The organism is Frankia sp. CgJB1, assembly GCF_977947065.1.
The window spans coordinates 1-51786 of the sequence record NZ_CDWTNB010000007.1; the positions used below are offsets into that span (position 1 = coordinate 1).

Genomic DNA, 51786 nt, shown 5'->3' on the forward strand with positions numbered 1-51786 from the left:
AAATCCTTGTCGGCCGCCGCATAGACCGTCCCAGCGCTCATGATAGCCACCGTCTCCGCGAATGTGCGCAGGTCGTCTGCGATTCTCCCCGCAGCCTCGACCCCCTTCTCCATACCGGTCTCCACCGCCTCGCCCGCCAGATAGCCGGCGCCCGCGCCCAACGCCGCCCCGGCGATCGCCGTCGTCGGCCCGACCGGCGCGCCGACTACACCGCCGACGGCCTTTCCTACCCCACCTCCGACGCCGGCCTTGAACGCTCCCATCGCACGCTTACGGCCATCCCTAACCACGGCAGGGCCTCTCCGCCAGCCCGGTGGTCCGAAGCTGGTCGATCGTGTCCTTCCGCGTGCTGGCCACGGCGTCGTCCAGTTCGGGAACACGGCGGTGCTTGAACTTCGCCGTCGCGCTGTTGAGGATCAGGCCCGCGTCCTTCCGTCCCGCACGGACCGTCGCCCCAGATGTCCTGTAGCCGAGATACCCGGCACCGACCAGTGCAGCGAGCCAGGCCGCGGGAACAACCGCAGCTCCCGCGCCTCCCCCCGCTGCGGCCGTTTCCGCAGCGATGCCGGCACCGGCAGGGACCGCCGCAGCGGCCTGAGCCGCGTTCCTCTTGAGCCACTCCCGAACAGCTGCCACATAACCGCCGGCAGCGATGAGATCGGCGATGATCTGGTCGCGGAGCTCATCACGTATAAGCTTCCACAGAAGGGAGTCCTCCAGCTCGACGACCTCACCTGCGGGGTCCTTGAGCTCCACGTTGACCGGCTCAGTGCCAGCGGCTTCCGCCTCGGCGTTGAGGAACTCCTCGATCTCCTTGATCGTCGCCTTCACAAACTCGACCAGGTGCCGGTCAGCCGCTGCCAGCCCTGCTGCCAGCTCGGCGAGCACCCTGTTCACAGGCTTCTCGCTATCCGCGTTGACGTCCGGGTTAGTGGTCGTGGCCAACCGGGAAACAAGTGCCTTGATGGTATCCAGGTTCACCCCGAAGTCGCCCAGAGAAGCCGCCGCGATCCGCCGATCGAACTGCGCATCGAAGATCTCGGTCTCCCCGTGCGCCATCGCCTGCAGCTCCAGGACGAGAGTCGTAAACCTGGCCATCGCGGCGTCCTCGACGCTCGGTCGGAGCTCATCCACAACGAGTCTCCTGTCTTCTGAGCAAGAACGATCCGTAGTAGATCGCTTTCCCACGGTCGGGTAATCCGATGTGGGTGTCAATAAGGCGAGATTTGATCCAGTTCTGTGCGTACGTGCTACTCTGGACAGGTTGAGTGTGCTGGGCGCCGCCATCAAGGAAGCACGGGAGGCCCGCGGCCTGAGCCGAGCCGAGTTGGCCAGACAGGCGGGCATCACCCCTCTCTACATGGACAAGATCGAGCAGGGTGCTCGTCGTCCGTCCCCGCCCAAGCTGGCCGCTCTCGCCAAGGTCCTGCAGGTCAGCACGGCCGAGCTGATGACCCGCGCGGCGCTGCTCGACGCCAGCACCGCCCCCACCAGCGACGAACTCATCAGATGTCTACTCAGGGCGGCAGCCACCGGGGCGGGCGCGCAGGCCGCGCTGAAACTTGTCGGAGCTGTAACTCCGATGGCTTCGATCATGGCCGTCGGGATCCCGCGGCGCTCGATCCCGGCTGCGGCCCAGGCGACCGGAACACTGTTCCCAGGCAGCGTCGTGGCAGTCGCCGCCGGCAGCCTGGTCGCGGGATACGTCCAGCACCGGCAGCGGCGCGCCACCACGCAGAACTCCGATGCCCGGGTACCCGCCCCTCAGCCTGAGCTAGCCAACCCACGCCAGGAGTTGCTGGAGCACATTGCCACGCTCACCGACGAGGAGATCCTCCTCCTCGCCCGCGAGGCAGTCACCAGCGACGACACCTGAAGCGCCTCATCCCTCCGTGCCACCGGGCGGCGGGGCCGCGCGGGGTCTGCTGCCGTCAGCGGGCGAGGGATTCGAGGGAGAACCGGGCGTAGTGGGCGAGGAAGGCGAATGAGCAAAATCTCAGCAATCAACCTTGATCAGGTTGCCGATCTGGCGGAAGTGATTGCCGGCACCTCCGCGAAGCCTCCGCGCTCCGTACAGTAGCCGACCAGTCACCTCGCTGCGTGGATGCTGTACGTGCCCCCGGCAGGATTCGAACCTGCGCGCCCGCCTCCGGAGGGCGGTGCTCTATCCCCTGAGCTACGGGGGCCCCGGGTCAACGGGGCCTACGTTACCAGGACGGAACGCCGGATCGGGAATCCGGGTCGCCGTAAGCTTCCGGTGTGTACGCTGCCACCCCCCGAGTCCTCGTCGTCGACGACGACGCGGTGATACGTCAGCTCGTGGTCGTCAACCTTGAGTTGGAGGGCTTTGAGGTCCATACCGCCGTAGACGGCGTGGACTGCCTGGAGATGGTGCGCGAGGTCGCCCCACAGGTGATCACGTTGGACATCATGATGCCGAGGATGAATGGCTGGGACGTGGCCGCCCGGCTGCGGGAGGAACCGGACACCGCCGCCATCAAGATGATTATGCTGACCGCCCGGGCCCAGGAGGCCGACGTCAAGCGTGGGGTGCGGGTCGGGGTGGATTACTACCTGACCAAGCCGTTCGACCCGGACGAACTCATCGGCGTGGTCCAGCGGCTGGCTGCCGGCCAGCCGGTCTGACCCGGCGCCGATAACATCGCCGTCATGACCCCCGCCGATCTCGCTGACGCCATCGTGACGGCCATCGGCCGCGCGGTCGCGGACGGCGACTTGGACGTGACTGTGCCGACCGCCGTCACGGTGGAGCGGCCGAAGACGCCCGAGCACGGGGACTACGCATCCCCGGTCGCGCTCCAGCTTGCTAGGGCCGCTCGTCGTCCGCCGCGCGCCGTCGCGGAGACGTTGGCCCGGCGGCTCGCCACCGACAGCGAGCTCGCCGCCGTGGACGTCGCCGGCCCGGGGTTCCTCAACTTCCGGCTGGCCGACGCCGCCCTCGGGGAGATCGCCCGCACGGTGGTGTCGGCTGGTGACCGGTACGGCCGGGCGGTCAGGCCACGAGGTGTCCGGGTCAATCTGGAGTTCGTCAGCGCGAGCCCGACCGGCCCGGTGACGCTGGCCTCGGCGCGCTGGGCGGCCGTCGGGGACGCCCTGGGGCGCATCCGGCCCGCGGCCGGGTTCGAGGTGGGCACGGAGTACTACTACGACCGCCGGGCGTCCGAGCAGGCCCTGCACGACCTGGCCGACACGGTCGGGGCCGACGCGGCGCGGTACTGGCTGGTCCGCTCTTCGCCGGATTCGGCGCTCGAGCTGGATCCGGACCTGATGGCCCGCCAGACCAGTGACAACCCGGTCTTCTACGTGCAGTATGCCCACGCGCGGATCAGTTCGCTGCTGCGCAACGCCGAGTCCCTGGGCCTCACGGCCGCGACCGAGCCGGTCGACGTCGTCCTGCTGACCCAGCCACGGGAGGGTGAGCTGCTGCGCGCGCTCGGCGAGTTCCCCCGAGTGATCGAGTCCGCCGCGAGGCTGCGCGGCCCCCATCGGCTCGCCCGCTATCTCGAGGAACTTGCCGGGGTCTACTACCGGTTCTACGACTCCTGCCGGGTGCTTCCGCAGGGCGACGCCGAGCCCGGTCCGGCCACCGGTGCGCGGCTGCTGCTCGTGGCGGCAACCCGGGTGGTGCTCGCGAACGGCCTGGGACTGCTCGGGGTCAGCGCCCCCGAGCGGATGTGACGAGCGGTCGGTCCGACCGTCCGGGCGTCCGGGCGGGTTCGGGAACGAGCCGGTCGGAATCGGCAAGCGTGAAACAGGCGGCATGAGGCAGGCAGAGGCGAGATGAGCGAGATCGACAGCCCAGCGGTGGTGCCGTTGGAGGAGAAGCCGTTGGAGGAGAATCTGTGGCCGGCCACGGCCCGGCTGGACGCCGACGGCGTGCTGCGGATCGGTGGGATCCGGGTCGACGAGCTGGCTGCCGAGTTCGGCACGCCGGCCTTCGTTCTCGACGAGGCCGACTTCCGGGCCCGGTGCGCGGCTTGGCGGCGGGCGTTCGCCGAGTGTGATGTCTACTATGCAGGCAAGGCCTTTTTGTGCCGCACGGTCGCTCGCTGGGTGGATGAGGGGGGCCTGAATCTCGACGTCTGTACGGGCGGGGAGCTCGCAGTGGCCCGCTCGGTCGGCTTCCCGGCGGATCGACTGCTCTTCCACGGCAACAACAAGTCCGTCGCGGAACTGCGGGCGGCCGTCGGCTATGGCGTCGGGCGGATCGTCATCGACTCCTTCGCCGAGATCACCCGCTTGGCAGCCGTCGCCGCCGAGGCGGGCGGGCGCCAGCGCGTGCTGATCCGCGTCACCCCGGGCGTGGAGGCGCACACACATCACTACGTCTCCACTGGGCAGGAGGACCAGAAGTTCGGGTTCTCGCTGGCCGGCGGGTCGGCGGCCGAGGCGGTGGAACGCGTGCTCGCGGCCGCTGGCTCCCTCGAACTCGTCGGCCTGCACGCGCACATCGGCTCGCAGATCTTCGACACGGCCGGGTTCGGCCTGGCCGCGCACCGCCTGGTGGGCCTGCTCGCGCGCATCCGCGACACCCACGGCCTCGAACTGCCCGAGCTCAACCTCGGCGGTGGCCTCGGTATCGCCTACACCGGCGAGGACGCCCCGCTGGAGGTCACTGACGTCGCCGAGCGGCTGACCGCCGTGGTCGGCAAGGAGTGCGCCGCCGCGGGCCTGACCGTCCCGCGCCTCGCGGTGGAACCGGGACGGGCCATCGTCGGATCGACGACGGTGACCCTCTACGAGGTCGGCACCGTCAAGGAGCTGCCCGGGCTGCGCACCTTCGTCAGCGTGGACGGCGGCATGAGCGACAACATCCGCACGGCGCTCTACGACGCCCGCTACACCGCCCGGCTAGTCTCCCGGACCGGCTTGGCCACGACACACGTCGTCACGATCGTCGGCCGGCACTGCGAGTCCGGGGACGTCGTCGCCCACGACGTGCCGCTGCCCAACGACGTCCGGCCCGGTGACCTGCTGGCCATTCCCGCCAGCGGCGCCTACCACCGGTCGATGGCCAGCAACTACAACCATGTGGCGCGTCCACCGGTGATCGCCGTGCGTGACGGCGCGGCCCGGATCATCGTCCGGCGGGAGACTGAGGACGACCTGCTGCGCCTGGACGCCGGTCCGGGCCTGACTGTCGAGCCGGGCACCGGCCCGGCCTCCCCGGAGGTGGCGCGGTGAGGATTGCGTTGCTCGGCTGTGGGGTTGTCGGCAGCGAGATCGTCCGGCTGTTGCAGGCCAACGCCGCCGATCTCGCCGCCCGGGTCGGGGCTCCCTTGGAACTCGCCGGGATCGCGGTGCGCAGGCCGGGCCGCACCCGCGCTCTCGACGTGGATCCGGCGCTGTTCACCGGGGATGCGGCGGGCCTCGTCGCCCGGGACGACGTCGACATCGTGATCGAGCTCGTCGGCGGCATCGAGCCGGCCCGCTCCTGGCTGCTGTCCGCCCTGCGGGGGGGTAAGTCGGTGGTCACCGCGAACAAGGCCCTGTTGGCCTCGGACGGCGCGACGCTGCACGACGCGGCCGCCGCGGCCGGCACCGATCTCTACTACGAGGCCGCCGTGGCCGGGGCCATCCCGCTGATCCGCCCGCTGCGCGAGAGCCTGGCCGGGGATCGCGTGCACCGGGTGCTCGGCATCGTCAACGGGACGACCAACTTCGTGCTGACCCGGATGGACGAGACCGGCGCGTCGTTCACCGAGGCACTCGCCGAGGCCGGTGCGCTCGGATATGCTGAGGCCGATCCCTCCGCCGACATCGATGGGTTTGACGCGGCCGCGAAGGCGGCCATCATGGCCCAGCTGGCCTTCCACTCCCGGGTAACGATCGACGACGTCTACCGGGTCGGCATCGGTGAGGTCACCACCGCCGACATCGCCAGCGCCCGGGAGCTCGGTTGTACCGTGAAGGCGCTCGCGGTGGCGGAACGCTCGGCCGAGACCGAGGGGATCAGCGTGCGGGTCCACCCGGCGATGATCCCGCGCACCCACCCGCTGGCCGGGGTGCGGGAGGCCTTCAACGCGGTGTTCGTCGAGTCCGAGGCTGCGGGCCAGCTGATGTTCTACGGCCAGGGTGCCGGCGGAGCGCCGACCGCCTCGGCGGTGCTCGGGGATGTGGTCGCGGTCGCGCGCAACCGTATCGCCGGCCGTCGCGGCCCTGGTGAATCGTCCTACGCCGCGCTGCCTGTGCTGCCGATGGGCCGTACCGTGACGAGGTATCACGTGAATCTCGACGTCACCGACAAGACCGGCGTACTCGCGACGGTCGCTGGGGCGTTCGCGCGTCACGATGTGTCCATCAGGAGCGTTCGTCAGGACGGCCGCGGCGACGACGCGAGCCTCGTCCTGGTGACGCATGCCGCCCCGGACGCGGCACTGTCCGCCACCGTCGAGGAGCTCCGCGGTCTCGCAGGTGTCCGGGCGGTGTCCGGCGTGATACGGGTTGAGGGAGGTGAGCCGTGACCACGACGTCATCTACACCGCTCGCGGACGAGCTGGCCGTGCCGGTGCTGTCCGCGGCGCCCGAGCGGCCGCACCGGCCGTGGCGGGGAATCATCGAGGAGTACCGGGACCGTCTGCCGATCGCGCACGACACACCCGTCATCACGTTGCGTGAGGGCGGGACGCCCCTGCTGCCCGCGGCACATCTCTCCGACCTCACCGAATGTGAGGTTCATCTCAAAATCGAAGGGGCGAATCCGACTGGGTCCTTCAAGGACCGCGGGATGACGGTGGCCATCAGCCGGGCTGTCGGCGCCGGTTCCCAGGCCGTCATCTGCGCGTCCACCGGCAACACCTCGGCGTCGGCCGCCGCCTACGCGGCCCGCGCCGGCATCACCTGCGCGGTGCTGGTGCCCAGCGGGAAGATTGCCCTGGGCAAGCTCGCCCAGGCGCTTGTCCACGGGGCCCGGCTGCTGCAGCTCGATGGCTCCTTCGACGACTGCCTGCGGGTGGCGCGCGAACTTGCCGACACCTCGCCGGTCACCCTGGTCAACTCGGTGAACCCCTTCCGTCTCGAGGGGCAGAAGACGGCGTCCTTCGAGATCGTGGAGGCGCTCGGCCGGGCCCCGGACGTCCACTGCCTGCCGGTCGGTAACGCCGGCAACATCACCGCTTACTGGCGGGGCTACCTCGAGGAGAACAACCGGATCGCCAGCGGCCGCCCGCGGATGTGCGGTTTCCAGGCAGCGGGTGCCGCGCCCATCGTGCGGGGCGAGGTGGTGACCTCGCCACAGACGATCGCCACGGCGATCCGCATCGGCAACCCGGCCTCGTGGGGTCTCGCCGTCGAGGCGCGGGAGGCCTCCGGTGGTCTGATCGACGCCGTGAACGACCGGGAGATCCTCGCCGCCTACCGCCTGCTGGCCCGCAGGGAGGGTGTCTTCGTGGAGCCTTCCAGCGCCGCGAGCGTCGCAGGCCTGCTGAAGGCGCGGGCGGCCGGCCGGATCGAACCCGGCGAGCAGGTCGTGTGCACCGTCACGGGCAACGGGCTCAAGGACCCTGACTGGGCGATCAGCGGCGCGGCCCGGCCGGAAACGATCCGCCCGACCGTCGCGGGCGCCGCCGAGGCGCTGGGGCTGCGGCGCTCGTGACCACTCGGTTCTCCCCGTGTCCAGGCGGGACGGCAGCCTTCGCCGAGCGGGCCGGTCGGTCCGGGCCGGTCACCGCCGCCGACGGCGTGTCGCGGCGGGTCCGGGTCCGGGTGCCGGCGACCAGCGCGAATCTCGGCCCTGGCTTCGACGCGTTCGGCTTGGCATTAGGCCTGTATGACGAAGTCGATGTCGAGACGACCCGATCCGGCCTCACCGTCGACGTCGTCGGCACGGACGTCGTCGCCCGGGACGAGACGCACCTCGTGGTCCGGGCGATCCGGGCGACCTTCGACACCCTCGGCCGGGCGCAGCCCGGTCTCGCGTTGCACTGCGTCAACCGGATCCCGCACGGCCGCGGGCTGGGATCCTCGGCCGCGGCGATCGTCGCCGGGGTCGTCGCCGCCGCCGCGCTCGCGCAGCCGGACCTCGGGCCCGCCTTCGACGCCGATGCCGTTTTCGACGCCGGCGCGGACTCCGTGTCCGATGACGCGCCCGAGCCGGGCCCGGCGTCCGGCGCGGCGTCCGGAGCCGGCTTCTTCGGGCCTGCGGGCATGCTGCGGCTCGCCAGCGCCATCGAGGGGCACCCGGACAACGTCGCCGCGGCGCTGAGCGGGGGCTTCACCGTTGCGTGGCCGGACGGCGACGGTGCCCGGTCCCTGCGCGTCGATCCCTTCGCCGAGCTGAGACCCGTGATCTTCATCCCCGCGATACGACAGTCGACCGAGCAGTCGCGCGGGGCGCTGCCGAGCAGCGTTCCATTCGCCAACGCTGCCCGCAACCTCGGTCGGGCCGCGCTGCTGGCGTTGACGATGTCGGCAGCCGAGCCGGCAGCCGGGCAGCCGTCCCGACGTGCCGAGGCACTCCTGCGTGCCACCGAGGATCTGGTGCATCAGCCCTACCGGTTCCCCGGCGTCCCGGCGTCGGCAGACCTCGTCGGTCGGCTGCGCGGCAGGGGGATCGCGGCGGCCCTGTCCGGTTCGGGGCCATCCGTCATCGCCCTCGCCGTCGGCGGTGAACAGGCCGCGGCGGCGGTGGATGTGGCGGGTGCCGGGTTCTCCGTCGTCCCGCTGCCGGTGGATAGACGCGGTGCACGCGTCATCCGATGTCGATCCGCGGCGCCATGACCCGGTTGCCCGCGGTGGGATCCGCTGCGACGGCTGGCGCTGTGAGCTCCCGATTCGCGGTTGTGTGTCACATCGGGAAGTCCTGACGTCTCAAGGTTGTTGCCGAGGTGTCTGCCGCTGGATAGTCTGGTGACTGCACCCGCTGCCACCGCGGCGCGTGCTCGCTCCCGCCGTGCCGCTCTGGTCTCGCCAGATGGAACATGGTTCGGGGCTCCGGTGTATAAGCCTTCGTCGTCGTTGCCTCGGCTCCACACCGGCACTCCCCAGGCGGGATCGGCGAGTTCGCTCGCGGCAGTCGGCCGCTGGCGCCGTACACGGGCGCGATGCTCGCCCATCCGGTGCTGTATACCCCTTCATCCGGCATGTGTGCAGGCGAAGAAGGTCCACAAGCAACGCCCGGCTCACCAGGAGCCAGTTCCTTCAGGGAAGGAAAACCTTGAGCGACACCACCAACGTGCTGCCGCAGAGCGCACGTGAGTCTGCGCCGCCCGTGACGCCTGCATCGCCCCGGGAGAGCGACTTGGCGGCGGGCATCTCGTCCGTAGACGCCATCTCGGCTGAGCCCACCGGGAACGCTGAGCCCACCGGGAACGGTGACTCGCGCGCAGGCCGTACCACCCGGACCGCTCTCCCCGCACCTTCTCCGGCCGGAGAAGGTGCGGCCGTGACCCGACGCCGCCGGCAGGGCACCGGTCTGTCCGCGATGCTGCTCCCCGAACTGCAGGCCAAGGCCTCGTCCCTGGGGATCCAGGGCGTGGGCCGGTTGCGCAAAGGCCAGCTCATCGCCGCGATCCAGAACCTGCAGAACAACGAGTCCGCGGCCGCGCCCGCCCCAGGGACTTCTTCGGCCCCCGCGGCCTCCTCGGCCTTTGCGCCGCTTCCGGCGGAATCGGGGCCGGCCTCGTCCGCCGGACCGGTCCCGGCTGCGAGCGAGATATCTCCCGCGCCGCGGGTGTCCCGGCAGGCTGCCGGCCCGGACGGCACCGCTACCCGCACCCGTTCCCGTCGTGGGGCCTCTCGGGCGGCCGCGACCCCCGCCGTCGAGCAGCCGGCCCTCCCCGAACCGGCGGCCGGGGACACGTCGTGGAGACCCGGGCCGGATCGGCTACGGATGCCCGGGCCGGATCGGCCGCCTCCGCCGTGGCTTCCGCCCAGCCGACCGTGTCCGCCCAGCCGACCGTGTCCGCCCAGCCGACCGGGGCGCCCGCGTCGGCTCCGCCGGCCGCCGCGTCCCACCGTCAGACCGATGCCGGTCCCCGGAGCCGGGAGGACCGTCGGGATCGTTCCGCCGACAACGGCCGGGTGAGCGCGAGCGACCGTCAGGGCGGTGAGGCCGGTGGCGAGCGTGTCACGGCGGACCGCCAAGGCGCGGACCGCCGCTCCGGTACGGACCGTCAGGCCGCTGATCGTCCCAGCCGCGTGGACCGCACCCAGCAGGGTGACCGATCCGGGGCAGAGCGTTCCGGCGGCGACCGGCCCGGGCAGGGGGGGCAAGGGGGACAAGGCGAGGACGACTTCGCCGCTCGTGGCCGGCGGGGCCGCTTCCGGGAACGCGGTCGTAACCGCGGTCGCGGTGGGCAGGCTGGCCCGAGCGAGAACGAGCCGGTCCTGCGCGAGGACGACGTCCTGGTCCCCGTCGCCGGCATTCTCGACGTTCTGGACAACTACGCCTTCGTGCGGACCAGCGGGTACCTGACCGGCCCGACCGACGTCTACGTCAGCCTCGCCCAGGTGCGTCGCAATGGGCTGCGCCGCGGTGACGCCATCACCGGTGTCGTCCGCGCCCCGCAGGAGGGCGAGCAGCGCCGGGACAAGTACAACGCGCTGGTCCGGCTCGACACCATCAACGGGATGGAGCCCGAGGAGGCGCGCGGCCGGCCGGAGTTCACCAAGCTGACTCCGCTCTACCCCCAGGAGCGGCTGCGCCTGGAGACCGAGCCCCACATGCTGACCACGCGGGTCATCGACCTCGTGATGCCGATCGGCAAGGGGCAGCGGGCCCTGATCGTCAGCCCGCCCAAGGCGGGTAAGACGATGGTGCTGCAGTCCATCGCGAACGCGATCACGACGAACAACCCGGAAGTCCACCTCATGGTCGTGCTCATCGATGAGCGGCCGGAGGAGGTCACCGACATGCAGCGGTCGGTCAAGGGCGAGGTCATCGCGTCCACCTTCGACCGTCCACCGGCCGATCACACCAATGTTGCCGAGCTGTCCATCGAGCGGGCCAAGCGCCTGGTCGAGCTGGGCCACGACGTCGTCGTGCTGCTCGACTCGATCACCCGATTGGGCCGTGCCTACAACCTGGCTGCCCCGGCCTCCGGTCGTATCCTGTCCGGTGGTGTCGACTCGACGGCGCTCTACCCGCCGAAGCGGTTCCTCGGCGCGGCCCGCAACATCGAGAACGGCGGGTCTCTGACGATCATTGCGACGGCGCTGGTGGAGACCGGTTCGACGATGGACACTGTGATCTTCGAGGAGTTCAAGGGAACCGGCAACGCCGAGCTCAAACTTGATCGCAAGATCGCCGATAAGCGGATCTTCCCCGCGGTGGATGTTGACGCCTCCGGTACCCGCAAGGAGGAGATCCTGCTTGCCCCGGACGAGCTCGCGATCATGCACAAGCTGCGTCGCGTGCTCCACACCAGGGAGACTCAGCAGGCCCTCGAGCTCCTGCTCGACCGGCTCAAGCAGACCAGGACGAACTACGAGTTCCTGATGCAGATCGCCAAGACCGCACCGCCTCAGGATTAGCCTTCCCCCACACGGCGTCTTCGGCGCAGTGTGGGGACCCCTGGCATCGGCTGGCGGTCGGTGCACCCAGCCTCTGGCAGACTGGCAGCAGACCGGCTCCGGTTCACGTCGTCCACGCGAGACGACGACCCGGCGGCCACTTCGAAAGAGGGATCATGAAGTCTGACGTCCACCCGACCTACCACGAGACGACGGTCACCTGTACCTGCGGGAACACCTTCACCACCCGCAGCACCAAGGAGAACGGCGTCGTCAACGCCGAGGTCTGCTCGCAGTGCCACCCGTTCTACACCGGCAAGCAGAAGATCCTCGACGTCGGCGGCCGGGTCGAGAAGTTCGAGCGCCGGTTCGGTCGGCGGCGCCCCGGCGAGAAGGTCGGCGGCGCGAAGTAGCTTGGCCGCGGCGCCCGTTCGGACTCCGGACGGGCGCCGTTTGCGTCTGGGACGGGTGGTACCCGTCCCACCGACCCTCTCCCGGAACCGTGACGTGTTCCAGGACCATGACGTGCGAAGGAACCACGATGACGTCCCCGCTCGACGGCCTGATCGCCGAGCACGCCGAGATCGAGGGGCAGCTCGCCGACCCGGCGGTGCACAACGACCCCGCGAAGGCGCGCGCCCTGAGCCGTCGCTACGCGCAGCTCGCCCCGGTCGTGGATCTTGCGCGCGAGCTCGACCGGGTGGAGGGGGACCTCGCTGCCGCCCGCGAGCTCGCGGCGCTGGACCCGTCGTTCCGGGACGAGGTCCATGATCTCGGCGGGGAGCTGGCCCGGCTCAACGACCGACTGCGGGCCTACCTCGTCCCGATTGACCCGGACGACGCCCGGGACGCCATCCTCGAGGTCAAGGCCGGCGCCGGTGGCGAAGAATCGGCGCTGTTCGCCGGAGACCTGCTCCGGATGTACCTGCGCTATGCCGAACGGCGCGGCTGGAAAACCGAGATCCTCGACGCCAACCCCTCCGACCTCGGCGGTTATCGTGATGTCAGCGTGGCGGTGAAGGCCCGGGGACCCGCGGGCCCCGGGGACGGCGTCTACGGCCGGCTGCGCTTCGAGGGCGGGGTGCACCGCGTCCAGCGGGTGCCCGTCACCGAGTCCGCCGGACGTATCCACACCTCGGCGGCCGGGGTCCTGGTGCTTCCGGAGGCCGAGGAGGTTGATGTCGAGATCGACCCGAACGACCTGCGCATCGACGTGTTCCGCTCGTCCGGCCCCGGTGGGCAGAGCGTCAACACCACGGACTCCGCGGTCCGGATCACCCATATCCCGACCGGTGTGGTCGTCTCCTGCCAGAACGAGAAGAGCCAGCTACAGAACAAGGAGTCCGCGCTGCGGATCCTGCGGGCCCGCCTGCTCGGGGCGGCCCGGGAGAAGGCCGAGTCGGAGGCGTCGCTGGCGCGTGCCAGCCAGGTCCGCACGGTGGACCGGTCGGAGCGGGTCCGGACCTACAACTTCGCCGAGAACCGGATCAGCGACCATCGGGTCGGCTATAAGGCACACAACCTCGACCAGGTGCTCGACGGGGAGCTCGACGAGGTCCTCGACGCGCTGGCCGCCGCGGACCTCGACGCGCGGCTGGCGGCTCAGGCGTCATGACCGGTCCGTCGGCCGTGCAGGGGCGCTCTCGGGGCACGGAGCAGCCGGGCCGGGGCGCGTCCCCGCATTCGGGCTCCGCGGATCCCCTGAGCCCGGTGCGCCACGCGGCCGACCTGACACCGCTGGGCGCGTGGTTGGCGGCGGCGACCGACCGGTTGCGTGCGGCCGGGGTGGCGAGCCCCCGTGCCGACGCCGAGCAGCTCGCCGCCTTCGTGCTCGCGGTGCCCCGCGGCCGGCTGGCACTGCTCGACGACGTCACGGCGGTAGCGGCGCGGCGGCTGGACGAGCTCGTGGCCAGGCGTGCGCAACGGGTGCCGCTGCAGCACCTGACCGGTGTCGCCGGCTTCCGCCACCTCGAGCTCACCGTCGGCCCCGGGGTCTTCATCCCGAGGCCCGAGACGGAGTCTGTCGTCGAATGGGCGCTCACCGAGCTCACCGGGCCTGCCGGGCTCACCGGGGCCCGGCAGCCGGGACCGTTGTGCGTCGATCTGTGCGCGGGCTCGGGGGCGATCGCGCTGTCCCTGGCGGCGGAGCTGCCCGGCGCGAGGGTGCACGCCGTGGAGGTCGACCCGGCGGCGGTGGTCTGGCTGCGACGCAACATTGCCGACACCGGTCTTCCCGTGACGGCGCACGCAGCCGACATCGCCGCGGCGCTGCCCGAGCCGTTCACCCGGCTCGCCGGGACGGTCGACCTGATCATCAGCAATCCGCCGTACCTCCCCGACTCCGACCGCCACACGGTGGAGCCCGAGGTGGGCGAGCATGATCCGGCCCGCGCCCTGTGGGGAGGGCCCGACGGGCTCGACGTGGTGCGCACGGTTGTCGGGGTGGCGGCGCGGCTCCTGCGGCCAGGCGGTCTACTCGTCATCGAACACGCCGACGGCCACGGGGTGTCGGCGCCCGAGCTGCTTCGCGCCGATGGCCGCTGGTCGCACGTGGCGGATCATCGGGACTTGGCCGGCCGGGACCGGTTCGTCACCGGCCAGCGCGGGGCGTCCCGCGAGCCCCGATCCTGAGGACGAACCCTGATCCTTGAGAAAGAGGACGGGCAATGGAACGTTTCGACTGCTCCGACGAACGGGAGCGGGCCCGCGGTCTCGACGCGGCGGTCAGCACCGTCGCCCGGGGTGGGCTGGTTGTGCTCCCCACCGACACGCTCTACGGGCTGGGCGCCGATGCCTTCGACCGGGACGCGGTGGCCTCGCTGCTGGCGGCAAAGGGGCGTGGCCGGAACATGCCGGTCCCGGTCCTGGTCGGCTCCTGGCGCACCCTCGACGGGCTGATCGAGCGGATGACTCCCCAGGTCCGGGAGCTGATCACCGCATTCTGGCCGGGCGGGCTGACGCTGGTAGTCCGGCACACCCCGTCGCTGCGCTGGGATCTCGGGGAGGGCCGGGGCACGGTGGCGGTGCGCATGCCGCTGCACCCGGTGGCGATCGAGCTGTTGGGTCGGACCGGGCCGATGGCCGTCTCCAGCGCGAACATCAGCGGCCAGCCTCCGGCGACGACGATCGACGAGGCGCTGCACCAGCTCGGCGGTGCCGCGGGTGTCTATCTCGACGGGGGACCGTGCCCGGCCGCCGTCCCCTCGACCATCGTCGACTGCACCGAGGAGGTGCCCGTTGTACTGCGCAGCGGTGCGATTGATCTCACCGCGCTGCGTGCAGTGTTGCCGCTGGTCCGGGAGCCCGTGAACCGGTGAGCCCGTGAACTGGAGCCGGGCCCGGACGGTCCGGACGGGCCGGCGTGGGGTGGGTCTGACGCCGCTGATCGTCCCGGCGGGAGAGTCCCGTACGATCCTGAACCGGGTCGCGGGGGCGATGGTCACAGCGGGTGGCTTCGGGTAGATCCGGGTGGATGGTGTTCCCGGGCCAGAGGAGCATGGGGTGACCGGGCCGCCCGCGCGGCGGCACCGGTCATCGGTTGCCGGTTGTGGCACGGTTGCCGTTCCAGCGCGGTCGCCGTTCTAGCGCAGGAGGTTAGGAACGTCATGAGCACCCCGTTCTGGGGCCCGGACTTCGACCAGCTGAGCGCGACGGATCCGGAGATCGCGGAGGTGGTCCTCGATGAGCTGGACCGGCTGCGCGGCGGCCTGCAACTCATCGCGAGCGAGAACTTCACGTCCCCGGCGGTGCTGGCGGCGCTGGGCTCGACGTTGTCGAACAAGTACGCCGAAGGGTATCCGGGTCGGCGTTACTACGGCGGTTGCCAGGTGGTCGACCGGGCCGAGGAGATCGGCATCGCCCGGGCGAAGCAGCTCTTCGGCGCGGAGCACGCCAACCTGCAACCGCATTCGGGCTCGTCGGCGAACTTCGCGGTGTATGCGGCGCTACTCACGCCCGGTGACACAGTCCTGGCGATGTCGTTGCCGCATGGCGGTCACCTCACCCACGGCAGCAAAGTGAGCTTCTCCGGTAAGTGGTTCAACGTGGTGGCCTACGGCGTGCGGGAGGACACCGAGCTGATCGACTACGACCAGGTGCGGGAGCTCGTCCGCCAGCACCGGCCCAAGATGATCATCTGTGGGGCGACGGCCTACCCACGTCTGATCGACTTCGCCGCGTTCCGCTCGATCGCCGACGAGGTTGGTTCGTGGCTGATGGTGGACGCGGCGCACTTCATCGGTCTGGTCGCCGGGGGCGCGATCCCGAGCCCCGTGCCCTACGCCGACGTCGTCAGCTTTACCACCCACAAGGTGTTGCGCGGCCCGCGGGGGGGCATGATCCTCGCGCGCGAGGAGCTGGCCTCCCGCATCGACAAGGCCGTGTTCCCGTTCAGCCAGGGTGGCCCGCTGATGCACGCGGTCGCGGCGAAGGCCGTCGCGTTGCGGGAGGCGGCCTCGCCCGCTTACGCGCAGTACGCTCGCCAGGTGGTGGCCAACGCGCAGCGGCTCGTCGACGGGCTCGCTGCCGAGGGCATCCGGCCCGTCGCCGGTGGCACCGACACCCATCTCGCCCTGCTCGACCTGCGGGAACTCGGGGTCAGTGGCAAGGAAGCCGAGGCGCGTTGCGACGCGGCCGGCATCACCCTGAACAAGAACGCCATTCCCTATGACCCGCAGCCGCCCGCGATCTCCTCCGGCATCCGGGTAGGAACCCCGGTGGTCACCACCCAGGGGATGGGCGAGGGGGAGATGAAGGAGATCGCGGGGCTGATCGCCCACGCGGTGCGTGAGCCGGACACCGCCGCCGACGTGGCGGCGGCGGTGTCCGCGCTTGTCGCCCGGCATCCGGCCTATCCGCGGTAGGGGCCGATCCGCGGTAGGGAATCAAGAGGTTCCGCACAGCCGCGTCAGTAGGCGGCAGCAGGCGTGAGCAGGCGGCAGTAGCCGGATTCGGGTCCGGCAGGCGGGAGATGCCCGACGGTGCGCGAGTACCTGCTCGTCTTCGTGGTCTCGGCGGCGGTGACCTTTCTCGCCACGCCGGTGGCACGCGTCTTCGCCATGCGTATCGGTGCCGTCGCCGGGGTACGTGCCCGCGACGTCCATTCCACCCCGACGCCCCGGCTGGGGGGCCTGGCCATGCTTGCCGGGCTCTACGCCGGGTTCGGGGTGGCGGACCGCCTGCCGTTCCTGTCGGTGGTCTCCCAGGACTGGTCGGAGATCCGGGCGGTGCTCGTCGCCGGCACCTTGATCTGCTTGCTCGGCGTCGCCGACGACCGATGGGAACTGGACTCCCTGACCAAACTGGCCGGGCAGGTCGCCACGGCCGGCATTATGGTGCTCCTCGGTGTCCAATGGACGTTCGCGATCGATCGGGACAGCGAGACGACGCTGAGCCTGGGACCGGAGACCGCGGTCCCGCTGTCCATCCTCGCCACGGTCGTGCTTATCAACGCGATGAACTTCATCGACGGCCTGGACGGCCTCGCGGCGGGTGTCGCGGCGATCGCCGCCGGCGCGACCTTCTACTTCGCCTATCAGATCGCAGTGATCAACGGCTTCTACCGGGCCTCCCCGGCGGCGCTCCTGGCCGCCGTGACCGCCGGGGTCTGCATCGGGTTCCTGCCGCACAATTTCAATCCGGCCCGGCTGTTCATGGGGGACTCGGGCTCGATGCTCATCGGCCTGCTGTCGGCCGCATCGATGATTTCCGTGACCGGTCAGGTGGCCTACGGGGGTTACGTTGGACCCTCACGGTCGTACCCGTCGCTGATCCCGTTGGCGATACCCCTGGCCGTGCTCGCCGTTCCGTTCCTCGACCTCGGGCTCGCGGTCGTCCGGCGGACGAGGGCGGGGCGCTCGCCGTTCGCGGCGGACAAGATGCATCTCCACCACCGTATGCTGGAAATCGGTAATTCGCACGTGAAGGCGGTTCTCTTCATGTACTTCTGGGCGGCTCTGGTCGGGTTCGGAGGTGTCGCCGCGTCGTTCTCCGACTCCCCATTGCCAATCTTGGTTGCCACCGTCGGAGTGGGCCTCGCGGCCCTGGTAGCCCTGCTCCTCGGCACCCAGCGTACGGGGCGGCGGGCGTGACCGGCGTCGCGGCGCCGACGTTGCGCGCCGGGCTGTGGACCATGCTCGCGCTGGCCGTGCCGACGCTCGTGATTGCCGGGGTGGCGCGGGGCGGGGCGGGTTTCCTCGGCGCGGCCCTGGGAGTTGGCCTGGTCAGCACCTTCTTCGCGGCGGGCAAGGTGGCACTGGTGGCGATCGGCCGGCGGATCGGCACGACGGCGCTGCTGCCGGTCGCGCTGGGCGTCTACGCGGTGAAGGTCGTGACCTTGGGTGTCGTCCTGGTGGCCCTGGAGGGCACCACCGCCGTGAATCTGCCGTCGTTCGCCTGGTCAATCGTGGCGGGCACGCTGTGCTGGGTCGGCGCCGAAGTGTGGTCGGCGGCCCGGCTGCGGGTGCCGTTCTACGAACCGGGGATTCCGGCCACGGTGCCGAGCGCCGAGGCCGAGCCGGACGTGCCGCAGGGGCCGGCGGCCGGGCCGGCGCCGGTCGAGGGGCGGTGACGAGGTGGGTTCCATGCCCGACCAGAGCGCGGACGACCGGTCGGGGGAGAGCTCGACCGGGACCGGCGGTGGCGGCTCGCGGGTGCCCGAGGGCCCGGGTCGCAACCTGGGCCGCGCACTGGCGCCGCCCGCCGGCGAGGCCTGGGGCATCGTGGGCACGCTTGTGGCGGGAGCCGGCTTCTGGGGACTGGCCGGTTTTGGCCTTGATCGGCTACTGGGGTTTCAAGTCCTTTTTTTCCCCATTGGACTGATTGTCGGAATTGCGGGAGCACTCTACCTGGTCATTTATCGCTTCGGTGCCCGTTGATGACGGTGTGTAGATGGAAGTCAAGTCACTCTAGGTAACAAAATTGCCATCAAATTTACGGACGGTGATGTTCGACAGTTTGTCGAAGATCTCTCGTGTGTAATTGATGCCTCGCGGCGTCCAGGCGGATAGCATCGGCGGTGTCGGGCAGGCGCCCTGGGTGCCGCTCGCCGCTGGTTGTCCCCTTTCGCTTCCGCCTGGGACGGGCCCTGACGGGGCCTCGTGGGTGGAGGGTAGGGATCGGGATGCAAGCGGTGGCCGCCTGGCTTTCGCTTCTCTACCCGGAGGGGCCCCACCCGTATAGGGTGAGGCCGACCTGGTCGTAGGTGATTGCGAACTTTGACGTTGTTGAATGATCATGGAGGTGTCGGAAGTGTCGAGCGGTTCGGTGTTCGCGGCGGCCGACGACGGCTTCCACGGGCCGACTTCCGAGGTTTTCAGGCCGAAGAACTGGTTTGAGATCGGTGACCTCTACTTCAACAAGTGGTCGGCACTCACCCTGTTCGTCGCGATCTTCGTGGGCCTTTTCCTCTGGCTTGGATTCCGTCGGGCCGCGCTGGTCCCGCGGGGGCTCCAGAATTTCTGCGAGTCCATCTACGACTTCGTCGACCAGCAGATCTCCCGAGACGTCATCGGGGAGCGTGGCCGGGTCTTCTCGCCGTACCTGATGATCCTCTTCTGCTTCATCCTGGTCTCGAACGTCATGGCCATCATCCCCGTGGCCCAGTTCCCGACGACCTCGCGTATTGCTCTGCCGATGATTTTGGCTCTGATCAGCTGGGCCATTTTCAATGTGGTCGGAATCCGCGAGCACGGGGCCGGAGCGTATTTCAAGGACATGCTTGTACCAGCACCGGACGCGCCCTTCGGTGTCAAACTGATCTTGGCGCCGATCGAGTTCTTCTCGACCCTCGTCGTGCGGCCGGCCACCCTCGCCATCCGGCTCTTCGCCAACATGTTCGCCGGCCACATGCTGCTACTGGTGTTCGCGCTCGGGGCCGACTACCTGCTACCGAAGCCGCAGTTCATCTTCGGCATCTTCTCCGGGCTGATGTTCGTCGTCCTGACCGGCTTCGAACTGGTGATCGACCTTTTGCAGGCGTACATCTTCACCATCCTGACGGCCGCCTACATCGGCGGTGCTATCTCGTCGCACGGTGGCGGTGATCACGCCACGGACCATCCACCGGTCCACGGGCACGAACCGAGCTCGGAGACGACTTCGTTTGCCACGCCGGCGCAACCGGCGGTGGCACGGGCCTGACATCTTCCTCTCGACGTACCCGCACCGCGGAGACGGTCCCGGTGCACCGACTTTAGAAGGACGGATTTCACGATGTCTCTTACCGCGTCCACGTTGCTGGCCGCTGAAGACGCCATCAGCGGCAACATCGGGACGGTCGCCTACGGCATCGCCACTCTCGGTCCCGGTATCGGCGTCGGCATCATCTTCGGACTCGGCATCCAGGCGATCGCCCGCCAGCCCGAGGCGGAGCAGGTTGCTTTCCGGTACATGCTTATCGGGTTCGCGCTGGTCGAGGCCTTGGCTCTGATCGGCTTCGTCGTCCCCTTCGTGTTCACCTGATCCGGCACAGGGATATCAGGTGTACTCCTCTGTCATCCTCGCCGCCGAGGAAGTGGGCACGCACGAGGAAAACGTCCTCGTGCCGCCGTTGTCTGAACTGATCGTCGGGCTGCTGGCCTTCGGTGTCCTGGTTGGATTCTTCTTCTGGAAGATCTATCCGCAGATCCGCAAGACCTACGCCGATCGGACCGAACGCGTAGAGGGCGGACTGCGTCGGGCCGAGCAGGCCCAGCGTGAGGCGCAGGCGCTGTTCGAGCAGTACCGTGCCCAGCTCGCCGAGGCGCGTGCCGAGGCGGCCCGTATCCGGGAGGATGCGCACGCCCAGGCGCGGGTAATCATCGACGAACTACGGACCGACGCCCAGCGGGAGGTCGCCGAGTTGCGCGATCGGGCCGAGGCGTCGCTGGCGGCCGAGCGGTCGCAGGTCGTCGCCCAGGTCCGGCGCGAGGTCGGCACGCTCGCGGTCGAGCTCGCCACCAAGATAGTCGGGCATGAGCTGCAGAACGACGCCCGGCAGCGTCAGCTTGTCGACGACTTCATCGCGGGTCTGGAGACCGGGCCGCGGCCGGCCAGCACCGCGTCCGGGCTGGGAGGCTGACGGTGGAGGGCGCCAGCCGACGCTCGTTGGCAGTGGCCCGTGCCGTTCTCGACCAGGTGACGGCGATCCCGGTGGGTGGCCCGCGACGGGCCGCGCGGGTTCCCGACGCCGACCGGATCGCCGAGGAACTGCGTGCGGTCGCCGCCCTGATCGGGCGGGAAGCGACGGTGCGCCGGGCACTGACCGACCCGGGGGCCCCGGGGTCGTCGCGGGTCGGGCTCGCCCGCCGGCTGCTGGCCGGCCAGGTCAGCGAGCCCACCCTGAAAGTGGTCGACAGCGTGGTGCAGAGCCGCTGGTCGCGGCCGGGGGACCTGCGTCAGGCCCTGGAGGAGCTCAGTGTCGAGGCGCTACTCGCTCAGGCTGACGTCACCAGTGCGCTCGACGAGGTGGAGGACGAGCTTTTCCGCTTCGGCCGTATCCTGGACCAGAACCCACAGCTCGCGCTGGCGCTGACCGACCCGGCGGCGCCGGCCTCGGCGAAGGCCGTGTTGGTGAACCGGCTGTTGGTTGGGCGGGTGCACCCGGTCACTGTCCAGCTGGTTCAGCAGGCGGTGGCCGACCGGGCGCAGGGCGACGTCGCGGGTCGGCTGGAGCACTACAGCCGCATCGCGGCTGCCCGGCGCGGTCGGGTGGTGGCCGTCGTGCGTACCGCGATCCCGTTGGACGCCGGCCAGGTTGAGCGCCTGCGCGACGCGATCAGCGGCTACTTCGGCCGGCAGATCCAGCTGCAGACCGATCTTGACCCAACTGTTCTCGGCGGTGTCGTCGTGCGGGTCGGCGACGAGGTGGTGGACGGCAGCGTTCTCCGCCGGCTCACCACCGCCCGGCGCGGCCTGCTTCGGTAGGAGCGCCGTGACCAGTCCCGACCAGATCCATGCCAGCCATGAAGGACAAAGCGATGACTGAGCTGTCCATTCGGCCGGAGGAGATTCGCGACGCCCTCCGGGAGTACGTCGACTCCTTCCAGGCCACCTCCGGTGAGCGGGAGGAGGTCGGCAGGGTCGTCGTCACCGGTGACGGCATCGCCCGGGTCGAGGGTCTTCCGCACACGATGACCAACGAGCTGCTGGAGTTCCACGGCGGCGTTCTGGGGCTCGCGCTGAACCTCGAGGTCGGTGAGATCGGAACCGTCCTCTTGGGTGACTCCGAGCACATCGAGGAGGGGCAGGAGGTCCGCCGCACCGGCGAGATCCTCTCCGCCCCCGTCGGTGACGGCTTCCTCGGCCGGGTCGTCGACCCGCTCGGGCGGCCGATCGACGGCCTCGGGGAGATCGTGGCCGAGGGCTCCCGGGTGCTGGAACTGCAGGCGCCGACGGTCGTCCAGCGCCAGCCGGTGAAGGAGCCCCTGCAGACCGGCATCAAGGCGATCGACGCGATGACGGCCATCGGTCGCGGTCAGCGTCAGCTGATCATCGGTGACCGGCAGACCGGCAAGACGACGGTGGCCATCGACACGATCATCAATCAGCGGGACAACTGGGCCTCTGGCGACCCGTCGAAGCAGGTCAAGTGCGTCTACGTGGCCGTCGGCCAAAAGAAGTCGACGATCCGCGAGGTGGTGAACACCCTCGAGGAGGCCGGCGCGCTGGCCTACACCACGATTGTGGCGGCGCCGGCCGACGAGCCGGCGGGCTCCAAGTACATCGCGCCCTATACCGGCTCGGCGATCGCCCAGCACTGGATGTACAACGGCCAGCACGCGCTCATCGTCTTCGACGATCTGTCCAAGCAGGCGGAGGCATACCGGGCGGTCTCGCTGCTGCTGCGCCGCCCGCCGGGCCGGGAGGCCTACCCGGGTGACGTGTTTTACCTGCACTCCCGGCTGCTGGAGCGCTGTGCCAAGCTCTCTGACGAGCTCGGTGGCGGGTCACTGACCGGACTGCCGATTATCGAGACGAAAGCCAACGACATCTCGGCCTACATCCCGACGAACGTCATCTCGATCACCGACGGGCAGATCTTCCTGGAGTCCGACCTGTTCAACCAGGGTGTCCGCCCGGCCATCAATGTCGGCACCTCGGTATCCCGGGTCGGCGGCAGCGCGCAGGTCAAGGCGATGAAGTCGGTCGCCGGCCGCTTGCGGCTGGACCTCGCCCAGTACCGCGAGCTCGAGGCGTTCTCGGCCTTCGGCTCCGACCTGGACAAGGCTTCGCGGGACCAGCTCGCCCGCGGCGCCCGCCTGGTCGAGCTGCTCAAGCAGCCGCAGGGCCAGCCCTTCCCGGTCGAGCGCCAGGTCGTGTCGATCTGGGCCGGGACCACTGGCAAGCTCGACGACGTGCCGGTGGCGGACATCCGTCGCTTCGAGTCGGAGTTCCTCGACTTCGTCGGCCGGTCCTACCCGCAGGTGTACGACGCGATCGTGACCACCGGCAAGCTCAGTGACGACACGATCGCCGTGCTGGAGCCGGCCATCGCGGAGTTCAAGAACCAGTTCACGTTGTCCGACGGCCAGCCGCTGGTCAACGAGCCGGTGCCGAGCCCGCTCGACCCGGGGCTGGTGCGGCAGGAGTCGATCCCGGTGCACCGACCCGCGGTGCACAAAGACGACGAGGGCTGACCCATGGCGGGCCAGCTTCGTGAGTACCGGCGGCGCATCCGGTCGGTGCAGTCGACGAAGAAGATCACCCGAGCGATGGAGCTGATCGCGGCTTCCCGCATCGCCAAGGCGCGGGCGCGGGTCGCCGCCGCCCGCCCCTACGCCGAGGAGATCACCAGGGTGATCGAGGCGGTCGCGGCGCAGACCACGATCGACCACCCGCTCACCACCGAGCGGCCCGGGGCGACCCGGGCCGCGGTCGTGGTGATCACCAGCGACCGGGGGCTGGCCGGCGGGTACAGCTCGAACGCGCTGCGGCGCACCGGCGAACTCGTCGAGCTGCTGCGTTCGGAGGGCAAGGAGACCGACCTGCACGTCGTCGGCCGCAAGGGGACGGGCTACTACCGCTTCCGAGGTCGTGCGATGAGCGGCGAGTACACCGGCTTCTCCGAGCAGCCGTCGTACGCGGACGCCAAGTCGGTCGCGGACGCGCTCATCGCGGCCTTCATCGACACGAGCGAGAACGGCGGAGTGGACGAGATCCACGTCGTCCACACGGAGTACGTCAGCGCCATCACCCAGACGCCGGTCGCCCGCCGGCTGCTGCCGATGGTGCTCACCGAGACCGACGAACCGCCGCGCGGCGGCCCGCTGCCCCAGTACGAGTTCGAGCCCTCCGCCGAGGGGGTGCTTGACGCGTTGCTGCCCCGCTACGTGGAAAGCCGGCTCTACGCGGCGCTGCTCGAGTCGGCGGCGTCGGAGTCGGCGGCGCGGCAGCGGGCCATGAAGTCAGCCACGGATAACGCCGAGGACCTCATCAAGAGATACACCCGGCAGGCCAACCGGGCCCGGCAGGACGCCATCACCCAGGAGATCTCCGAGATCGTCGGTGGCGCCAACGCCCTGGCCTCGGGAGCCTGACGTGGGCGGGCGGCGCGAGGAGCGGGAGCGATGTCGAGCGATGTCATCGCCATTCCCGTCTTCACGCCGCCGGACACAATGGGTGACCACAATGGGTGACACCGAGCGGAACCGATGCGGACATCGACAACAGAACGCAGAAGGACGACGCCGAAGGCGGAGCGCGCACGACGCGAACCGCTCCGCCCCAGGTGCCAGCGAACGCGAGCCCGAGGCTGCGGCGACGGGCATTGATGGGAAACTGAGGACGCCATGACCGTCACCACCAGCTCGCCAGCCACGGTGGAGGGCCGGACCCCGGGGATCGGCCGGGTCGCCCGAGTCATCGGACCGGTCGTCGACGTGGAGTTCGCTCCCGACGAGCTTCCCGAGATCTATCAGGCACTCCAGGTCGACCGGACCATCGGCGACGAGACGCTGACGCTCGAGGTCGCCCAGCACATCGGTGACAACACCGTGCGGGCCATCTCCATGCAGCAGACCGACGGTCTCGTCCGGGGCGCGCCCGTCCGCGACACCGGCGCGCCGATCTCGGTCCCGGTCGGCGACGCCACCAAGGGCCACGTGTTCAACGTGCTCGGCACGCCGCTCGACGTGAAGCAGATCGAGGCCGAGACGCGCTGGCCGATCCACCGGCTGGCGCCGGCGTTCGACCAGCTCGAGTCGAAGACCGAGATGTTCACCACCGGCATCAAGGTCATCGATCTGCTCGCGCCGTACGTGCGCGGTGGGAAGATCGGCCTGTTCGGCGGTGCCGGCGTCGGCAAGACCGTCATCATCCAGGAGATGATCCGTCGGGTCGCCAAGGAGTTCGGTGGCGTCTCGGTGTTCGCTGGGGTCGGCGAGCGCACCCGTGAGGGCAACGACCTGTTCCTGGAGATGACCGAGGCCGGCGTCATCGAGGACACCGCGCTGGTGTTCGGCCAGATGGACGAGCCGCCGGGTACCCGGCTGCGGGTCGCGCTCGGCGCGCTCACGATGGCCGAGTACTTCCGGGACGTCCAGAAGCAGGACGTGCTGCTGTTCATCGACAACATCTTCCGGTTCACCCAGGCCGGATCCGAGGTCTCCACGCTGCTCGGCCGGATGCCCAGCGCCGTCGGTTACCAGCCGACGCTGGCCGACGAGATGGGTGTGCTCCAGGAGCGCATCACCTCCACCCGGGGCCACTCGATCACTTCGCTGCAGGCCATCTACGTGCCCGCGGACGACCTGACCGACCCGGCGCCGGCGACGACGTTCACCCACCTCGACGCCACCACCGTGCTCGACCGGGCCATCTCCGACCTGGGTATCTACCCGGCGGTGAGCCCGCTCGACTCCAACTCCCGGATCCTGGACGCGCGCTATCTCGGGCAGGAGCACTACGACACGGCCCGTGAGGTGCAGCGGATTCTGCAGCGATACAAGGACCTGCAGGACATCATTGCCATCCTCGGTATCGATGAGCTCTCCGAAGAGGACAAGATCCTCGTCAACCGGGCGCGGCGGATCCAGCGGTTCCTGTCGCAGCCGTTCTTCGTGGCCGAGCAGTTCACCGGCATCCCCGGCAAGTTCGTCCCGCTCGACGAGACGATCGACTCGTTCAAGCGGCTCACCCAGGGCGACTTCGACCACCTGCCGGAGCAGGCGTTCTTCATGTGCGGTGGCATCGAGGACGCGGAGAAGAACGCGGAGAACCTGTAATGCCGATCCGGGTGGCGATTGTCTCGCCCGAGCAGGAGGTGTGGTCCGGCGACGCCGACATGGTCGTCGCCCGGACCACCGACGGTGATCTCGGCGTGCTGCCCGGCCATGTGCCGCTGCTGGGTCTGCTGGCGCCGGGCGGGACGGTCCGGGTCAAGACCGGTGGCCGGGAGATCTCGGCCTCGGTGGACCGCGGCTTCATCTCGGTGACACACCAGGGTGTCAGCATCCTTGCCGAGACCGCGAAGCTGACCTGAGTTTCCTGCGGCCAAGGGCGCGTTCCCCGCATCGGGGGACGCGCCTTTCGCGTCACGTCACAGGTCCGCGACAGGCTCTACCTACCTAACAGAAACTGCAGGGCCTCGGTCATCCGCAGCAGATGATCAGGACCCACGACGCCGAGCCGGCGACCGAAGCGCTGCTGGGACACCGATTTCACGTCCTCGACCTTTGCGTAGCTTGTCTCGCGCAGACCGGTGCCGCCGGGCGCGAGCTCGACGTGGGAGGGCAGCCCGCGGCGGGTTCTGGTGACGGGTACGACGATGGACAGCCCGGCCCGGATGCGGTTGAGCCGGTCGGCGGATACGACCACCGCCGGACGACACAACCCCTGCTCGTGGCCGATCGGCTCACCGAAGTCGACCAGCCATACCTTGCCGGGGCGAGGTGAGATCACTCCAGGCCGTCCCGCAGCGCCCCCGCCTCGGCGGAGCGCTCGGCACCGAGCTCGTCCCAGGCGAGCGGGTCGGCCGCGAGGCGGTCGTACCCCTCCTCGAAGCCGCGCCAGAACAGCTCGCGCTCGTAGGCCTCGACGGCCTCGTCGATGATCGTCAGTCTACAATTCGGTTGACTGACTTGTCGACCCTCAGGTATTGAGCGGGTCTCAGGCGTGCGCCCCGGGGCGCCAGAGCACGTCCCCCTCAGGGTTCGCCACCCGGGCGAGGATGAACAGCAGATCCGACAGTCGGTTGAGATAGCGGGCCGGCAGCGGGCCGGTGCGGTCCGGCTCGGCCTCGAGGAGGGCCCAGATGGACCGTTCCGCCCGGCGGACGACCGTGCGGGCGACATGCAGCAGCGCCGCCCCGGGAGTCCCTCCCGGAAGAATGAAGGAGGCCAGCTTCGGCAGGCCGGCGTTGAAACGGTCGCACGCCTCCTCGAGCCGTTCCACGTAGGCCTCGGTGATCCGCAGGGGTGGGTAGGCCGGCGCCGGGTCGACCGGGGTGCACAGATCCGCGCCGACGTCGAAGAGGTCGTTCTGGACCTGGCCGAGCACCGCCCGCAGCTCGTCGGGAAGCCCGCCGAGGGCAAGTGCCACGCCGATCGCGGCGTTCGCCTCATCTACGTCGGCATAGGCAGCCAGCCGCGGATCGGTCTTCGCTACCCGCGACATGTCGCCCAGCGCCGTCGTACCATCATCCCCGGTGCGGGTGTAGATCCGAGTCAGGTGCACTGCCATGGGGACGACTCTAGGCAGTCGTTGACCGCGCGGCCCGGGTTGTCAGATCCGGGCGTAGAGCGCGGTCGCGTCGTCGGGGACTAGGCCGAAGGGACGAGCGGCTCGAGCCGTTTATCCGCACCCACGACGGGGTGTCCGTCCTCCCGCCCGATGCAGCGAAATGAGGCGACCGCGCAGGGTTGCGCCGGTCGGTCCGGCGGGTGGCGGTGAAGATCTTCAGGCCAGGACCTAGCATCGAGGTTCGTGGAGCGCTTCGTTGTGACAGGCGGTACCCGGCTGGCCGGCGAGGTCGCCGTCCCGGGCGCGAAGAACTCGGTGTTGAAGCTGATGGCCGCGAGCCTGCTGGCCGCGGGCCGGACGATGCTGTCCGCCGTTCCCGACATCTTGGACGTGTCGGTGATGTCCAAGGTACTGGCGGGGCTCGGTGCGACCGTCGAGCGGGACGCCGCCGGCGGGTGGCTGAGCATTGAGGTTCCCCAGGCTCCGGGCATCGCGGCCGATGGTGAACTGGTGCGGCAGATCAGGGCGTCGGTGGCGGTGCTCGGTCCGCTGGTCGCCCGCCGCGGGGAGGCGCGGGTCGCCCTGCCCGGTGGAGACGCGATCGGATCGCGCGCGCTCGACATTCATGTCAACGGTCTGACCAAACTCGGTGCGCTGGTCGACGTCGAGTCCGGAGTCCTCGTCGCGCGCTGCTCCGGCCGGCTGCAGGGAGCCTCGATCTGGCTCGACTTCCCCAGCGTGGGCGCCACCGAGAACCTGTTGATGGCCGGGGTTCTCGCCAAGGGGACGACGGTGATCGACAATGCCGCCCAGGAACCCGAGATCGCCGACCTGTGCGCGATGCTGACGGCGATGGGCGGGCGCATCGACGGCGCGGGATCGTCGACACTGATCATCGACGGGGTCGACCACCTCACCCCGGTGGAACACCGGACGGTGCCGGACCGCATCGTTGCCGGCACGTACGCCATCGGCGCCCTGATGACCGGCGGCGACGTGCTAATCCGGCATGGTCAGGCCGCTCATCTCGGCATCGTCCTGGAGAAGTTGGTGCAGGCCGGTGCCGAGGTCGACGTCCGGGACGACGGATTCCGGGTCGTCGGACGGGGACGACCCCGGTCGATCGACGTGGTGACGCTGCCGTACCCCGGCTTTCCGACCGATCTGCTGCCGCAGATCATCGCGTTGGAGTCGGTCAGCCGGGGTACCTCCCTGATCACCGAGAACGTCTTCGACAGCCGGTTCGTCTTCTGCCGCGAGCTGCACAAACTCGGCGCCGACCTGCGTACGGACGGCCACCACGTCATCGTCCGGCCAACCCCGCGGCTGTCCGGCACCCGGGTGACGGCCTCCGACGTGCGGGCCGGCGCGGGTCTCGTGCTCGCCGGCCTGGTTGCGGATGGCGTCACCGAGGTAGGCGACGTCCACCACATCGACCGGGGATACGCCCGGTTTGTCGAGAACATGACGGACCTCGGCGCCAACATCCGCCGGGTCTCCGACCGCGCCGTAGCCTGATTTCACCAGTCTCGACCTGATTTCACCGGCCTCGGCCTGATCCCGCTGGCGTCGGCCTGATCCCACCGGCCTCGTGATCCGCCGGCCCGGCCGGCGGGGTCAGGTGGGCGGCTGGCGCGAGCCGAGCAGGTTCACGAGGGCACGGGCGGCTCGGTTCGCGTCCGTGCCGAACACGAGTACGTGGCGGCGGTCCCGCGGCCGGGCGATGATATTCCCGGCGGCGTCGATGCGGATCGGACTGGCCGGTGCCGTGGCCCAGGTCGAGCGGATGCCCCGCGCCCACAGCGCCGCGCGGAGCCGAGTGATCTCGGCGGGGGTGTCCACGGTGACCACCGGGACGAGCAGACCGAAGTCGTGGCCGGGGACGGAACCGGCAGGCCGCGGCCGTGCCGGAGCATGAGCCCAGCGCCCGATCGCCATCAGCAGGCCGACGGCCAGCAGCGCGATCAGCGGCTCGAGGAGAAACGCCCCGGCCGTTCCGGTCATCCCGCACCTCCGATCGTGCTGCTCTTCGACGCCACCTTGCATCGTCCCAGACATCCTCGCGGCGGACATGGATTCGGGCCGCGACACCTCCACGGAATCCGACAGAGGAAACATCGCCCGCCGACTGCTGCCACCATCAAGGTAACCGGCCCGACCTCCCTGTGGCCGAACGGCGACAGTCCGATGGAGACGAGGGGGTATGTCGCGGTCCGCCCTGGGCGAGCCGCACCTGAGTGCTACCCGCGATCGGCGCGGATAGCTGGTAGCAACGGCGTCACGACAGAGGGGGCGTCGGACGGCCGGGACGGGAGATCACATGAACATCGGCGTGAACGTGGTGAGTCTGGAGTGCTCCGGGGACACGCGGGCCGGCTGCGCGCAGACGGCCCGCGTGGTTGGCCGGGTGGATGTACGGACGGTGGGGACACTACGCTCCCTGCTGCACGCGGCGATCGACAATGGGAGCGGGCCGCTGCGCGTCGACGTCGCGGGCCTGGAGCTCGGCGATCATGCCGCGCTGGGGGTGCTGCTCGGCGGCGCTCGCCGAGCCCGTGCCGCAGGCCGTTCGATGGTGCTGGTCGATGTGCCGAGCTCGCTTGAACGCCTGCTCGTGGCGGACCGGCTGGGTGGGTTGCTGCGGTTCGAGGAGGCCGCCGACCTGGTCCACGTCGGCCACGCCTGAGCGGGCTGCCCGGGCGGCTCATCCGTTCGACCGCCCGCCAGGCCCGTCAGGAAGGGCTCCGTCCCGATCGGGACGGCACCCGGAGCGAAACGAACCAGGGTGGCTGCGCACCGTCATCTCAGGCGCGCCCGTGCGCCGGGCGGACACGCGATGCGGCATGCTTGCCGGGTACCTGCTGATCGGGTACTGCTTTCGGGTGACGGGCCCGGCTCTTGGCAGGGTGTGATGCCGGACGGAGGCGTGCAGGACGTGGAGGTGCCCGCGCGGGTGAATGCCGTTGGCGATCGGAGTGCGCGATCCGCCGGGCTGGCCGGGGTGCGCGAGTACCGGTCGGTCCTGGTCCCGGTGGCGTTCGTGGTCGCGGTCCTGCTCGGCGTGGCCATCGGCTACGTGACCGCGGACCGGCAGTCCGCCACCGTGCATGCGCCTCAGACCGCCACCTCGCCCGCCCCGGAGCTGACCCCCGCGTTGCGGACCGTCCCGTGGGAGGGTGCGCGCCGACCAGGCACGGCCCATCAGATGCGGGTCCTCGATGAGCCTGATCCGGATGCCCTGCGGCTCGCGCTGTCGTGGACGGTCGCCGACTCCATCAAGGCGGCCGGGGGCGCTTCCACTATCTTCGCCCGGCAGGTGACGATCGTGAACGGGATGTACTTCGGCGCCGTCGAGGGCGTTGACGCGGCGCACGACGAGTACTGGGCGATCGGTCGCATCGAGGTCCAGGGGCCGGCCACGCCGCCGGTCGACCCGCACGTGTGGCGGCGGACCGGCGCTGGGCCCTGGACGATTGTCCGCAACGGCCCGCGGGCCTGTGACGTGCTTCCGCGCGCTCTGATCACCCTGTGGAAGGTCTCCCCGCCGCCCTGCACCGGGTGACCTGCACCGCCATGGTCTCCGGGGCACCCTCGACGTCGTACGGTCGGTCTGTGCCCTCGACAACGGCCGCGATAGCGTGACGTCATGCGGCTCGTCATCGCTCGCTGCAGCGTGGACTACGTCGGTCGGCTCACCGCACATCTGCCGAGCGCCGTCCGGTTGGTACTCGTCAAGGCGGACGGATCCGTCTCGATCCACGCCGACGGACGGGCGTACAAGCCGCTCAACTGGATGAGCCCCCCGTGCGTCATCGCCGAGGCGGACGGGGTCTGGCGGGTCACCAACCGCGCGGCCGAGCAGCTCGTCATCACCCTCGAACAGGTGCTGCACGATTCCACGCACGACCTCGGCGTCGACCCCGGTCTGCGCAAGGACGGGGTGGAGGCGCATCTGCAGGTGCTGCTCGCCGACCGGCCCGACGCGATCGCGCCCGGACTCACCCTGGTGCGCCGCGAGTACGAGACCGGCATCGGGCCGGTCGACCTGCTGTGCCGCGGCGCGGACGGCTCAACGGTCGCCGTCGAGATCAAACGCAGGGGTGAGATCGACGGGGTGGAGCAGCTGACCCGGTACCTTGTCCGCCTGGAGGCCGACCCGGCGTTGCCGCATCCCGTGCGCGGCATTCTCGCGGCGCAGTCCATCACCCCGCAGGCTCGGCTGCTAGCGGCCGACCGGGGGCTGGGCTGCGCCATCGTCGACTATGACGAGCTGCGGGGCCTCGAACCGTCCATTCCGACGCTTTTCTGAAAGCGCTTCCGCCGAACCCGCCCGGTCCGCCGAACCTGCGACGGCCGCCCGGCCGGCGTCCCCGGCCGGCGGCCGGTCCGTTCCCGCAGCGCGATCATGGGCCGGCGTCTCGAGAATATGGGAGGATCGCGGCGTTCGCCGTCTGACACCGCCCGGCCCGCGACGCCTACCTGTCGCCCGGGGCCCGTGTGCCGAAGTAGATGTGCCGAAGTAGAGGAGCCTGGGCATGATCGAGAGGCCCGCATCGGGAACCGGGCCGGCCACGAACCCGGAGAAAAAGCCGGAGAACAGCCGGGACGACGCTGTGAGACACCGCCGGGTCGGGGTGGTGGGGCTCGGCACCATGGGCGCGGGCATCGCCGAGGTGCTGGCGAAGGCCGGTCTGGAGGTCGTCGGCATCGCGCGTGACGCCGACGCGCTCGCCCGCAGCCGGGCCCGGGTCGAGCACTCCCTCGACCGCGCGGGCCGCCACGGCAAGATCGACGACGCGACCAGGGAGGCCGTACTGGCCCGCCTGCGTCTCGGCACCGAGCTCGCGGCGGTCGCCGACTGCGAGCTGGTGATCGAGGCGATCGACGAGCGGATGAGCGCCAAACAGGCGCTTTTCGCCCGACTCGACGAGATCTGCCCCCCGACCACCGTCTTCCTGACGAACACCAGCTCCCTGTCGGTGACGGAACTCGCGGCGGGCACCGCCCGCCCGGAACGGGTGCTCGGCACCCACTGGTTCAATCCGGCGCCGGTGATGCGCCTGGTGGAGGTCGTGCGCACGGTCGTCACCGACCCGACCGTGCTGGCCGGGGTCATCGGCCTGGTCAACGACGTGGGGAAGACCGCGGTCGTCGCGGAGGACCGGGCGGGCTTCATCGTCAATGCGCTGCTGTTCGGGTATCTCAACAACGCCGTGCGCATGCTCGAGGCCCGGTACGCGGCCCGGGAGGACATCGACGCGGCCATGCGGCTCGGGTGCGGGCATCCGATGGGCCCGCTCGCCCTGCTCGATCTGATCGGTCTGGACGCCGCCCACGAGATCCTCAACTCGATGTACCGGCAGTCCCGTGACCACCTGCACGCTCCGGCACCGCTGCTGAGCCAGCTCGTGCGCGCGGGCCTGCTGGGCCGCAAGAGCGGTCGTGGTTTCTACACTTACGCGGCACCGGACTCCTCCGAGGTGGTCGACGCGGTCGATCCGCTCGCCGACCGCCCGAGGCGGGGCCGCCCGGTGCGCTCGGTCGGCGTCGTGGGGAGCGGCACGATGGCGGGCGGCATCGCGGAGGTGCTGGCCCGGTCCGGGCACGACGTCCTCCTGCGGGCCCGGAGCGAGCGCACCCTCGCCGCCACCCTCGTGAAGATCGAGTCGTCGTTGTCGGCGTCGGTGGCCAGGGGGCGGCTGTCCGACGCCGACCGGCTGGCGGCCCTGGCTCGGGTGCGCGGCACGACCGATCTGGGTGAGCTCGGCCGCTGCGACCTGCTGCTCGAGGCGGTGGTGGAGGACCTGGCGGTGAAGCGGGAGCTGTTCGCCGACCTGGACAAGATCGCGGCGCCCGGCGCCGTGCTGGCGACTACCACGTCCTCGTTGCCGGTCATCGAATGCGCCACGGCCACCAGCCGGCCACAGGACGTCATCGGTATGCACTGGTTCAACCCGGCCCCGGCGATGAAGCTGATCGAGGTGGTGCCCACGGTGCTCACCGGCGATGACGTGACAGCCACGGTCCTGGCGCTGTCCCGAGTGGCCGGGCGGCATCCGGTGTTCTGCGCCGACCGGGCGGGGTTCATCGTCAACGCGCTGCTGTTCCCCTATCTCAACGACGCGGTGAAGATGCTCCAGGCGCACTACGCGACGATCGAGGACGTCGACACGGCGATGACGGTCGGTTGCGGCCATCCGCTGGGCCCCTTCGCGCTCGCCGACGTGGTCGGCCTCGACGTCACGCTCGCGATCACGCGTTCGTTGTACGCGCAGTTCCGCGAGCCCGGCTACGCCCCGGCACCCCTGCTCGAACAGCTGGTTCGGGCCGGGTTCCTGGGACGCAAGACCGGCCGGGGATTCCTCGACCATCCGCCGCGCTGAGCTCACCCGCCGCGCTGAGCACAAGATCGCTTCTGTCCGCGCGGACTAAAATGTCGACGGTCGGCGGGAAATCCCGATTCGCGCGGGAGGAGGCTGGAGCGGCGATGGTCGTGCTCGACAGGGACGCCATGCGAGCGTTCGGTCGGGAGGTCACGATGTTCCTTCCCGATCTGGTCCAGCTGCTGCGGCGGGTCGTCGCCGATCCGCGGGTCCCGCAGTCCGCGAAGGTGGAGGCCGCCGCGGCGCTCGCGTACCTCGTGTCGCCGAAGAACCGGCTGACCAACGCGATTCCGGTGGTGGGTCAGCTCGACGACGTTGCGGTCATCGCGTTCGCCTTCCGGCGGCTGGCTGTCGGAGCCGGGGAGCCGATCCTGCGTGAGCACTGGCGTGGCAGCGATCGCGGCTTCCAGCTGCTCATCAGTGCGTCGTCCGCCCTGGCGAGTCCGGCGGGGGCCGTGCGCAAGGCCAAGCTCGCCCGCTCGCTCGTGATGGCCGGCTTCGAGCGGGTCGGCGGGCGGGTGCGGTGGACGGGCGAGAGGTTCGGGGCGGGGACGGGCGGGCGTGCGACGGCCTCCTCGGCCGGGCCGGCGGCGGATGACCGGCATCGGATCGTTGACGGCGAGGTGGTGGACCGGGGCGAGTGGGTCGCGGGCCCGCCGGCCGGCGATACCCGGGGTTCGGGTTCCCGCACCCGGCGGGATCGGTTCCGGGCATCGGGCAGACCCGCTCGCGGGCGGTGACGAGGAAGGCGCGCCGGCGCCGGGCCCGGCCGTCGGATGCGCAGCGCGGGCACCCGGTCTGTTGGTGGACGCCGGATCCGGTCGTCGTCCTGCGGGACGGCGAGTGGGTGGTGCGACCGACGAGTGGCGCGGCGACCACCAAGGTCTACCGGTGTCCCGGTTGTGATTATGAGATCACTCCGGGCACCGCCCACGTGGTGGTCTGGCCGCCCGAGCGGATCGAGGACCGTCGACACTGGCACCGGCCATGTTGGGAACGCCGGTGCCGAGCGGCCCGGCCGCGCGTCCGTGATGGCTGACCCCACGGGACGACGGCCTCCCGTGCGGGCTAGACCCCGCGGGAGTTCGCTGCCGCGGGCAACGCGTTCGGCTCGCTGCCGAGCGCCTTACGCTCCTCGGGCGGCGGTGCCTCGATGGAGGCGATCGACGCGGAGGCGGCGGTCAGCTTGTCGCGCAGCGCGCCCAGCTGGGCCGTCACCTGGTCACGCAGGGTGGCAAGTTGCGAGGTCACCTGCTCGCGCTGGCGCTCGAGGTCGGCCAGCCGACGCTTCGAGTCGTCCTCGGCCTGCGCGGCCGTGGCCCGAGCGACCTCGACGATCCGTTCGGCCTCCGCGCGGGCCGTCGAGACGATGGCCGCGGCCTGCTCGTCGGCGTCGCGCAGGGTCTTCTCCCGGGTCTGCTCGGCCTCGGTGACGATCCGGCGGGCCTCCTCGAGCTGGGCGTCGGCCTCCCGGGTGCGTTCAGCCCGAACGGTGGCAGCCTCCTCCTCGGCGAGCTGGAGGATCTGGGTAACGCGGCCACCGAACTCCTCCCAGGCGGGACGGTTGGCGGCCAGATCGTCGCGTACCCGGGCCGCCTCGGTCGCCGCCTCCGACGCGGCCGCCTCCGCCGCCGCCCGGTGCGCCTCGGCCTCGCGTAGCTGCTCGACGAGCCAGTTCACGTGATGGGTGACCTGATTGGGATCGTAGCCACGGCGCACCAGATCAAAGGCGGGGGGCCCGTCGGTCTCGCCGGCCATTGGGATGAGATCGGTGTGTTCGGTCATAGGACTTCAGCATCTCAGACGGTCAATGTGAGCGTGAGGGGAGCCGGCTGTCGGCCTGGCCGATTTCCGGGTTTATACGCCGCGGAACCGGTTGATTGCGGTCAGGTGGCGGGAGCGGAGTGCCTCGTCGCGGACACCCAGCCCCTCAGCCGGGGCGAGACACAGCACGCCCACCTTCCCCTGGTGGACGTTGCGGTGCACGTCGTAGGCGGCCTGCCCCGTTTCGGTGAGCGGGTAGACCCGGGACAGGGTCGGATGGATCATCCCGCGCATGATGAGCCGGTTGGCTTCCCAGGCCTCCCGGTAGTTGGCGAAGTGCGAGCCGACGATGCGCTTGAGGTTCATCCACAGGTACCGGTTGTCGTACTCGTGCTGGAAACCGCTGGTGGAGGCGCAGGTGGCGATGGTTCCGCCGCGGCGGGTCACATAGACGGAGGCGCCGAAGGTCTCCCGGCCCGGGTGTTCGAGGACGATGTCGGGGTCGTCGCCGCCGGTGAGCTCGCGGATGCGCTTGCCGAACCGCTGCCATTCCCGGGGGTTCTGGGTGTGTTCGTCGCTCCAGAACCGATAGGCCTCGGCGGCGCGGTCGATGATCAGTTCGGCGCCGAGGGAGCGGCATATGTCGGCTTTTTCCGGCGAGGAGACGATGCAGACCGGGATGGCCCCGCCACGCAGCACGAGCTGGGTGGCGTAGGAGCCCAGGCCCCCGGACGCGCCCCAGACGAGAACGACGTCGCCCTGTTTCATGTTCGCGCCGTTGACCGAGACCAGTTGGCGGTACGCGGTCGAGTTGACCAGACCGGGTGCGGCCGCCTCCTCCCAGGTCAGATGCGCGGGTTTCGGCATGAGCTGGTTGGTCTTGACCAGGGCGAGCTCGGCGAGTCCACCAAAGTTCGTCTCAAATCCCCAGATTCGTTGCTCGGGATCCAGCATCGTGTCGTTGTGGCCGTCGGGACGTTCGAGTTCCACGGACAGACAGTGGGCGACGACCTCGTCCCCGGGGGACCAGGCCTGTACGCCGGGCCCTGTCCGTAGCACAACTCCGGCCAGATCCGAGCCGACGACGTGGTAAGGCTGGTCGTGACGGGATGCAAGCGGCGAGGTTCGGCCGTAGCGCTCGAGGAAGTTGAAGGTGGGGATCGGCTCGAAGATCGACGTCCAGACCGTGTTGTAGTTCACGGAAGAGGCCATGGCCGCGACGAGGGCTTCGCCGGGACCGAGCTCCGGGGTCGGCACGTCGTCCACGTGCAGGGAGCGACGGGGGTCCTTGTCCCGGGACGGCACGCCCTCGAACATCCCGATTTCGTCCTGGCGCACGACCATGGCGCGGTAGGACTGGGGGACCGGGAGGGAAGCGAACTCCGCCCGCCGGGCGGGCGACGGAGGGCTCTGGGCAATGATCGCTTCGAGAATGTCCTTCACGGTCGGCCTCCGGTAGGACGCTGGTGCTGGTGGCGGATAGACGGCAGATGTTACCCATAGGTGGGAGGCGGGGTCGCGGGATGTGGAGGCTGTCTGTTTCGTGCGCGACGCGATAGAACTTTTGGGACAACTTCGAGTGCTCGGTACGCGTCCAACTGGGTGTGATCGCGCCCATGACTGTCGTGGAAGGGTGGCGGCCCGTGCCTGCACGGAGCGACGCCGCCCGTAGCGATGTCGCGCGGGACGCCGATGCCGCCCTGACCGCGTTGTACGCCGAACACTATCGGTCATTAGTTCGTCTTGCAGCGTTACTACTTGACGACCTCGGCCTCTGCGAGGAGGTTGTGCAGGACGCCTACATCCGCGTCCACGCGGCCTGGGGGCGGCTCCAGGACCGGGACAAGGCCTTGGCCTATCTCAGGCAAACCGTCGTCAACCTCGCACGTTCGACACTGCGTCGTCGACTCGTCGCTCTCAAACACGCTCCCAAGCCGATGCCCGACGCCGCGAGCGCCGAGGAGGGCGCTTACTCCCTCGTCGAACGGGCGGCGGTCATCCAGGCGTTGCGCGAGCTGCCCCGCCGGCAGCGGGAGGCGGTGGTGCTGCGGTATTACGCCGACATGTCCGAGGCGGACGCTGCGGCGGTGATGGGCTGCAGTGTCGGTTCCGTCAAGGCGTACACCTCCCGGGGGCTGTCGGCGTTGAGCGGCAAGCTGGAGGGCCTGCGGTGAGTGGTCTGGAACCGGAGGAGCTCGCCCGCCTGCTCACCGAGGCGGTGGAGCCCATCCGGCCCTCGCCGGACGCTTACCGGCAGATCCGTGCCGGGATCGACCGTCGGCGCCGGTGGCGTCTGCCGCTGATGACGGCGGGCGGGATAGTCATGGCGGCGCTCATCGGGCTCGCCGTGGTGGCGCTGCGGCCCCCTCCGCCGAGCAACGAGCTCGTCGAGCCGGCCGTCCCGCCGCTCGTGACCGCACCCGTGACGGGGCCGAGCCGGACACCCGTCGCCTCCTCGACCGGCGGCACCGGCCGTTCCACCAGGGCCGGCGATGGGTCCGGAGGGGGAGCGGCGACCTGGTCGGCGACTACCTCGCCGACCGTCCTCCCGACCACCAGCGTGCCCTCCCCGCCCGTCACGGCCGGCCCGTCAGCCAGCCCGGCGACGGCGACCCAGGGCAGCCCCCAGCTGCCGACGGCCGTCGTGAAGCCGGCGGTGGCGGGCGACGTCGACGGCGACGGCCGTTCTGACCAGGTGCGGGCGACCGGGAGCAAACTCGAGGTCGTGTTCTCCCGGGACGGAGCTATCGGGCAGGTCGACCTGGGCGCGATCGTGGTGCCCCTGCACCACACGGTCGTCGACATCGACGCCAACGGGTTCGGCGAGATCCTGGTGCAGACCACGTCGAGGAGCGGGATGGACAACTACGCGCTGGTGCGCTACGCCAGCCTCGACACGCTGGCCCCCGTCCAGCTGCCGGCTCAGCTCACCCTTGCCGCCGGGGTCCAGGGCAACGTCGGCGCCGGGTTCCGCTGCATGGACCGGGCCCTGCGGATCAACAGCGGGACCTCGACCGACGGTTCGCTGTTCACCGTGGCCACGACCATCCTGGCGCTGACCCCGGAGGGCCTGGCCGCCCAGGACAGCCGGTCCGACCAGGTACGCCTGCCGGCGGACCCGGCCACCTCGCCATTCGTGGCAGCCTGCGGCCAGCTGTCCTGACGGTCCGCTTCTCTTGGCCGTCCCGCGGGTCCGGCTAGGTGTTTTTGTCCTTGGGGACCGGAATCGTGGCCGGGCATCTCGGGAATGATCACGTTATCGTGTCAGGGACGGCTGTTCTCGGGGCTGCCGCCACGAGACGACGCCACCGCAGGCCGTGTGCCGGCGCCGTCCCGGCCCGCCCCAAAGATCTTCCTGGAGATGAGGAGGCATCCATGCCTGGTTCCGTGATCGTGGCTGGAGCGCGGACACCGTTCGGGAGACTGTCGGGCGCGCTGAAGAGCTTCACCGCGACGGATCTCGGTGGCATCGCGATCTCGGGTGCCCTCGCGCGGGCCGGCCTGTCCGGTGACGCGGTCGATTATGTGATCATGGGGCATGTGATCCAGGCCGGCGCGGGCCAGATCACCGCCCGGCAGGCGGCGGTCGCTGCCGGCATCCCGCTGTCGGTGCCCGCCATCACGATCAACAAGGTCTGCCTGTCCGGCCTTGATGCGATCGCCCTGGCCGACACGTACATCTCCAGCGGGGAGTTCGACCTTGTCGTCGCCGGTGGGATGGAGTCCATGACCGGCGGCCCGCACCTGCTGCGCTCGCTGCGCTCCGGGGTGAAGTACGGACGGGCCGAGCTGCTCGACGCCACCGAGCACGACGCGCTGTTCTGCGCCTTCGACCAGATCGCGATGGGGGCGAGCACCGAGCGGTACAACGCGGGGCTCGGCATCAGCCGGGCCGAGCAGGACGAGTTCGGCGCCCAGTCGCATCAGCGGGCCGCTGCCGCCATCAAGAACGGGCTGTTCGAGGACGAGATCGTCCCGGTCGCGGTGCCGCAGCGCCGCGGCGAGCCGCTGGCCGTCAACCAGGACGAGGGCGTGCGTCCCGACACCACCGCCGAGGTGCTCGCGAAGCTGCGGCCGGCCTTCGACGACAACGGCACGATCACCGCGGGTTCGTCGTCGCCGATCTCCGACGGCGCCGCCGCCGTCATCGTGGCGAGCCGGGCGAAGGCCGAACAGCTCGGCCTGCCGATCCTCGCGGAGGTCGGTCACCACGGCTTCGTGGCCGGTCCGGACACCTCCCTGCACTCCCAGCCTTCGCGCGCCATCCTCGCGGCGCTGGCCAAGGAGCGGCTCACCCCGGCCGATCTCGGCCTCGTCGAGATCAACGAGGCCTTCGCCGCGGTCGTCATCCAGTCCATGCACGACCTCGGGATCGGCCCGGAGATCACCAACGTCAACGGCGGCGCGATCGCGATCGGTCATCCCGTCGGAGCCTCCGGTGCCCGGATTGCCCTGACCCTGGCCAACGAGCTGAAGCGCCGCGGCGGCGGGATCGGCGCCGCCGGTCTCTGCGGCGGCGGCGGCCAGGGAGACGCCTTGGTGCTGCGCGTTCCAGCGTGACGGCCGGCCTCGGGGAGGCTCCCGGGATGACCCGCATCGACGACCCCGCGACGCCGGCCGGCGACTTGGTGCGGGAGCTCGGTCTCGAAGCACATCCCGAGGGCGGCTGGTACCGCCGGACCTGGGCCAGTCCAGACCAGATCGATGCACATGGCGGCAGGCGCCCCGTCATGACGTCCATCCTGTTCCTGCTGCGTCCGGGAGAGGTGTCCCGCTGGCATCGGGTGGCCTCGGCCGAGATCTGGCTCTGGCAGGGCGGTGGGGCCCTCGATCTTACCCTCGGCGGGTCGGGCCGGGTGCCGGTCGCCGCCGACCGGCGGATCCTCGGACCCGATCTGGCCGCGGGCCAGGCGCCGCAGCTCGTCGTGCCTGCCGGCGAATGGCAGACCGCGGCCCCGCGCGACGGACAGCACGTTCTGGTCGGCTGCGTGGTGGCGCCTGGCTTCGACTTTCTGGACTTCGAGCTCTTCCCCGCCTAAAGCGCCGTTCGGGGCGGCCCGGTCAGGTCAGCTCGGGGCGGTCATCGCGGTGGTGAGCGCGGCTGCCGCGGCGACTAGGGCGCCGGGATCCAGCGGGATCTTCAGGAGGTCCACGGCGCCGGCTCGGCGCAGGTGCGCCCGCTCGCGGGGGTCGGTGTCCTCGCTGAGGACCAGGGCCGGGATGACGCCGGCGGTCGGGTCCGCCGCGAGCTGGGCGAGCAGTTCGGCCGCGGTCGTGTCGGGCAGGTCCCGGTCGAGCAGGATGAACGCCGGCCGGGCCCCCCGCACCGCGTCGAGGGCGAGACCGGCGCGGGGAACGGTCACGGTGTCCGCGGCCAGGAAATCGGTGAGGGTCTCGGCGACCAGGGAACGCAGGGCGGGATCGCCACTGACGTGCACGACCCGCAGGCCGCCGGGTGCGGGAGGACGGCCGAGGGCGACCGTGCCGGACTCGCCGGAGCGATAGGGGAGACCACCGTAACTGCCTCCGAACCCGCTGTCATCATCGGGATCCTCGAAACGCAGGTCGACCGCGTCGAGCACGACGGCGAACACGCTTCCCACGCCGTACCGGCTGGCGACGGTAAGCACCCCGCCCATCGCCGTGACCAGGGCGTGGGACAGGGCGAGGCCCAGCCCGCTGCCCTCGATTCCGCTGCGCTCGGCGCCGAGGCGCTCGAAGGGCCGGAACAGTCGGTCGATCGCCCGGGGGGAGAGCCCCGCGCCGTCGTCCTCGACCTCGATACGGATCCGCGAGCCGGTGATGGGCACGATGCCGACGCGCACGCTGCCGCCCTCCCGGCCGTACTTCAGCGCGTTACCGACCAGGTTGAGCAGGACTTGCCACAGGCGGCGGCGGTCCGCGTCGGCGACGAGCGGCAGCGCCGGATGGATCACCCGCCGGATGCTGCGCTGCGCCGCGAGCGGTTCGACGAGCTCCACCACGCCCTGGACGATGTCGAGGACGTTGACCGGCCCCTTGTTGATGTCCCCCCGGCCCGCGCGGAGCCTGGCTAGGTCCAGCACGTCATCGATCAACGCCTGCATGTGGCGGCCACCGGTGATGATCCGCTCGACGTCGTCGTGGAGGTCGGGGGTGAGCGGTTCGAGTTCCAGCAGCTGCGCGAAGCCCAGCATGGCGTTCAGCGGGGTCCGCAATTCGTGGCCGAGCCGGGCGATCAGTTCGTCCTTGGCCCGTGACTCGTTCTCGGCGACCTCGCGGGCGCGCTGGTCGCTGGTGTCCCGAGCGACGACGACCAGCCCGCCCTCCGGGTCGACCCGGACCGTCACGTGATGGGGCACGGTGGCCCCGGCCAGGTCGACGAGTCCCACCGAGCCACGCCACTGCCCGGTCCGCCCCAGCGCGGTCGTCACCGCCTCACCGAGAGCGAGGCGGAACGCGGGGTCGACGACGTCGACAAGGTCGCGCAGATGGGGGACGCGGGGAACCCGGTTACCGAGGAAGGCACGGGCGGCGGCACCCATGTCGGTGACACGACCATCCGCGCCGACGACCACAGCCAGGTCCGTCAGCGCGTCGAGCAAGATGCGTGACCCCACCTACGCCTCGTTATCCGTCTTCTTCCACCCCACGGCGGGCAATGGTAGGGCGTACCGTCAGAGACCGTTGTCCCGGGTTTGCTCAACTGGATCGCCGGCCGGTTTTCCCGCGACGTTTCGTGACATGCAAATAGCTTACCGACGACCTCGGTGCATCGGCGTAGCAGGGTAGTGGCCCTGCGTTGTTCGACGCGCGGTGAGCGGACTGTCGTGATAAGTCTGACCGCATGCTTGTTGCCTTCAGTGTCACGCCCATCGGTCAGGGCGAGGGGGTCGCGGATCTGGTCGCCGAGGCGGTCCGGGTGGTGCGGGCCAGTGGGCTGCCCCATGAGACGACCGCCATGTTCACCACGATCGAAGGCGAGTGGGACGAGGTGATGGACGTCGTCCGCCGGGCCACCGAGGCGGTCTCGGCCCGCGCTGGCCGGGTGAGTCTGGTGCTGAAGGCCGATCTTCGCCCGGGAGTCACCGACGCTCTGCACACGAAGGTCGCCGCGGTCGACCGGTTGCTGGCCGGGGACGAGACCGGCACGGACGTCACTGATCGTTGACCGCCGGCCGCTGCCTGCCGGCCGCTGCCCGCAGGCCCGGATTGGGGATCTGGGTCTGACCCTGGGCGAGGCGGACATGAGGACCGGGAAAGTCGTCCGGCGCCGAGTCCACGGACCGGAACCAGATGCCACGATGGAGGCATGCAACGTAGGCCACCAGTCCCATCCAGATCGCCGCGCGGTGCGGGAGGCGCGGGAGACGCGGGACGTCTGCCCGAAAGCCTCGGCGGTCTGCGCCTCGCCGGCGCCGTCCCGCTCGACCCCAAGCCGGCGACCCCGCCTCCCCCCGCCAGTAGCGCCGCCACGGCCGCGCCGGACGCCCGTCCCGGCGCGCCAGCCGGGCCCGTGGTCATCGACGTCACCGAGGCGAGCTTCGCCACCGACGTGGTCAGCCGGTCGATGCAGGTTCCCGTAGTGCTGGACTTCTGGGCCTCCTGGTGCGGCCCGTGCAAGCAGCTCAGCCCGATCCTGGAGAAGCTCGCCGCGGTGGACGGCGGCCGGTGGATCCTCGCCAAGATCGACGTCGATGCGAACCCGGGCCTCGCGCAGGCCGCCGGCGTGCAGGGCATCCCCGCGGTGAAGGCGGTGATCGGCGGGCGGATCATCGGGGAGTTCACCGGCGCCGTGCCCGAACGGGAGGTGCGGAGCTGGCTCGATCAGCTGCTCTCCCTGGTCGACGAGGCGATGGGCGGAGTCCCGGGCGCGGCAGCCGCGGGCGGTCCCGCCCGTGACCCACATGTGGCGGCGGCCGAGGCGGCGCTTGCCCGTGGCGACTTCGACACCGCGGTCGAGTCCTACCGCATCCGGCTCACCGAGGCGCCCGCGGATCCCGAGGCCCTGACCGGGCTCGCGCGGGCCGAACTGCTGCGCCGGGTGCGTGGGTACGATCCGGTGGACATCCGCAACCGGCTGGCGGCGAATCCGGACGACGTCGAGGCCGCGGTCGCCGCGGCTGACCTGGGCATCGCGCAGGGAGCCGTGGCCGGGGCCCTCGCTGGTCTCGTCGAGGTCGTCCGCCGGACGGCGGGGCCGGAGCGGGAAAGGGCCCGAGCGCACCTCGTCGGGCTGTTCCAGGCGTTGGGTGACGAGGAGCCCGCGGTGGCCCCGGCCCGACGCTCCCTGGCAGCCGCCCTCTTCTGAGCGTACGGTAGTCGGGTTGTGGGGAGCCAGGCACGGTCCAGGGACCGCAGACCGTGCTCAGGTCCCCACATTCACTGGCCGGCAGAAACCCCGAACGGCGTCCGGTGCGGGGAGAGCCAGATGGCCCCGAGGGGCGGCAGCGTCAGGGTTGCCGAGGCGTCGAGACCGTGATGCGGCTCCTCGACAGCCTGGACTGAGCCGAGATTGCCGATGTTGCCGCCGCCGTAGCGGTACCCGTCGGTGTTGAGTATCTCGCGCCAGCGGCCGGGGAACGGCAGCCCGATGCGGTAGCCCTCGTGCCCGATGCCGGCGAAGTTGGCGACGCAGGCCAGCACGCCGCCCGCCGGGTCCTCGCCCGACCAGCGCAGGAACGAGAAGACGTTGTTCTCCGCGTCGTTCGCGTCGATCCAGGAGAAGCCCGCCGGGTCGGCGTCGTGTTGGTACAGGGCCGGGATCGTCCGGTAGAGCCCGTTCAGGTCGCGCACGAGGTCCGCGACACCGGCGTGGGCGGGATCGTCCAGCAGGGGCCATTCGAGGGACGCAGACTCGTTCCACTCGTTGTCCTGGGCGAACTCGCAGCCCATGAAGAGCAGCTTCTTGCCGGGATGCGCCCACATGTAGGCGAGCAGCGCCCGCAGGTTCGCGAGCTGTGCCCAGCGGTCGCCGGGCATCTTGCGTAGCAGTGAACCTTTGCCGTGGACCACCTCGTCGTGGCTGAACGGCAGGATGAAGTTCTCCGAGTATGCGTACACCATCGAAAAGGTCATCTGATGGTGGTGGTACATGCGGTGGATCGGCAGCCGGGAGTTGTAGTCGAGGGTGTCGTGCATCCACCCCATGTTCCATTTGAAGCCGAAGCCCAAGCCGCCGAGGTGGGTGGGGCGGGTGACCCCGGGCCACGCGGTCGACTCCTCCGCGATCATCATTGCGCCCGGGAAACGGCGGTAGACGGTGGCGTTGGTCTCCTGCAGGAACGAGACGGCATCGAGGTTCTCCCGGCCGCCGTGGATGTTGGGCAGCCAGCCACCCTCCGGCCGGGAGTAGTCGAGGTACAGCATCGAGGCGACCGCGTCGACGCGTAGTCCATCGATGTGGAATTCCTCGAACCAGTACAGGGCGTTTGCCACGAGGAAGTTGCGTACCTCGGGGCGGCCCAGGTCGAAGACGTAGGTACCCCAGTCGGGCTGTTCACCGCGGCGTGGATCTGGATGTTCGTACAGGGGGGTGCCGTCGAAGCGGCCCAGCGCCCAGGTGTCCCGGGGGAAGTGCGCCGGCACCCAATCGACGATCACCCCGATGCCGGCGCGGTGCAGCGTGTCCACAAGGTGGCGGAACTCGTCGGGGCTGCCGAAGCGGGCCGTCGGGGCGTAGTAGGCCGATACCTGGTAGCCCCAGGAGCCGCCGAAGGGATGCTCGGCCATGGGCAGCATCTCCACGTGGGTGAAGCCGTTCTCGACGACGTACGCGGTCAGCTCCTCGGCGAGTTCCCGGTAGGACAACCCGCGCCGCCAGGAGCCCAGGTGGACCTCGTAGACGCTCACCGGCTCGGTGCGCCAAGCCGTCCGGGCCCGCCGGTCGAGCCACGCGCCGTCATTCCAGGTGAAGTCGGAGGCGAACACCACGCTCGCGGTGGCCGGCGGCACCTCGGTGTGGAACGCCAGCGGATCCGCCTTCTGCCGCCAGATCCCGTCGAAGCCGAGGATTTCGTACTTGTACCGGGCGCCGGTGCCGGCGCCGGGGACGAACAGCTCCCAGATCCCGGAGCGGCCGAGCGAGCGCATCGGGAAGGCGCGCCCGTCCCAGAAGTCGAAGTCGCCGACGAGCCGAACCCCCCGCGCAGAGGGGGCCCACACGGCGAAGCTGACCCCGGTGACCGTGGCGCCGCCCGGCGTCGTCAGCGCGCGCGGATGTGCCCCGAGCACCTTCCAGAGCTGTTCGTGCCGGCCCTCGGTGATCAGATGGAGGTCCATCTCACCGAGGGTGGGCAGGTGCCGGTAGGGGTCGTCGACGAGGTACGAGCCGTCCGGGTAGGTCACCTCGATGCGGTAGTCGGGCAGCACTCCCGGCACGGCCACGCCGAACACCCCGCCGCTGTGCAGCCGGGTGGCCGGGTACCGGGCCGGCCCGACGAGGACGGTCACGGCCCTCGCATCGGGGCGCAGCACCCGCACGACCGTGGCGTCGCTACCGGGATGCGGGTGCGCCCCGAGCAGCGCGTGCGGGTCGTGATGCGCCCCGCTGACTAGCCGCTCCAGGCCGTCCCGCTCCAAGCCGTCGTGGGGCAGGCCGTCGTGGGGCAGGCCGACCGAAGGGGCGACCGCGACTGCGGGCGGGGCCGCGGGCGGGGCCGACGGCACGGCGGGATCATCGGCGGTCTGTCCAGGCTGGGTGGCGGCGGACGAGGCGTCGCAGTCCGCCAGCGCCACCCGGCCACCGCCGTTGCGGACGGCGGTATCCACCCCTCCGGGGTTCGGTCGGTCGGGGGCGAGCCCGGTGGCCAGGCGTCCCGTCCGCGCCGTGCCGTTGTTGACGTCGCCGTTGTTCACTGGGACACCCCTGCCTCTCTGCGCGATGATTTTTTCGGGTCTTCTGTCGGGTCTTCTGGCTGATCCGCGCCCGGGCGCCGGCACCGCTGCCGGGCGGCCGCCGCGGCCCGGGGCGGGCCGTGGCTCACCCCGCCGACGGGCTGGACCGGGTCAGTCGTCCCACCGAGGACAGCGGGATCCCGATCCACCCCGGTCGGTGGCGGGCCTCGTACAGGATCTCGTACACGGCCTTGTCGAGCTCGAACGCACGCAGCACCACGGCATCCTCACGAGGATCGCGGCCGGCCGCGGCACCGTAGCCCCGGCAGAACGCCTCCCGGTTGCGATCTGCCCACTCCTGGGCGCGGTAGGCCAACGACGGCTCGTCACCGCGTTCGAGCAGCATCGACCGGGCCGCGTAGTCGAACGAGCGCAGCATCCCGGCGACGTCGCGCAGCGGCGACTCCAGCCCCACGCGGTCGGCGACCGGGCGGACCGGCTCCCCCTCGAAGTCGAACAGCACCCAGCCCGAGTCGACCCGCAGGACCTGACCCAGGTGCAGATCGCCGTGCAGCCGTTGGAAGGGCCGGGGATGGACGGCCTGCGCCGACGCCCCCGTCACCTCGTCGTAGCTCTTGCGGATCGCCGCCTCGAAAGGACGCAGCTCGGCGACGGCCTCGACCGCCGCGTCCAGCCGGCCATGCAGGTAGGTCACCAGGGACCGCAGGGCGTCGGCGGTCGCGAGCCTCGTTGGCAGCGTCCGGGCGAGGTCGGCGTGCACCTCGGCGGTGGCGGTACCCAGCCGCTCGGCCTCCGCGGCGAAGTCGCCGCCGACCTCGTCGGCGTGCAGGTCAGCCTCGGCGTACAGGTCGCGCACGCTGGCCAGCGCCAGCCGCCAGCCCTCGGTGCCGCTGCGCAGGTACTCCTGGAGGAATCCGAAGGTGGTCGGTGTCCCGTCGACCCGGCCGGAGTACCAGGCGACGGGGCGGGCCACGTGCGTGCTGCCCGCCTCCGCCAGCGCCCGGGTCACCTCCAGATCGGGGTTGACGCCCGGCCAGAGTCGCCGGAACACCTTGAGGATGTAGGCGTCGCCGTAGACGATCGAGGTGTTGGACTGCTCGGCGCCGACGGCGTGGGCGGGCAGGATGCCCAGTGGTTCCAGCGCCTCGGCGACGAGGCCGTCGCGGTGTGTCGACCGGCGGAGGAAGCTCAGCAGGGCCGAGCTGCCATCGGGGTCGTGCAGGCCGTCGTAGACCAGGCCGCCGGCACTCTCGCCGATCAGAAAGCCCTCGTGGCCGAAGGGCGCGTCCGAGCGGATGACCACCGGAACCTGGTAGTGGTCCGACGGGCCGTGGTCGTAGTCGACGTCGACGACGAGCAGCCGTAGCGGTTCGAAGACCACGACGTCGTGGCGGATCCGCAGGCCACCCCCGCATCTGCCCTTCCCGGCGAACCAGCGCTGCCGGGGGAGCCACTCGCGCAACAGGCCGGTCAGTTCCGCGTGGTGGTCACCCATCATCGACCTCCCGGTGCCCGTCCTCAACGATCATTGAGCCAGCTAACCTAACGTCGACTGCCTCGATAGCAGCCTTTCGCCCGACCCGGGCCGGCCGCGCGTCGTCCAGGCGGTTCCGGTGCTCCTTGACTGTTCCTCGACCGACGGTCCCCGACGGCCTCCGTTGCCCCGGTCCGCCCAACGCGGCTAGGGGGTGAATTCCCCCGGTCTGGTCACCGCGAACCAGTAATGTCCGTGACCTGGCAGCGTCAGCAGGTAGGGAAGCTCGCCGATCGGCGGGAAGTGCACCCGGCCGAGCAGTTCCACCGGAACCAATCCCTCGAAACAACGCAGATCGAGCTCCACCGGCTGGGCGAAGCGGGACAGATTCGCGACGCACAGGACCCGGTCGTCGCCGAACTCGCGGACGAAGGCGAAGATCGAGGGATTGGACGCGCCAAGCTCGGTGTAGTCGCCGAGCCCAAAGACCGGATGACGCTTGCGTACCTCGATCATCCGCTTGGTCCAGGCCAAGAACGAGGTCGGCATGCGCTGTCCGGCCTCGACGTTCAGGGCCTGATAACCGTAGACCGGATCCATGATCAGGGGAAGGTACAGCCGGGCCGGGTCCGCGGTGGAGAAACCGGCGTTACGGTCCGGTGACCACTGCATCGGAGTCCGGACGCTGTCCCGGTCGCCCAGGTAGATGTTGTCACCCATCCCGATCTCGTCGCCGTAGTACAGCACTGGCGAGCCGGGCAGCGAGAGCAGGAGCGCGGTGAACAGCCCCATCTGGTCACGGCTGTTGTCCAGCAGCGGCGCCAGCCGGCGACGAATGCCGATGTTGGCCTTCATACGTGGATCTTTCGCGTATTCGGCCCACATGTAGTCCCGTTCCTCGTCGGTCACCATTTCGAGCGTCAGCTCGTCGTGGTTGCGCAGGAAGATGCCCCACTGGCAGTTCGGCGGGATCTGGGGCGTCTGAGCGAGAATCTCCGAGATCGGGTAGCGGGACTCCCGCCGGACCGCCATGAAGATGCGCGGCATCAACGGGAAGTGGAACGCCATGTGACACTCGTCGTCGTTGCCGAAGTACTCGACGACGTCGGAGGGCCACTGGTTCGCCTCGGCGAGCAGCACCCGGTCGGCGTACTTGGCGTCGACCTCCTTGCGGACCCGCTTGAGGTACTCGTGGGTCTCCGGCAGGTTCTCGCCGTTGGTGTTCTCCCGGACATAGAGGTAGGGGACCGCGTCGAGCCGAAACCCGTCGATGCCGAGATCGAGCCAGAAGCGCAGGACCTCCAGCATCGCCTCCTGGACCTCGGGGTTGTCATAGTTCAGGTCGGGCTGGTGGGAGAAGAAACGGTGCCAGTAGTACTGACCGCGGACCGGATCCCACGACCAGTTCGACTTCTCGGTGTCCACGAAGATGATCCGGGCGTCCGGGTACAGCTCGTCGCTGTCGGACCAGACGTAGAAGTCCCCGAACGGCCCGTCGGGGTCGGAGCGGGACGCCTGGAACCAGGGATGGGCGTCCGAGGTGTGGTTCATCACCAGATCCGCGATGATCCGGATGCCCCGGCGGTGGGCCTCGTCGACCAGGCTGACGAAGTCGCCGAGGTCGCCGAATTCCGGCAGGATCTGAAAGTAGTCACTGATGTCGTAGCCGCCATCACGCAACGGCGAGGAGTAGATTGGTAGCAGCCACAGACAGTCGACGCCGAGCCACTCCAGGTAGTCGAGTCTGGAGATCAGGCCGTGAATGTCCCCGGTGCCGTCGCCGTTGGAGTCCGCGAAGCCGCGGATGAGCACCTCGTAGAACACGGCCCGCTTGAACCAGTGCGGGTCGCGTAAGGTCTCCCCGCCCGGCATGGCGGGGGCCGGGCCGGGGATGTGCTCGCCGATCGGTTCGCTGAGAGGCTCAGAATCCATCACGGCCGGGCCCGCACAGCGAAGACGTGCGCGGGCTCGACCGCCGGGTCCAGCCGCACGTAGTTCTGCTTGCCCCACGCGTAGGCGGCACCAGTGATCTCATCGGTGACCTCGAAGGAGTCTTCCCAGCCGAGGCCGAGGGCCGGCATGTCGAGCCGCACGGTGGTCTCCCGGGGAGCGTGCGGGTCAAGGTTGACGACGACGAGCACGGTGTCGGCAGCGGCCGTGTCCCCGGGACCCGTGTCGTCTGCCCGCAGGGAGTCCACCCGCTTGGAGAAGACCATGATCTCGTCCCCGTCGGCATGGTGGAAGTGGAGGTTGCGCAGCCACTGCAGGGCGGGGTGGGCGTGGCGGATCTGGTTGAGTCTGGTCAGGTACGGCGCGAGCGACTGGCCCGCACGCTCCGCCGCGGCCCAGTCGCGCGGCCGGTACTGGTACTTCTCGGAGTCCAGGTACTCCTCGCTGCCCGGTCGGACCGGGGTGTTCTCGCGCAACTCGTACCCGGCGTAGACGCCCCAGGTCGGCGACAGCGTCGCCGCGAGTACCGCCCGGATCTGGAACGCCGCCGTGCCGCCGTGCTGCAGGTACTCCGGCAGGATGTCCGGGGTGTTGACGAAGAAGTTCGGCCGCATGTAGTACGCGGCCGACACCAGTTCGCGCGCGTACTTCTCGAGCTCCCACTTCGTGTTGCGCCAGGTGAAATAGGTATATGACTGGGTGAAACCGACCTTGGCGAGCGTGTGCATCATCGCCGGCCGGGTGAACGCCTCCGCGAGGAAGAGCACATCCGGTTCGGTCGACTTCACCTGGGCGATGAGCCATTCCCAGAACTCGACGGGCTTTGTGTGCGGATTGTCGACACGGAAGATTCGTACTCCGTGTGCAGTCCAGTACCGGACAACGCGTAGTATCGCCTGGTAGAGCCCGGTCGGGTCGGCGTCGAAGTTCAGCGGATAGATGTCTTGGTACTTCTTCGGCGGATTCTCCGCGTAGGCGATGGAGCCGTCGCTGCGCACGACGAACCACTCCGGGTGATGCTTCGCCCATGGATGGTCCGGCGCGCACTGCAGGGCGAGGTCGAGCGCGATCTCCATGCCCAGCGAGCGTGCCCGGGCGACGAACAGGTCGAAGTCGTCGATCGTGCCGAGGCCGGGATGCACGGCGTCGTGGCCGCCGTGTTCGCTGCCGATGGCCCACGGCGAGCCGGGGTCTGTCGGACCGGGAGTGAGGGTGTTGTTGGGACCCTTGCGGTTGACCTCGCCGATCGGATGGATCGGCGGCAGGTACACCACGTCGAAGCCCATCGCCGCGACCGCGGGCAGGCGTTCGGCCGCGGTGAGGAAGGTCCCGGACCGGGGCGGGTCGAGGCTCGCGCCCTCCGAGCGCGGGAACATCTCGTACCAGCTGCCGTAGAGGGCGCGCCGACGATCCACCCACACCCGGTACAGCGGCGAGCGGGTCACCAGCTCGCGCAGCGGGCAGGCGTCCAGCAGGCTCACCAGCCGAGGATCGAGGGCCGCGGCGATCCGGTCGCGGGGGTCGGTGCGATTGTCGTCGCGCAGCGCGGCCACGGCGAGGGCGATCTCCGCCCGGCGCGGTTCGGGGAGCCCGGGCAGGGCCCGCAGCAGCAGGCGCGCACCGTCCTCGAAGTCCACCGCGAGTTCGTCCGTGTTCTGGCCCGCGCCGACCTTGAGGGCGATACCGTGCCGCCAGGTGGCGAGCGGATCGGCCCACGCCTCGACCCGATATCCCCACAGGCCTTCGGTCCCGGCGGTGATCTCCGCCTCGTAACGGTCGGTCCCGGGGCCAACGGACCGCATCCGGGTGAACGGAGTTCCCTGCCCGTCGGGACCTGACAGCACGACGTTCGCGCCGATGAGGTCATGACCCTCGCGGAACACCGTTGCACCGACGGTGAGAATTTCGCCCGCGATCGCCCGCGCCGGCCACTGGCCACACGAGACGGTCGGTGTCACATCGGAGATGACAACCCGGCCTACTGAACGTCCGATCATCATGACGACCTTATCCAGACGAACCACACCTCAATGGTCCGCCCTGCACGTGGCGATTGGCGACACCTCTGTGTGAACTGCCCGCGACCATTGCATGGGCGATTGTTGTCGTTGGGGTGGGTCGGTCCGTCCCGCCCGGGTGGCCCGCGCTGAAGGCAATGTTCCCCAGTTGTGGCCCTGTCGAACGTTTGAACCTCCTCCGTTGTGGCGTTCCGGGTGCGGGGACCTGACCCAATGCCGCTTCTACTAGTTG

47 protein-coding genes, 1 tRNA gene and 2 pseudogenes are annotated in these 51786 nt (G+C 70.1%); 37 read left to right on the forward strand and 13 right to left on the reverse strand.

From position 1 onward, the window contains the following. Positions 1-290 (reverse strand): annotated as a pseudogene (locus AC08OT_RS01735) (hypothetical protein); the annotation flags it as partial. Continuing rightward, on the reverse strand, positions 283-1134 hold the full coding sequence (locus tag AC08OT_RS01740; RefSeq protein WP_476602480.1) for a hypothetical protein: 852 nt from the start codon (positions 1132-1134) through the stop codon (positions 283-285). The pseudogene AC08OT_RS01735 and the gene AC08OT_RS01740, both read right to left, overlap by 8 nt. Positions 1135-1270: 136 nt before the next feature. Here AC08OT_RS01740 and AC08OT_RS01745 point away from each other — a divergent pair, with 136 nt between their 5' ends. Then, complete coding sequence (locus AC08OT_RS01745; protein WP_476591857.1) at positions 1271-1876, forward strand: helix-turn-helix domain-containing protein; 606 nt, start codon at positions 1271-1273, stop codon at positions 1874-1876. A gap of 238 nt (positions 1877-2114) precedes the next feature. On the opposite strand, the gene AC08OT_RS01750 is transcribed toward AC08OT_RS01745, so the two are convergent. Then, positions 2115-2186, reverse strand: a tRNA-Arg gene (locus AC08OT_RS01750). Between the two features lie 73 nt (positions 2187-2259). Between AC08OT_RS01750 and AC08OT_RS01755 the strand changes: the two genes are divergently transcribed. From AC08OT_RS01755 to AC08OT_RS01870, 24 genes and pseudogenes are all read left to right on the forward strand, one after another. Further along, positions 2260-2646 carry a response regulator transcription factor gene (locus tag AC08OT_RS01755; RefSeq protein ID WP_476591830.1) on the forward strand — a complete coding sequence of 129 codons (387 nt, stop codon included), beginning with the start codon at positions 2260-2262 and terminating at the stop codon, positions 2644-2646. Between the two features lie 24 nt (positions 2647-2670). Further along, positions 2671-3699 carry a DALR anticodon-binding domain-containing protein gene (locus AC08OT_RS01760; protein WP_476602481.1) on the forward strand — a complete coding sequence of 343 codons (1029 nt, stop codon included), beginning with the start codon at positions 2671-2673 and terminating at the stop codon, positions 3697-3699. A 102-nt stretch (positions 3700-3801) separates the two neighbouring features. Further along, positions 3802-5205, forward strand: coding sequence for a diaminopimelate decarboxylase (gene lysA, locus AC08OT_RS01765; RefSeq protein ID WP_476591832.1), 1404 nt, complete (start codon positions 3802-3804; stop codon positions 5203-5205). Continuing rightward, positions 5202-6485, forward strand: coding sequence for a homoserine dehydrogenase (locus AC08OT_RS01770; RefSeq protein ID WP_476591833.1), 1284 nt, complete (start codon positions 5202-5204; stop codon positions 6483-6485). The genes lysA and AC08OT_RS01770 overlap by 4 nt, the downstream gene beginning before the upstream one ends. Then, on the forward strand, positions 6482-7615 hold the full coding sequence (thrC, locus tag AC08OT_RS01775; RefSeq protein WP_476591834.1) for a threonine synthase: 1134 nt from the start codon (positions 6482-6484) through the stop codon (positions 7613-7615). Before AC08OT_RS01770 ends, thrC begins: the two co-directional genes overlap by 4 nt. After that, entirely contained in the window at positions 7612-8739 is a 1128-nt protein-coding gene (locus tag AC08OT_RS01780) for a homoserine kinase (protein ID WP_476591835.1), read from the forward strand. The genes thrC and AC08OT_RS01780 overlap by 4 nt, the downstream gene beginning before the upstream one ends. 703 nt (positions 8740-9442) lie before the next feature. After that, positions 9443-9487: pseudogene (locus AC08OT_RS01785) on the forward strand (hypothetical protein); the annotation flags it as partial. A gap of 335 nt (positions 9488-9822) precedes the next feature. Next, positions 9823-11493, forward strand: a complete 1671-nt coding sequence (rho, locus tag AC08OT_RS01790) for a transcription termination factor Rho (RefSeq protein ID WP_476602482.1) — start codon at positions 9823-9825, stop codon at positions 11491-11493. A gap of 155 nt (positions 11494-11648) precedes the next feature. Continuing rightward, positions 11649-11885, forward strand: a complete 237-nt coding sequence (rpmE, locus tag AC08OT_RS01795; RefSeq protein ID WP_476591837.1) for a 50S ribosomal protein L31 — start codon at positions 11649-11651, stop codon at positions 11883-11885. Positions 11886-12013: 128 nt separating this feature from the next. Then, positions 12014-13087, forward strand: coding sequence for a peptide chain release factor 1 (prfA, locus tag AC08OT_RS01800; RefSeq protein WP_462186542.1), 1074 nt, complete (start codon positions 12014-12016; stop codon positions 13085-13087). Then, positions 13084-14103, forward strand: coding sequence for a peptide chain release factor N(5)-glutamine methyltransferase (prmC, locus tag AC08OT_RS01805; protein WP_476591838.1), 1020 nt, complete (start codon positions 13084-13086; stop codon positions 14101-14103). The genes prfA and prmC overlap by 4 nt, the downstream gene beginning before the upstream one ends. Positions 14104-14138: 35 nt before the next feature. Next, entirely contained in the window at positions 14139-14789 is a 651-nt protein-coding gene (locus AC08OT_RS01810; protein ID WP_476591839.1) for an L-threonylcarbamoyladenylate synthase, read from the forward strand. Between the two features lie 288 nt (positions 14790-15077). Then, the gene (locus AC08OT_RS01815) at positions 15078-16334 is read left to right on the forward strand and encodes a serine hydroxymethyltransferase (protein WP_476591840.1); all 1257 of its coding nucleotides are present in this window, start codon (positions 15078-15080) and stop codon (positions 16332-16334) included. A 117-nt stretch (positions 16335-16451) separates the two neighbouring features. Then, positions 16452-17561, forward strand: a complete 1110-nt coding sequence (locus AC08OT_RS01820) for an MraY family glycosyltransferase (protein WP_476591841.1) — start codon at positions 16452-16454, stop codon at positions 17559-17561. Further along, entirely contained in the window at positions 17558-18040 is a 483-nt protein-coding gene (locus AC08OT_RS01825; protein WP_462186547.1) for a Cg1360 family ATP-synthase-associated protein, read from the forward strand. The genes AC08OT_RS01820 and AC08OT_RS01825 overlap by 4 nt, the downstream gene beginning before the upstream one ends. A 13-nt stretch (positions 18041-18053) precedes the next feature. Beyond that, complete coding sequence (locus AC08OT_RS01830) at positions 18054-18347, forward strand: AtpZ/AtpI family protein (RefSeq protein WP_476591842.1); 294 nt, start codon at positions 18054-18056, stop codon at positions 18345-18347. Between the two features lie 358 nt (positions 18348-18705). After that, the gene (gene atpB, locus AC08OT_RS01835; protein ID WP_476597034.1) at positions 18706-19611 is read left to right on the forward strand and encodes a F0F1 ATP synthase subunit A; all 906 of its coding nucleotides are present in this window, start codon (positions 18706-18708) and stop codon (positions 19609-19611) included. Positions 19612-19683: 72 nt separating this feature from the next. Beyond that, on the forward strand, positions 19684-19932 hold the full coding sequence (locus AC08OT_RS01840) for an ATP synthase subunit c family protein (protein WP_462186548.1): 249 nt from the start codon (positions 19684-19686) through the stop codon (positions 19930-19932). A 19-nt stretch (positions 19933-19951) separates the two neighbouring features. Then, positions 19952-20530: a F0F1 ATP synthase subunit B gene (locus tag AC08OT_RS01845; RefSeq protein ID WP_476591844.1), complete on the forward strand. Its 579-nt coding sequence runs from the start codon at positions 19952-19954 to the stop codon at positions 20528-20530. 2 nt (positions 20531-20532) lie between these two features. Beyond that, positions 20533-21375, forward strand: coding sequence for a F0F1 ATP synthase subunit delta (locus AC08OT_RS01850; protein ID WP_476591845.1), 843 nt, complete (start codon positions 20533-20535; stop codon positions 21373-21375). A 53-nt stretch (positions 21376-21428) separates the two neighbouring features. Next, positions 21429-23087 (forward strand): F0F1 ATP synthase subunit alpha, encoded by a 1659-nt coding sequence (gene atpA, locus AC08OT_RS01855; RefSeq protein WP_476591846.1) that lies wholly within the window; start codon positions 21429-21431, stop codon positions 23085-23087. A gap of 3 nt (positions 23088-23090) precedes the next feature. After that, positions 23091-23987: a F0F1 ATP synthase subunit gamma gene (locus tag AC08OT_RS01860; RefSeq protein WP_476591847.1), complete on the forward strand. Its 897-nt coding sequence runs from the start codon at positions 23091-23093 to the stop codon at positions 23985-23987. A 252-nt stretch (positions 23988-24239) separates the two neighbouring features. Continuing rightward, positions 24240-25673, forward strand: coding sequence for a F0F1 ATP synthase subunit beta (atpD, locus tag AC08OT_RS01865; protein WP_476591848.1), 1434 nt, complete (start codon positions 24240-24242; stop codon positions 25671-25673). After that, complete coding sequence (locus tag AC08OT_RS01870; protein ID WP_476591849.1) at positions 25673-25930, forward strand: F0F1 ATP synthase subunit epsilon; 258 nt, start codon at positions 25673-25675, stop codon at positions 25928-25930. Before atpD ends, AC08OT_RS01870 begins: the two co-directional genes overlap by 1 nt. A gap of 77 nt (positions 25931-26007) precedes the next feature. Here AC08OT_RS01870 and AC08OT_RS01875 read toward each other — a convergent pair whose 3' ends face one another. Continuing rightward, entirely contained in the window at positions 26008-26349 is a 342-nt protein-coding gene (locus AC08OT_RS01875; RefSeq protein ID WP_476591850.1) for a type II toxin-antitoxin system PemK/MazF family toxin, read from the reverse strand. Positions 26350-26556: 207 nt separating this feature from the next. Beyond that, on the reverse strand, positions 26557-27129 hold the full coding sequence (locus tag AC08OT_RS01880) for a cob(I)yrinic acid a,c-diamide adenosyltransferase (RefSeq protein WP_476591851.1): 573 nt from the start codon (positions 27127-27129) through the stop codon (positions 26557-26559). A gap of 258 nt (positions 27130-27387) precedes the next feature. Here AC08OT_RS01880 and murA point away from each other — a divergent pair, with 258 nt between their 5' ends. Further along, positions 27388-28647, forward strand: coding sequence for a UDP-N-acetylglucosamine 1-carboxyvinyltransferase (gene murA, locus AC08OT_RS01885; RefSeq protein WP_476602483.1), 1260 nt, complete (start codon positions 27388-27390; stop codon positions 28645-28647). Between the two features lie 99 nt (positions 28648-28746). Here murA and AC08OT_RS01890 read toward each other — a convergent pair whose 3' ends face one another. Beyond that, positions 28747-29133 (reverse strand): hypothetical protein, encoded by a 387-nt coding sequence (locus tag AC08OT_RS01890; protein WP_476591853.1) that lies wholly within the window; start codon positions 29131-29133, stop codon positions 28747-28749. Positions 29134-29449: 316 nt separating this feature from the next. Here AC08OT_RS01890 and AC08OT_RS01895 point away from each other — a divergent pair, with 316 nt between their 5' ends. The 5 genes from AC08OT_RS01895 (at position 29450) to AC08OT_RS01915 (ending at position 34252) form a co-directional block, all read left to right on the forward strand. Next, positions 29450-29815, forward strand: a complete 366-nt coding sequence (locus tag AC08OT_RS01895; protein ID WP_476591854.1) for an STAS domain-containing protein — start codon at positions 29450-29452, stop codon at positions 29813-29815. A 225-nt stretch (positions 29816-30040) separates the two neighbouring features. Next, the gene (locus tag AC08OT_RS01900; RefSeq protein ID WP_476597031.1) at positions 30041-30691 is read left to right on the forward strand and encodes a hypothetical protein; all 651 of its coding nucleotides are present in this window, start codon (positions 30041-30043) and stop codon (positions 30689-30691) included. 84 nt (positions 30692-30775) lie between these two features. Further along, entirely contained in the window at positions 30776-31438 is a 663-nt protein-coding gene (gene nucS, locus AC08OT_RS01905) for an endonuclease NucS (protein WP_462186814.1), read from the forward strand. Positions 31439-31664: 226 nt separating this feature from the next. Beyond that, complete coding sequence (locus tag AC08OT_RS01910; protein WP_476591856.1) at positions 31665-33512, forward strand: 3-hydroxyacyl-CoA dehydrogenase family protein; 1848 nt, start codon at positions 31665-31667, stop codon at positions 33510-33512. Between the two features lie 104 nt (positions 33513-33616). Continuing rightward, positions 33617-34252 (forward strand): YkvA family protein, encoded by a 636-nt coding sequence (locus tag AC08OT_RS01915; protein WP_476599371.1) that lies wholly within the window; start codon positions 33617-33619, stop codon positions 34250-34252. Between the two features lie 328 nt (positions 34253-34580). Here AC08OT_RS01915 and AC08OT_RS01920 read toward each other — a convergent pair whose 3' ends face one another. After that, entirely contained in the window at positions 34581-35297 is a 717-nt protein-coding gene (locus AC08OT_RS01920; protein WP_476592801.1) for an ATP synthase F0 subunit B, read from the reverse strand. A gap of 72 nt (positions 35298-35369) precedes the next feature. Then, complete coding sequence (gene ccrA, locus AC08OT_RS01925; protein ID WP_476592800.1) at positions 35370-36719, reverse strand: crotonyl-CoA carboxylase/reductase; 1350 nt, start codon at positions 36717-36719, stop codon at positions 35370-35372. Between the two features lie 173 nt (positions 36720-36892). Between ccrA and AC08OT_RS01930 the strand changes: the two genes are divergently transcribed. From AC08OT_RS01930 to AC08OT_RS01945, 4 genes are all read left to right on the forward strand, one after another. Further along, on the forward strand, positions 36893-37450 hold the full coding sequence (locus AC08OT_RS01930) for a SigE family RNA polymerase sigma factor (protein ID WP_476592799.1): 558 nt from the start codon (positions 36893-36895) through the stop codon (positions 37448-37450). After that, a complete protein-coding gene (locus AC08OT_RS01935) occupies positions 37447-38439 on the forward strand; it encodes an FG-GAP repeat domain-containing protein (RefSeq protein WP_476592798.1) in 993 nt (330 codons plus the stop codon). The genes AC08OT_RS01930 and AC08OT_RS01935 overlap by 4 nt, the downstream gene beginning before the upstream one ends. Before the next feature lie 212 nt (positions 38440-38651). Then, positions 38652-39836 carry an acetyl-CoA C-acetyltransferase gene (locus tag AC08OT_RS01940; protein ID WP_476592797.1) on the forward strand — a complete coding sequence of 395 codons (1185 nt, stop codon included), beginning with the start codon at positions 38652-38654 and terminating at the stop codon, positions 39834-39836. A gap of 26 nt (positions 39837-39862) precedes the next feature. Next, positions 39863-40315 (forward strand): cupin domain-containing protein, encoded by a 453-nt coding sequence (locus AC08OT_RS01945; protein ID WP_476592796.1) that lies wholly within the window; start codon positions 39863-39865, stop codon positions 40313-40315. Positions 40316-40342: 27 nt separating this feature from the next. On the opposite strand, the gene AC08OT_RS01950 is transcribed toward AC08OT_RS01945, so the two are convergent. Next, on the reverse strand, positions 40343-41875 hold the full coding sequence (locus tag AC08OT_RS01950) for an ATP-binding protein (protein ID WP_476602484.1): 1533 nt from the start codon (positions 41873-41875) through the stop codon (positions 40343-40345). 227 nt (positions 41876-42102) lie between these two features. On the opposite strand from AC08OT_RS01950, the gene AC08OT_RS01955 reads away from it, so the two are divergent. Continuing rightward, positions 42103-42426, forward strand: a complete 324-nt coding sequence (locus tag AC08OT_RS01955; protein ID WP_462186803.1) for an MTH1187 family thiamine-binding protein — start codon at positions 42103-42105, stop codon at positions 42424-42426. Positions 42427-42567: 141 nt separating this feature from the next. Then, a complete protein-coding gene (locus tag AC08OT_RS01960; protein WP_476592794.1) occupies positions 42568-43566 on the forward strand; it encodes a tetratricopeptide repeat protein in 999 nt (332 codons plus the stop codon). Between the two features lie 71 nt (positions 43567-43637). Here the strand turns inward: AC08OT_RS01960 and glgB are convergent, their stop codons facing one another. From glgB to AC08OT_RS01980, 4 genes are all read right to left on the reverse strand, one after another. Then, positions 43638-46112, reverse strand: coding sequence for a 1,4-alpha-glucan branching protein GlgB (gene glgB / locus AC08OT_RS01965; protein WP_476592793.1), 2475 nt, complete (start codon positions 46110-46112; stop codon positions 43638-43640). Between the two features lie 124 nt (positions 46113-46236). Beyond that, positions 46237-47607, reverse strand: coding sequence for a maltokinase N-terminal cap-like domain-containing protein (locus tag AC08OT_RS01970; protein ID WP_476602485.1), 1371 nt, complete (start codon positions 47605-47607; stop codon positions 46237-46239). 186 nt (positions 47608-47793) lie between these two features. Then, positions 47794-49518, reverse strand: coding sequence for a maltose alpha-D-glucosyltransferase (gene treS, locus AC08OT_RS01975; protein ID WP_476592791.1), 1725 nt, complete (start codon positions 49516-49518; stop codon positions 47794-47796). Next, positions 49518-51536 (reverse strand): alpha-1,4-glucan--maltose-1-phosphate maltosyltransferase, encoded by a 2019-nt coding sequence (locus tag AC08OT_RS01980; RefSeq protein WP_476592802.1) that lies wholly within the window; start codon positions 51534-51536, stop codon positions 49518-49520. Before AC08OT_RS01980 ends, treS begins: the two co-directional genes overlap by 1 nt. Positions 51537-51786 lie beyond the last annotated feature (250 nt).

Coding starts and splice junctions, on each gene's coding strand:
- AC08OT_RS01810 (WP_476591839.1), top strand. CDS start 14,139: ATGGAACGTTTCGACTGCTCCGACGAACGGGAGCGGGCCCGCGGTCTC.
- AC08OT_RS01945 (WP_476592796.1), top strand. CDS start 39,863: ATGACCCGCATCGACGACCCCGCGACGCCGGCCGGCGACTTGGTGCGG.
- AC08OT_RS01895 (WP_476591854.1), top strand. CDS start 29,450: ATGAACATCGGCGTGAACGTGGTGAGTCTGGAGTGCTCCGGGGACACG.
- atpB (WP_476597034.1), top strand. CDS start 18,706: ATGGAGGTGTCGGAAGTGTCGAGCGGTTCGGTGTTCGCGGCGGCCGAC.
- atpD (WP_476591848.1), top strand. CDS start 24,240: ATGACCGTCACCACCAGCTCGCCAGCCACGGTGGAGGGCCGGACCCCG.
- AC08OT_RS01970 (WP_476602485.1), bottom strand. CDS start 47,607: ATGGGTGACCACCACGCGGAACTGACCGGCCTGTTGCGCGAGTGGCTC.
- AC08OT_RS01940 (WP_476592797.1), top strand. CDS start 38,652: ATGCCTGGTTCCGTGATCGTGGCTGGAGCGCGGACACCGTTCGGGAGA.
- AC08OT_RS01880 (WP_476591851.1), bottom strand. CDS start 27,129: ATGGCAGTGCACCTGACTCGGATCTACACCCGCACCGGGGATGATGGT.
- AC08OT_RS01870 (WP_476591849.1), top strand. CDS start 25,673: ATGCCGATCCGGGTGGCGATTGTCTCGCCCGAGCAGGAGGTGTGGTCC.
- AC08OT_RS01860 (WP_476591847.1), top strand. CDS start 23,091: ATGGCGGGCCAGCTTCGTGAGTACCGGCGGCGCATCCGGTCGGTGCAG.
- AC08OT_RS01890 (WP_476591853.1), bottom strand. CDS start 29,133: ATGACCGGAACGGCCGGGGCGTTTCTCCTCGAGCCGCTGATCGCGCTG.
- atpA (WP_476591846.1), top strand. CDS start 21,429: ATGACTGAGCTGTCCATTCGGCCGGAGGAGATTCGCGACGCCCTCCGG.
- nucS (WP_462186814.1), top strand. CDS start 30,776: ATGCGGCTCGTCATCGCTCGCTGCAGCGTGGACTACGTCGGTCGGCTC.
- treS (WP_476592791.1), bottom strand. CDS start 49,518: ATGGATTCTGAGCCTCTCAGCGAACCGATCGGCGAGCACATCCCCGGC.
- lysA (WP_476591832.1), top strand. CDS start 3,802: ATGAGCGAGATCGACAGCCCAGCGGTGGTGCCGTTGGAGGAGAAGCCG.
- AC08OT_RS01955 (WP_462186803.1), top strand. CDS start 42,103: ATGCTTGTTGCCTTCAGTGTCACGCCCATCGGTCAGGGCGAGGGGGTC.
- AC08OT_RS01920 (WP_476592801.1), bottom strand. CDS start 35,297: ATGACCGAACACACCGATCTCATCCCAATGGCCGGCGAGACCGACGGG.
- AC08OT_RS01830 (WP_476591842.1), top strand. CDS start 18,054: ATGCCCGACCAGAGCGCGGACGACCGGTCGGGGGAGAGCTCGACCGGG.
- AC08OT_RS01900 (WP_476597031.1), top strand. CDS start 30,041: ATGCCGGACGGAGGCGTGCAGGACGTGGAGGTGCCCGCGCGGGTGAAT.
- AC08OT_RS01815 (WP_476591840.1), top strand. CDS start 15,078: ATGAGCACCCCGTTCTGGGGCCCGGACTTCGACCAGCTGAGCGCGACG.
- AC08OT_RS01910 (WP_476591856.1), top strand. CDS start 31,665: ATGATCGAGAGGCCCGCATCGGGAACCGGGCCGGCCACGAACCCGGAG.
- AC08OT_RS01930 (WP_476592799.1), top strand. CDS start 36,893: ATGACTGTCGTGGAAGGGTGGCGGCCCGTGCCTGCACGGAGCGACGCC.
- AC08OT_RS01840 (WP_462186548.1), top strand. CDS start 19,684: ATGTCTCTTACCGCGTCCACGTTGCTGGCCGCTGAAGACGCCATCAGC.
- AC08OT_RS01960 (WP_476592794.1), top strand. CDS start 42,568: ATGCAACGTAGGCCACCAGTCCCATCCAGATCGCCGCGCGGTGCGGGA.
- AC08OT_RS01980 (WP_476592802.1), bottom strand. CDS start 51,536: ATGATGATCGGACGTTCAGTAGGCCGGGTTGTCATCTCCGATGTGACA.
- rpmE (WP_476591837.1), top strand. CDS start 11,649: ATGAAGTCTGACGTCCACCCGACCTACCACGAGACGACGGTCACCTGT.
- AC08OT_RS01760 (WP_476602481.1), top strand. CDS start 2,671: ATGACCCCCGCCGATCTCGCTGACGCCATCGTGACGGCCATCGGCCGC.
- prmC (WP_476591838.1), top strand. CDS start 13,084: ATGACCGGTCCGTCGGCCGTGCAGGGGCGCTCTCGGGGCACGGAGCAG.
- AC08OT_RS01915 (WP_476599371.1), top strand. CDS start 33,617: ATGGTCGTGCTCGACAGGGACGCCATGCGAGCGTTCGGTCGGGAGGTC.
- prfA (WP_462186542.1), top strand. CDS start 12,014: ATGACGTCCCCGCTCGACGGCCTGATCGCCGAGCACGCCGAGATCGAG.